Origin of the sequence: Coprococcus sp. LG101-27, assembly GCF_027695515.1 — a bacterium.
GTDB classification, from domain to species: Bacteria; Bacillota; Clostridia; order Lachnospirales; family Lachnospiraceae; genus Allocoprococcus; species Allocoprococcus comes.
In genome coordinates this window covers 1-48,192 of the sequence record NZ_JAQEUJ010000022.1, presented here as the reverse complement: position 1 = coordinate 48,192, position 48,192 = coordinate 1, and the positions used below count along the sequence as shown (strand labels likewise).

Below are 48,192 nucleotides of genomic sequence, written 5' to 3'. Positions count from 1 at the left end.
ACACAGGACGTTATTATGAAGTCCTCGCCCATCAGCTTTCAGAGGCAAATCTTTTCGTCAGTGCCATTAACCCCAAACTTATCAAGGATTTCGATAATGATTCCCTTCGTAAAGTCAAATCCGATAAAGCTGATGCCGTTAAGATTGCACGATATGCACTTGACAAGTGGCAGAATCTTAAACAGTATAGTGTTATGGATAAATTACGCAATCAGCTTAAAACCATAAACCGTCAGTTCGGCTTTTACATGAAGCACAAGACGGCTATGAAGAATAATCTTATTGGCATCCTTGACCAAACCTATCCTGGTGTTAATACTTACTTTGACAGTCCTGCGCGCAGTGACGGCAGCCAGAAATGGGTTGATTTTGCATCTACATACTGGCATGTGGACTGTGTCCGTAAAATGTCCCTGAATGCCTTTATCGACCATTATCAAAACTGGTGCAAACGTAAGAAGTACAACTTCAGCCAATCCAAAGCTGAGGAAATCTATGGAAAAGCAAAGGAACTTGTTCCAGTACTTCCAAAGGATGCCATTACAAAGCTTATTATCAAGCAGGCTGTAGACCAGCTTAATAGTGCCTCTACAACTGTTGAGTCACTACGCACTCTCATGAATGAAACTGCATCCAAACTCCCGGAATATCCTGTCGTTATGGCTATGAAAGGTGTTGGAACTTCACTTGGTCCTCAGTTGATGGCTGAGATCGGAGATGTTTCCCGTTTCACTCACAAAAGTGCTATTACTGCATTTGCCGGTGTAGATCCTGGTGTTAATGAATCTGGAACCTATGAACAAAAAAGTGTTCCTACCTCAAAACGAGGTTCCGCTGATCTAAGAAAGACTTTATTTCAGGTAATGGATGTCCTAATTAAAACGCATCCTCAAGATGATCCTGTTTATCAGTTCTTAGATAAGAAACGTACTCAAGGCAAGCCTTACTATGTCTATATGACTGCAGGTGCCAACAAGTTTCTAAGAATCTACTACGGACGAGTGAAAGAATACCTTTCATCTCTTCCAGAATCTTAATTATCCACTAATATTTTCAGACCAGCACTGGTGTGGTGGTCTTATTTTGATACCCAATTTTCAACCTGTATAAAATTTTCAATGTTCTTCAATTTAGCCTTGACTTTTTATTTGCAGGCTTTCTCCGCAGTGTTACAGCAGTCATTCCGTTTTGCAGTATTTGCAAGGTTTGTGACCTTTCAAGTCCTCTATATAGCATGGTTGGATTTGATACCGTCCGTTCTGTCAAGGACTGCCCTACGGCGTATCGGCTTCGCCTTGTTCCTTGACATCACTTGGAAACAAAAATAGGATTATATTAAGGACTTTTCCTTCAATCGTTCCCTAATATGTATTTCAGTTAATGGTTCATCAAAATCAACAGTTAATAATGTCACTCCCTTTTCACGACATATTCTTGCTTTTCTGGAATCATGTTCCTTTTGCTTTTTTAACTGTTTTTCACCACCCCAATGTTTGATTGGATTATAGTGTTGCTGTCCTTGATATTCTATTCCAAGTTTAATTGCATCAATATAAATATCTAATTCTAATCCCTCTAACCATTTAGGACGATAATGTGTTTTAACTTCATAGTTAGAATAAATAGTTTTAATAATATTAGCTAAAGTTGTTTCACTAACCCATGATTCACCTACATTTTTAAAACCAAATTCTTTTCTCACCGTGTTTTCAATACTTTTCTCAAATTCTCTTCTTGCTTCTTTAGCTTGTATATACAAAATGTCAGAGCTTGGATTAGTTTCACTTTGTTCACTGGCTAATATAAACTTATCCCAATATTTTAGTATATTTTGAGGACATTTATCTCTAAGTATTAATTGTTTTTGTATATTAACATGTCCTTCTAACATATAGTCAATGCCATATTCTAAATACCGTTGTCGAATATACCAACCATATTGCCTTCTGAACGCAGTTCCATACATTGCTGAACAATATTCTTCTTGTGGTAATTTTCCATTGCATTTGTGGCATATTTTGCTTTCAAATTTGAATAAAGAGAGTGGATTTCCTGAATTTTTTGATGTTATTTCTTCTATAAGTTTTGGAAATTCATCCGTTCTTAATACTATTTTTTCGCCTTGATGTCCAAAAATTTCTTGTCTTTTCTTTTCTAGAGCTATATAGTTTTGTATAGCTTGTTTTTCACAATCACAAAAATAAATATCCTTAGATTCTCTAGATTTTTTAAAAGCGAAAAATCCTCCATATAAATCGGGGTATAAAACATAAGGAAATGGCAAATCTTCTAACGGTTCTTTTGGAATATACTCATAAAATGCATAGGGGTTGATTAATTCACTATATTCACCTGCATTTGCTTCTAAAATCTTCTTAAAATGCCACAAATCCGTTTTAGTTTCAAATTTTTTCCCATTTAATAGTATAATGACATTTTTCCACTTTCGAATTTTAGAAATTATATATTCAACAAAAATTGTATTATCAATATATTCTTGAATGGTATTTATAGTAAAAGAATGAGATCCATTATTTTCCGTATAATTAGGTAATGTTTTAGCTTTGTCAATTATATCATCGTAATATTTCGATTTAGTTTTTTTAAATTCGACATAAACGATATTACTATTTGATAATTTTTCAGTGTTCCAAAATTCATCTAAACTGCACGCTGGTATTTGAGTGCTTTCATCATATCCTTCTATAGATAAATCCAAAAAATTCATAATGTACTCCTTGCTTTAATTTATATGCCTATTGTAACATATTAACAATATCTCCTGTATACCACCACAAATTATTCACCACAATTTTTTATTTCTAATTTTCCATCATCTGATGTATACACAATTTGTAATGCCATACAATTATATTGATAATGCCATTCAGTATTATATACTGATATAATCATTTCATTCGGCTTCCCTGTAATATCATAGGAAAAGCGAACATTTCTATACTTATTTTTAACAGCCTTTTCAATGAGTTCTTCTGCATATTTTTCTTTGTCCAAGATAAACAGTTTATTAGCAATGACATCGAATTCTTGTTTATAAAAAGCACCAGACGTGCTGACCATAGTGTTAACAGCTTGTTCTTCATGTCCGTATTGTAAATATCCCAGAAAAGCAATAATACATATCAATATCCCCATAATAATATAGCTTTTTTTCATACAACACCTCTCAAGCTAGTGTTCGTATACGAACACTGTTATAAACGCTATTTTACGCTAATAATAATTACATAGCAAGGAATTATGAAAGAAAGCGGAAAATTCATGAGATGATTAAATACGATAAATTATGGGAGACAATGAAAGCCAAAGGCATTTCACAATATGATTTATATACGCATTATCATATGAACCGTTCTCAGCTGAACAGGTTAAGACATAATCAGAATGTTGAAGTAAATACAATTGATAAGCTGTGTAATATATTGGATTGTAATGTGGAAGATATTATGACACACTATCCAGACGATAATGTATTTTAGAGGAGATATGAAGTGATGCATGAAAAAGATGATACCATGCTGAACGATTTCTCCTTTCTTGTTTTTTATTTTTACCACCTATGTTGTCAAAAGGTAGTCAAATGTAGTCAAAACTCAATTGAAAAAATGCTTATTTTACGGGGATTGCGAGTATTTCTCATAGGGTTCAATTCTCTGCGTAATATCCCGGACTCTTTCAAGAAGATCGTCATTGTAAATGGCAGAAAAAAGCCTTGGAGAAATGATGAAGGTTTTGTCATCATGGGAATGAAGTATTTCTTGCTGAATGCGAATAGTCTGGAATTTTAAGTCGATTTGAGTTGTTGCTGTGGTGTTATTCTATTTCAAAAAAGAGTAAAATGATATAAATAAGGCCACGGCTGATTTCATGTTGGAACAGCCGTGGCTCAGTTTATTTTTTTATCCGTACAAACGAGACTGTTCCGCAGATTATGTAGAACAGACAGAGTACGGTGAGAACATACTCCAACTGCACGGTTACTGTTGCTGATGAAGTCGATCCGGAACTTCTGGCAAAAGTATTGGCAAATCCAGAGATGCGGGCGTTGCTCAATTCGCCGGCAAAGACGATGAAGTAATAAATTCTATATCCAAATGAGTATATTTATTGTGCATATGGAGAATTTATCTCCATCAAATCTATTGAAATCTCCATCATTTAGCATTAAAATGATGGAGATAAATTCAAAATGAAGGAGATTTCAATGAAAAATTTTGATTATATTACAAATCCTGCGAAGTTGCTGACACCTGAAATTGTTCAGATGGTTGGCAGTATTCATGAGCATAAAGGTAAACAGGAATTATTTCTGGAAGCAAACATAGATGAACTGAAAACACTTCTGGAAGTTGCTTTAATTCAAAGTACGGGAGCATCTAACCGAATTGAAGGTATATTTACAAGTGATAAACGTTTGAAAGAACTGGTAAGTCAGAAAGCAGAGCCACGTAATCGGTCTGAACAGGAAATTGCCGGCTACCGTGAAGTACTGGCTACGATTCACGAAAGTTAGCATTTATGACAAAAACGGACACTTAATTTATGGAACGATTCCAACCCAATTTCCAGAAGAAACTATCCTCACGTCGAATACACCGCGAATGATAACCGGATCAAGGGTTCATTATTCAATGTGAAGGTTTGGATGAAGCTACTGGTGAAAAAGAAAGGCCCGTATCCGTTCTGGATATGAGCCTTGCAAGAATTGTAATCCGTAGATTTTACAAGTAAAATCTCTCCAGTTTTGTTTTAAAAAATTGAATTAATGGACCGTTGAAGCAGGCATTTACAATTGTACCAATCCCTACTACCGACCAGATTCCCTCCCCAGATGCAGTGACAAATATGATTCCGATAATCACGACAACAACATCCGAAAGGATCCTTGCTTTATGGAATGGAATTTTCTGATGTGTCAGTTTCTCGATTATAATAGCGACACTATCATATGGGGCGATTCCCATATCTGCGACCATATATAATGCCACTCCCATGGATGCCATCAGCTGAGCAAGCAGCAATGCAAGGATACGCAGTGGCAGATTCATCTGAATCTGCACTACATCATTTGCTACATAACAGATAAAATCTGCAATATATCCGACAAATACCATATTGATAATGGTTCCCGCACCAATGCAGGATCTTGCCTGAAAGAATACAACTACAAGAATGATCGCATTGACAAGCAACTGCCACGTTCCAAAGCTCCATCCGATAAATCCACTGATTCCGAGATTCATTGCACTGAATGGATCCACGCCAAATTGTGAAAGTCGTAAGAAAGATACACATAATCCAATAAACAATATTCCCAGTACCATTCCGCCAGTTCTTTTTGTCTTCGTCATGCTCTATCTTCCCTCCTGAACTTTTTTGCCTTTCAGCATATATATTCTAGATTCAAAATCGGTACAATGAGTCACATTTCCTGGCACTTCACCAGCTGTCACATCAGATGTGATCAATCCATAATTCATCAATTCATCTCCGTAATTTTCTGTATGATTCCATACATTTTCATAAACCATATCCGGGTCCAATCCCTGTAATCTAACACGGCTATACGGCTGATTCACTCCATTTAAAACACGATAGTAGCCTACGATTGCAAGCGTGCGGTCTTCATTTGTCACCATCCATACCGTCTCATTTCCTTCAAATGGACTTTTCAGACGATAAAATGTTCCAAACTGTAACACTTCTCTGTATTCTTTCATAAATGCGATTTGTTCTTTTACTTCTTTGATCTCTTCTTCTGTCAATTTGTTGAGATCCAGTTCATATCCAAAAGTTCCAAAGTATGCTACATTCGCTCTTGTATGTAATGGAGTATTGCGAAATACCTGGTGATTCGGGACAACAGACACATGGCTTCCCATACTGCTGAGCGGATAACACATAGAAGTTCCGTACTGAATCTTCAGACGCTCAATTGCATCCGAATCATCGCTTGTCCATCCCTGCGGTGCATAATACAGCATTCCCGGATCAAATCTTCCGCCACCGCTGGCGCAGGATTCAAATAATACTTCTGGAAACTCATTTGTCAACCGCTCGTACAGATCATATACACCCAAAATATAACGATGGAACACTTCTCCCTGTCTGTCTGAAGGAAGTTTGCTACTATAGCATTCCGTAATGCTTCGGTTCATATCCCATTTAATATATGAGATTTTCGACTCCGATAATAACTTTGTCATCATACCATAAATATAATCTACTACTTCTTTTCTTGCGAAATCGAGTACATACTGGTATCTGCCGTGTGATGTATTCCTTCCAGGTGTCTGTAAAATCCAGTCTGGATGTGCTCGATAAAGATCAGAGTCTTTATTTACCATCTCCGGCTCAAACCAAAGGCCGAATTTTAATCCAAGTGCTTCAATTCTTTCTGACAGACCTTTGATGCCATTTGGCAGAAGCTCTTCATTTGCCACCCAGTCGCCAAGACCGGCTCTGTCATTTCTTCTCGCACCAAACCATCCGTCATCTAAGACAAACAGTTCTACTCCACATTCTTTTGCTTTCCCGGCAATCTCTACAAGGCGATCTTCTGTAAAGTCAAAATAAGTTGCTTCCCAGTTGTTATTTAAAATCGGTCTTGCCTTATCGCGCCAGTACCCTCTTGCGAGTCTCTTTGCATACAGCTTCTGGAATGTCTGACTCATGCCATTTAATCCATTTTCACTGTAAACCAGAACTGCTTCCGGTGTCTGAAAACTTTCTCCCGGTTCTAATTTCCAATCGAATCCTTCCGGATTGATCCCGGCTGTAATTCGTGTCACATTATGTGTATCTACCTCTGCCTGCATACGGAAATTTCCACTATATACAAGGCTTATTCCAATTGCTTCTCCTGCATTTTCATCTGTGTTGTGACGTTTTAAAGCAAGGAACGGATTATGTTCGTGAGAAGAATTTCCGCGCATGCTGTCGATAGCTGTTATGCCTTGCTCCAATGTTCGATTTTTAATATAGCGCTCTCTGGACCACGCACCGGACAACTGCATCCATTCATAATCCTTATCCGGAAGATCCAGGCTTAAGCTCATCATATTTAATACATGCAGATTTTTCTCACCAGCATTTTCAATATAAGCACTTCTTGCAATTGCACTATATTCATCAAAAATCGTATATAAAAGTGCCAGTTTTGCACCAGTCAGAGCATCTTTCAGAAAGATGCGCAATGTCTGTGCTTCCCCTTCGGACTCCGTATATGTTGCCGGCAATCCGGAGAGCTTCGGTTTTCCGTCAATGATCTCATAACTGTCATATTGGAACTCACTGATCCTACTGCCATTTTCCTGTAACAATTCAATTGCCGGATGTCTGTAATCTGTCGTACCGTAAACCGGATATTCCTGTCGGATATGTTCCAATGAAAAAGTACGATCCCACTCATATATATACGATGTCATTGGGCGTTCACATTTCTCAACCAGATAAGAAAAATCTGCTTTGTCATGAAGTCGTTTTCCAAAATATAATTGTCCCAAATGTCCATTTTCTAATACACATAAGATATAACTGATTTTTTCATTGTATAAATGGAAAGTTTTCGTTTCCTCGTGAAAAATAATCTGTCTCATATACTACCCCTTTTATAATTGAATTGTTGACTCTTAAGCTGTCTGCTTTTTCGCATGCATTTCATTTACTTTTCTTGTGATTTCTTCCATCTTCTCACCTTTTAAAGTGTAGTATTTTTTGTAAATACCAAAGCTAGCAAATGCAAGAATGATTGGAATTACAATCATTAACACGCGAATACCCATTACTGTTGCTGCGCTCTGCGTTACCGCTTTTGCGTTGTATCCTACAATCTGAAGACCAATTCCTGTTAATCCACCTGCTGCTGCCGTAGCTGCCTTCATAAGGAATGTCTGTGCAGAGCATGTTACACTTTCATTTCGTACACCAAATTTCACTTCTCCATAGTCGATAACATCTGCCATACAGCATGTTGTTACTCCAAGTGAAAGACCTGAGCCAAAGAAAAGTAATGCACAACATACAATAACTAACACTTTGCTCTGTGGTGCTACATATCCTGCTGCACCGAGCAGTACAAATCCAACAATCGGAAGTCCGCATGCAAATGCGTATACTTTTTCACGGCTAATTTTTTCTGCAATTTTCGGGAAGCATAAAAGTCCCGCCATCTCAGCAATAATCGCAAGTCCAAAAATAGAATACAGATATTCATCATGGCATACACATTTGAAATAATATACAGCAAAGCTTTTTGCAATCTGTGTACAAAGGTTAAATGTCAAAAGTAATCCGATAAATGCAAGCAGCTGATCATTTTTTACAATTACCTGAAATGCCTGTTTCAGACTTGTCTTTTCTGCTGATATACCTAATGTTGATTCCTCTTTTACATTAAATACAGTAATGCCAATTGTAACGATGAAAATAACTGCGATAATGATTGCGAAAAGTGTATATCCTTTTTCTGCGTAGAGATTGCTCTCGCCTGCAATTTTGTTCAGGTAGTTGATAATATAAAGCCCAAATGTTGCTACTGAAAATCCTGCAAGACTTGCGAAAAATCTTGGAATTACGGATACTTTCTCACGTTCGTGCGGGTCATTTGTCAAGTTCGGAAGCCATGACCAGTAAGGGACATCCATGATCGTATAAGTCATTCCATATAAGATATACATAACGGATACATATACGTACAATGCTGTTCCTGACAGATTAAAACTGTGGAATAACAAAACAAATACAACTGAATTTACCAATGTTCCGATTACAAGCCAGATTCTGAATTTACCAAAACGTGTATGTGTATTGTCAACAATCATTCCCATCATCGGGTCATTGATCGCATCCCATATTCTTGCCACAAAAAACAGTACACCGACAAATGCCGGTGCCAGATACAATGTATCTGTAAAATAAAGCATTAAAAATGCTCCTACTAAATTGCAAATTGCATCTTTACCGATTGCCCCAATTCCAAAACATAATTTTTCTCTTGTAGACGCATATTTATATTGCGGATTTTTCTGAGTTTCTTTTTGATTTCCCATGATTCTCCTCCTCTAATACTCCTTTGTTTATTTGTTATTTGAGTGAAGAAACCTGTGCACGTGTTCCTTATGTTTGTTGATACAAGTATAGCGTACAAAAAAAACATCCGTTATACCTTTTTGTTAAGGATTATATCCCAAATGTTAGGTATTGGATGTTTTTTTAAACATTTTATCTATTCTTTTTCGATGTTTCCTACATAAATTGTTTTATGCTTCTTATATTCTTTCAGTTCATTTTGTGCACGGATCAATCGTTCTCGGGCATCCTTTCTGTTGTCATTACGATATTGGGTCGGCGTTATTCCCACTTTCTGCTTGAATATTTTACCGAAAGCAAGGGAATTACGATAGCCGCAGGAAACTGCAATCTCCTCCACAGACAGATCTGTAAGTGCGAGCTGCTCCTTTCCTCTGGAAATTCGAAATTCCGTCAAAAATTCTTTCGGAGAGATTCCAAGACTGTTCATAAATATTGTATATAAATAGCTTCGATTTAGTGCCAAATAATTTGCTATATCTTCCACTGTGATTTTCTGTGAATAGTAATTCTTTATATAGGCAATTGCTTCCTGCACATGTATGCTTTCTTTTGTATCATTCGAATATTGCTGAATTTCAATCCCACGAGCCAGTACTGAGAAAAACTGATAGAGCTTTCCCTGGAGATAATAAAGATTTTCTGCAGTTGAACACGTATGATGAAGCATTTCAAATACAATTTCTTTCAGTTCTTCCCCATATTCACACTCGCATGTAAGCTGACGACTGTTCAGTCCGAGATCTCTGACAAATCTCTGTGCCTCCGTACCACCAAATCCTACCCAAAGGTAAGACCATGGGTCCGTTTTATCTGCCTGATAAAAGGTAAGGCTTTCTGGTTCAATCAGAAAGGCCTGTCCTTCTTTCAGCGGATACTTCGTTTCACCTACCTGATAGATACCTTTGCCCTTCATTACATAATGCAAAATATAATTGGGTCTTGCGGCTGGCCCGTAGCTATGTAATGGCTTGCATTCTGCAAATCCGCAGAAACACAAATGAAAATCTTTAAACTTTGGTTTCAACAGTTGTAATACGTAAGAATCTTCCATAATCTGTATCCTCTCTTAATCCCTAAGATCACAAGCACTTTCCAGTCATGCTTACTTTTGCTGTTGCTCACTCAGCAATAGTTAGTTTAACCGTTTTCCTTATTCTATCGCAGTATCGTGTTATTCTTCCATCAGTTTTCAAACCAAGTATTAATATGAAAATAGATCATACGCTCTGTTTTTTTGCAATATTTTATTATCTTGCGAATTTATCATTGTAACGAATATGCATATCTTTCCAATCCATGAACAATACGTAAAATACCTTTCCGTATTGCGGGTTCTCTACAATTCTTCCATGATCAAGCACAGAAAAATAAGTTCCGTCAGCTTTTCGAAGATGGAAGTGAATATAGTCATTTTCATTACCACTGTCAATCTGTTCCCAGATACTTGATTCTATCTGTTGCTGTTCATCTTCCCGGATCAAGTTGCGAAAACTTTTCTTAGTAAGTCTGAACAGTTCATCTATATCTTTATATCCTGACATATGAAGAAATTCATCATTTGCAAAAAATAGTTCATCATCTTCTTTGTCAGCTCTGTATATGATGAATGCACCTGGAAGATGTTCCGCGATATCCTTGAATGCGAATCCAAGCTGTTTGCGGGCACCTGACCGAAATCCTTCTCTGTAGACCATACATCCATTTTTTCCATGAAGCTTTATTTCATAAAGAGCGGCATCTGCGCAGCGCATGAGTTGTGAACGATTGGATGCAAATGTTGGATATTCTGCATATCCTAGAGAAATATAAAATGCATGTTCCTTACCATGGTATGAGAATGATTTAGGAAGTTTGGTGAATTTCTGCAGCTGTATATCTGCTTCTGCAAAGGTACAATTTGGTAAAAGAATGCAGAATTCGTCACCACCATTTCTTCCAAGTAATGCATCGGATGGGAAAAAAGTCTTCATGCTGTCTGCAAGATTCTTTAATGCCCTGTCTCCGTAATTATGTCCATAGATATCATTAATAAACTTGAAATCATCGATATCAAGGAGCGCAGCCACAAAATGTGCTTTTGGATTTTTTTGAATCATTTTTTCTGCAAATTCATCAAATCCATAGCGGTTATAAATATTTGTAAGAGAATCTGTGCGCGCCAGTATCTGAAACTTTTTCTTATGTTCTTTTGCTACTAACCATACTCTGGTAAGAACTGACAGGAGAAGGCTTATTGTAAGAAATATTCCGATGATGATTATCAATAATGTGGCATTTCTCCATCCACTTTTAGGAGTTACTTCAAATTTCCAGTTTTCATCTCCTATTGTAAATGTATAAGAAACAGGACGATTTATTTGCCCATCTGATTGATAAACCACTTTATAAGTATCACTCCATGGAGCGTCTGTTTTTGAAATTTTGTATTCGTATCCAAAATTTGAAAGTGCACTGATTGAATCTGAAAAAATATCCGGAACACGCAGGATAACAATAGTAAATCCCCAGAAATACTCATGTCCATTTTTATCTTTCAGGTATACGGGATTGCGGACTGCAATTCCATATCCTCCCTGTTTTAATTTGAAGGGTCCCTGCGTAATGATTGTATGGTTGTCTCTTGCGTAACAGGAAATTTTTCCGCGGTCTTTATCATGGATCAAATCAATCTTACCTGCCTCCTTTTCATTAGCCGGATAAATATCTGTAACAACACCATTAGGAGCGAGCTGTACACTTTCAATAGAATCAGACATAAGATTTCCTGCAATTGTTTCAAACTGATGGATTTCGCCATCTTCACTTATTAAGATTTGCTTCAAGGTATCTGTGATCTCAATTCCATTTGTAATTTCATTCTTTATTCGTTCGCCATAGGTGGCTACGTTTAATTGTGCTGTTATGTGTCTCTGCTCTTTTTCGTGGGTGTCTGTTTTGTATACAATCAAACTAACAAAGCATATGCCCAGTAAAAAAATAATAAGAGGCACAAGTGTTTTCTTTTTCACTTGGTTCACCTCATTTTGTCCATGGGAATTATTATAATAAAGCATTATATCACAGAAGCTGAAAAACAGAATAAGTTTTATGAAAAAACGGACTGTGCATAATCCTTATACATGAAATGAAAGAAATCCTTGCTGATGAAGTCGATCCAAAAGACAAAAGAAACATATTATGACCCCTCAAACCAAACCCTCAAGTTTGCCCCTCAAACCATTATCAATGAAACGGATCAAAAGCTCTGTTCTTTCATGAGTGAAAGTCTATATACACGTCTGCCGGTTTCTTCATAATGCTGATCCAGAAGATCACAGGTTGTCTGGAGATCGTTAATCCGGATGGCCTCCAACAGACATTGGTGTGTCCATACTGCAGTGCCTCCGTTATAAGAGGTATTTGGATCCGGTGTGTTTGATTCTAAGCATTTAGCATTCTGAAGCGTTTCAGCATCTCCGCTTAACAGTCCAAAGTGATTGGCATTCTGAACCGAGAGGAACATGGCACCATTCAGTGGACTCAGCAGCTCCCACATTTTAGTCAGTCGGTTAAGCTGGGCAGAGCGAATGATCTGCAGGTGGAATGTCTCATCTGCACGAACAGCCTTCATAGTATTGCCTTCGAGAATAGCCTTTCGAAATTCTTCAATACTGGCTTCCATTATCATGAGACTATAGTCACTAAGGAGGCAGTTACTTTTTTGGATTGCCAGTTTTTCAAGGCTGCCGCGCAGAAAAAAGACTTCATAAGCGTCTTGTGGAGAAAGCAGTGCGACTGTACATCCTTTGTTAGGACAGTAATCGACTAAACCTTCGACGGCGAGCTGTCGGAGTGCTTCGCGCACAGGACCTCGGCTGAGTCCGAATTTCTTGGCAATTTCAGCCTCTACCAGTTTTTCTTGAGGCTGAAGGATCCCATTGATGATCTGCTCCCGCAGAGATTCAAGAACAATTTCTGATGTAGTAGTATTTGATATTTTTCGTTGTTTCTGCATATTTACCTCATAAAATTTTCAGAATAAGTACCCGTTTTCAATAGGTGCACTTGGTTCGTAGTAGAACATACCGCCAATTTTTCGCATGTTTCATTTCCTTACTCATTAATAGAAAAGATTACACGGATGTCTTTTGTCCGTTAGCAAAAAACTTATTATAATTATAGTGAATTGTTAACAAAAACGAAAGTATTATTTCCGTTGTTAACATTAAATTGAAATTGTTGACAATCCTATTAGCCTAGACTATACTTGTTTTATCAAGAGTGGCTCGGGAATTCTGCATTGTCATAAAAAAATCCTAAAGGGGAATAGGAAGCAACGCAGTAATTGATGGATGTCGGACTGTCTGGTTTCCGAATAGTCCGATTTTCAGCAGAGAAGAATAATTATTAGTAGGAAGGAGAGAAATTATGAGACTTACAAATTTGACTTGGCCGAAAGCTCAGGAATATTTTGAAAAAAACGATATGGTACTTATTTCTATCGGCAGTATTGAGTGTCACGGTCGTCACATGCCACTAGGAACCGATACACTGATTCCGGAGCATTTGTTGGAGAAAATCGAGAAGAAGAGTGATGTTTTGATTGCTCCGACGATTCCGTATGGTTCCTGCCAGTATTTAGCTCCGTATCCGGGTACAATTGATATTGACAATGAGGTACTCTATCAGTTTTGCCGTCAGATTTTTCTGAGTCTGTATCGTCACGGCGCAAGAAAATTCGTTTTCCTGAACGGACATGGTGGAAACATCAAGATGATTGAACGTCTTGGCATGGAATTCGAAGATAAGGGCTGTCTGGTGGCTATGCTTAACTGGTGGCTGATGGCATGGGATATGAACCCGGCGTGGAAAGGCGGCCACGGCGGTGGTGAGGAAACAGCTGCGATTCTTGGAATTGATCCGTCTTTAGTTGATAAGAGTGAGATAGGCGGTGAACTCCAGTTTAAGCACCTGTCTGAAAATCTGAAGACAACCGGTTTCTGTTCTGTTGAGTTCAAGGGAGTTAACGTTGATATTATACGCAATACTCCGCATGTAACAGACAACGGCTGGATCGGACCGGATCATCCGAATACCGCTACAGAAGAGTGGGGCAAGGAGATGCTTGAGACCACAGCAAACTATATTGTTGATTTCATGGAAGAATTCAAGAAAATAAAACTTTCATAAAGAGGTGTCAGAATGGATAAAAAAACAACGCTTGAAATGATTGCAGCAATTTCAAATGCAAACGGTACATCCGGTTTCGAAGATGAAGTGGTTGCAGCGATTCGTCCTTACGCAGAAGGACTCGGAGAAATTACAGAAGATCGCATGCGCAACCTGTATATCCGCCGTAAAGAAAATAACGGCAAACGTCCGGTTGTTCAGCTTGACGCACATAGTGATGAGGTTGGTTTTATGGTGCAGGCTATCTGCCCGAACGGAACTCTCCGCATCATTCAGATCGGAGGTTGGGTTAACCACAATATTCCGGCTCATAAAGTCTTGGTTCGCAACCGGTTCGGAGAATATATTCCGGGACTTACTGCCAGCAAGCCTCCGCATTTCATGACAGAGCAGGAGCGTAAAGCTCCTCTGGATATGAAAGATATCACGGTTGATGTTGGCGCTGTTTCTAAAGAAGAGGCGGTTGAAAAGTTCGGCATTCGTATCGGTGAACCGGTAGTGCCGGATGTGACATTTACATATTCAGAAACCACCGATCTGATGGTGGGCAAGAGCTTTGACTGCCGTCTGGGATGTGCGGCAATTCTTAAGACCATGCATACCCTGGCTGGTCAGGAGCTGAATGTGGATATTGTTGGCGCTTGTGCAGCACAGGAAGAAGTTGGTGTACGCGGTGCCACTGTGACAGCACAGGTAATTAAGCCGGATATCGCAATTGTTTTTGAAGGCTGCCCGGCAGATGATACCTGCGTTGAGTCGTATATGGTTCAGACAGCTATCAAGCGAGGACCGATGCTGCGTCACATTGATGCCCGTATGATCACCAATCCGCACTACCAGAGATATGCGCTTGATTTAGCAGAAAAACTTGGCATCCCGGTTCAGGATTCAGTTCGCAGTTCCGGTTCAACCAATGGTGCGGCTATACATCTGACTGAAAAAGCAGTTCCGGTCATCGTTATCGGTGTTCCGGTTCGCTATGCGCACACACATTACGGAATTTCAGCTTATGCTGATTTTGATAATGCGGTTAAGCTGGCATGTGAAATTCTTAAAAGACTTGACGAAGAGCAGATTATGAGTTTTTAAATACAATACATTAAAAAAATTCTGGATTTTATGCAGGAGCTGAGATAAGCAGAAACTGCATAAAATCCATTTTTTATCTTCGTTGAAAAGATTTCGGGTGAGATAACACCTATCGGTGGTCTGCCCCAAATGTGCTCAACCTTTGTCAGCCTCATTTAGCATACATCTTCAGTAAATGAATTATTTCTGGTCCAGTACGGACTGAATCTGCTTCATCAGCTGATCGTAGTTTGACTGATCGTCAATGCCACCCATGAAAGGTTCGCCAATGATATTTCCGTCTTTATCTACGAGAACTGTTGTCGGGAATGCCATAATGTTTCCTGCATATTTTCCAACTGTTGAATTAGAATCGAAAGTCAGGTTCTTGTAGGAAGCGCCTTGAGCTTTCAGGATTTCTTTTGCCTCTTTAATTCCGGCTTCATTGTTGTCTAAAGTATCCGTGTTGATACCAACAACTTCGCCACCCATTTCTTTGAGTTTCTCATTTAATTCATTCAGCTTAGAGAGCTCTCCGACACATGGCTTGCATCCGCTGAACCAGAAGTTTACAACTGTAACTTTGTTTTTAGCGAAAAGACTGTCATCTACATCGTTTCCATCCAGATCTTTTCCTTTGAAACCTTTGAATACAGCTGTGGATTCGTCTGATTTGGAGGAAGAGCTGTCAGAGGAATCGGATGCAGCAATCTCTTTCTCAAGCTTGGCAATTTCTTCTTCAATTCCGCGGATTGTCTCGATGTCTTTGCACAGAGTTTCATATTCTTCTTCAGAGAAAGAATCTTTGTTAGATTCCACTGTGTTTGCGAGGGAATCAGCATAGTTTTCGCTCATGGCATCACCGGCAGCGTTCTTGTTCATAAGACCAAAGGCTTTGTCCCATGCATCTTTGTGATCAGCAAAAAGCTGGTTTTCCTGCTGGTAAAGGTCATCCCGTTTTTTGTTCAGCTCGTCTGCGCTGCCCATTTCTGTTGTGGAAGAAGATTCCTGTTTTGTGTTTGTATTGTCTGTTGAGGAGGAATTTCCGCAGCCTGTAAACGCAAAAAGTACAGAAATGGCAAGGGATGCAGCAATTACCTTTTTTAATTTCATTGAGTTTGTTCTAAGTGTTTTGTTTTTCATGATTTTAAATCTCCTTTAAATTACGTTTTATTAGTTTTTATTTTCAGCCTGTTTCTTAGTTGAAAATCCGTAATGATAGCAGATTGCATCAGTCGGACAGGCTTTCATACATTCTCCGCATCGGATACACTCCGGATGGTTTGGTGTGTCTACTACATTGATATCCATCTTACAGACACGACTACATTTCTGGCAGCCAACACATTTCTCATGATCAACCTGAATCTTAAGAAAAGATACCTTGTTAAACAGTGAGTAAATAGCACCCAGCGGGCAGATCCATTTACAAAATGGACGGTAAAACAAGATGCTCAGGATGATAAAAAGCGCAAGGATTGTGAACTTAAATGTAAATAAATGTCCGAGTGCGGCACGGATTCCTGAGTTGGCAAGTGCCAGCGGAATTGCGCCTTCAAGTACGCCCTGTGGGCAAATGTATTTGCAGAAGAAAGGATCTCCCATACCAAGTGAATTGGTTACAAATGCCGGAAGTAGTATAACAAAGACGACCAGAATCACATATTTCAGATACCGCAGAGGCTTCAGTTTTGCGGTGGAAAGTTTCTTGCCCGGAATCTTATGCAGCAGATCCTGGAACCATCCAAACGGACAGAGGAATCCACAGATAAACCGTCCTAACAGAACACCTAACAGGATGAAAAATCCGGTGATGTAGTAGGTGAATTTGAATTTTGAAGAACCGACCACGGCTTGAAAAGCTCCAATCGGACAGGCACCTGTGGCGGCAGGACAAGAGTAACAGTTTAGTCCTGGGACGCACATCGTTTTTACATTTCCCTGATAAATTTTCCCTTTAAACAGATTCGGGATGTGAATGTTGGTCAGCAGTGTAGCAGCTGCCTGAATCCATCCGCGGAAGCGGGCCAGAAAGTTTTTGTTTGATTTCATTTTCTTATCCAATTCCAACACACTCCATACATAATTTTATTGCCTTACTAAGTACAACCGCTGCTTCTCCGCGGAAGATCCCGACAAGGAAAAACACCAGACCGGCTGCAAGTAAAAGAATCTGTGTTGCTTTTTCAGATTTCATTAAAATACTCCTTTCAATGTTCAAAGTCTATTTATTGTTACTGTTCACTCCCGTGTCAATCACTCCGCTGATTGACACGGAGGATGCATGTTTTGGCTTGAATGCATCTCGCCCTATCGCCAAAGGCGATTTAAAATGGCGAGATGCGTTGCTGGTCGCACATCGTGTGAACAGTAACCGTTTATTGACCTTTCGATGTTTGCATTATACAATAGAGGGTGTAAAATTCCTGTTAAGAAAATGGAGAAAAATAAATTGAGATTATTAGTTGTTGAAGATGAGAAGAAATTATGTGATATGATTGCGAAAAGTCTGCACCAGGCAGGATATGAGGTAGACACGTGTAATGACGGAGAGGAAGCACTGGATATGATCTATGCGGAAATGTATGATTTGATCGTGCTTGATCTTAACCTTCCGGGGATGGATGGGATGGATATTCTCCGGGAACTTCGAAAGGAAAACGAAGAGACAAAGGTATTGATTCTGTCTGCGAGAAGTCAGATCGCTGATAAGGTTGACGGTCTTGATGCGGGGGCAAATGATTATATGGAAAAACCCTTTCATCTGCAAGAGCTGGAAGCCCGTGTGCGAAGTCTGACAAGAAGAAAGTTTGTACAAAAAAATGTCTGTCTGGAATGTGGCAGTCTTCGTTTTGATACAAGAGAAAGGACTGCATATGCAAAAGACAAGCCGGTTGCATTGACAAGAAAAGAGAATGGAATTCTAGAGTATCTTCTTTTGAATCAGGGAAGACCGGTCAGTCAGGAAGAACTGATCGAGCATGTCTGGGATTCTTCTGTGGATAGTTTCAGCGGCTCGATCCGAGTGCATATGTCTTCTCTGAGAAAGAAACTGAAAGCCGGGCTTGGTTATGATCCGATCGTGAATAAGATCGGTGAGGGGTATAAGATAGGAGGTGGTAAAGCATGAAAAAAATATCACTCCAGTGGAGACTGACGATTCTTACGACCGTGCTGATCACAGTATTGTGTGGATGCCTTACATTTTTCCTATATAAGAACGGAGTCTATTATATTGACACGCTTCAGGAGACTGTTACGGATCAAAGTGCCGCACCGGAGGCAGTGTATATTGATATTCCGGATAATGAATGGGATGATTTTGCAGCGCAGTTTGCTACGAAGGTTTATAATTCGAAATCAGATTATAGAAACAGAAGTCTTCTGATTACTGTTGTCGTGGCACTGATTGGTGGCGCAGTTACATTTTTTGTCAGCGGCAGGGCATTAAAACCACTCAAAGAATTTTCAGAGACAGTAGAAAAGGTTCAGGCACAGAATCTGGCGGATTATACGATTGAAGAGAATAGAATCGCAGAATTAGACCGACTTCGTACTTCTTATAACAAGATGCTTTTGCGACTTTCGGAATCATTTGAGACACAGCGTCAGTTTACAGGAAATGCAGCACATGAGTTACGTACTCCACTGGCTTTAATCCAGGCACAACTGGATCTATACCATACAACAGAACATCCGGAGAGTACCGCAGTGGCAGAAGAGACAATTCAGATGGTAACGGAGCAGAATGAACGTCTTAGCAAGTTGGTCCGAACGCTTTTGGATATGAGCGAATTACAGACCGTATCGCGAAATGACAGAATTGAGCTCCATAGTCTGATCGAGGAAGTGCTGACAGATCTGGAACCTCTGGCACAGGAAAAAAAGGTTGAACTGATACAGAGGTCACAGGGAGCAGGAGCAAAGGCATATGAAGAATTATTTTTGACAGGAAGTGATATTCTGATTTACAGAATGCTATATAATCTTGTTGAAAATGCAATTAAATATAATCGGGAAGATGGAACCGTTACGGTATCAGCAATAAGGAAGAAGAACGAAGTTGTTCTGACGGTTTCGGATACAGGAAATGGAATTGACGAAGCATTCAGGGAGCAAATCTTCGAACCGTTCTTCCGGGTAGATAAGTCAAGAAGCCGGGAACTCGGAGGTGTGGGGCTTGGCCTTGCGATGGTGCGGGAAGTTGTGCGGGTTCATGACGGAACGATTGAAGTTTATACAAATAAGCATAGCGGGACGACATTTGAAGTGAAAATGGGTATAGGGGCAGACTTTGAAAAAGCAGTATAATCGGAAAACAATTCGCAAATCGATCATACTGATGTTTATCGCTTCCACCTGCCAGAACATGGAGAATCCGTCTTACAATTCACTTACCGTATCAAAAATAAACCAAGGATTATTATTTTTGATACGGTTTAAATTATTTCAGACAGACATCCATAAAATCCTGCACTACCGCCGTCGGCTTCCGCCCCTTCTGCCAGATCAGAAGGATCTTCGTCACCAGATCCGGTTCATCAAGCACCTGACAAGCCAGCCCTTCGCAAAGCGGCTCCATGGACTGCGGGAAGATCGCCGTGGCAAGCCCTTCCTTCACCCAGAGGGTAGCGCCCCTGGCATCATCACACAGGCAGAACACCTCCGGAACCAGATTCTGCGCGTGAAATGCATCCATAATCAGCTTTTCATAGCGCCGGTAGAGAATTAACGGTCTGTGGACTAAATCTTCAAGAATGAGCGATTTTCTCCTTTCTGAAGGCATCTCCGGATTGGAGACAGCGATCATCGGCTCCGAATGCAGAACTGCGGACTCCACATCATCCAGCCGGAGCGGCGTGCGGACAACCGAAATATCGATGATCCCTTCCTGAAGATAATCATATAACGTATACGTGATCCCGTCGTGAACCTCAAAATTCACGTCGGGATTTTTCTTTGAAAATTCTGCGATAAACGGCATGACTGTGCCGACCGTCGTCGGCGTGATCCCGATTCTCAGAACCCTTTTTTTACCCGTTTGGGACACCTCAAGCTCTGTCGATCTGGCATAATCCAGAAGGCTCGCCGCACGGTCATACAAAAGCTTACCTGCCGCCGTCAGGATCACCCCTTTATGGGTACGCTCAAACAGCTGCACGTTCAGTTCATTTTCCAACTGCCTGATCTGATAGCTGAGGGGCGGCTGTGACATATTGAGCTTTCTCGCCGCTTCATTGATGCTTCCCGTATTCGCGATTTCCCGGAAATATTCCAGCTGTCTGAGTTCCATTTTCTTTTTTCCCTCCGTTTAGTTATATGATGATACCAGGGTCAAAAGGTCAGAAAGCCGATGCAAGCTTGCTTGCAAGAGGATTTTTGACCTCTTGACCCGCCAAAAACATGAGTAAGTAGCCATTTTTCAAAGAAAAATGAGCGGATTACGAATGTTTTTGAGGATTGCGAGAGTGCAAAGCACATAGCAATCTGGTATCAAATAGGTCAAAATACCTTTTGCCACTCACATTGTTATACTTTTTTTATATTAAGCTGTCATAAAAACAATATTATTCATATTGATGGTAGCGCATTATAATGAGTAGGTCAAGAAAAAACTAAGAAGTAAAGAACAGGAGTGAGTGTGTTTGAAGAAACTTTGGGTTTATCTGAAAGAATACAAGACAGAAAGTATTCTTGCACCATTATTCAAACTGCTGGAAGTCGTATTTGATCTTTTGGTTCCGGTGGTTGTCGCCAAGATCATTGATATTGGTATTGCAAACAATGACCACGGCTACATCGTAAAGATGTTCCTGGTGCTGATCCTCATGGCTGCAGTCGGTCTTAGCTGCAGTTTTACCGCACAGTATTTTGCTGCAAGAGCGAGTGTCGGCTGTGCAACCAATTTAAGACAGGCCGTATTTGACCACATTCAGGGCTTTTCATTTACCGAACTTGATACGATCGGTACGGACACCCTGATCACACGGATGACCGATGATATCAACCAGGTCCAGAACGGCATCAACATGGGACTTCGTCTTCTTCTGAGAAGTCCGTTTATCGTAATCGGTTCGATGATCATGGCATTTACGATCAACTTTAAATGTGCGCTGGTATTCGTTGTGGCGATCCCTCTTTTATTTGTCGGCGTCATTTTCATTATGCTGGTCAGCATCCCGCTTTTCAAAAAAGTGCAGGCTGCCCTGGACCGTGTCACAGGACTTACCCGTGAGAATCTGACAGGTGTCCGCGTGATCCGCGCATTTTGCCGCGAAGAAGAGTCGGTAAATGAATTTGAAAAGAGCAACACCGAACTGACCAGGTTAAATGAATTTGTCGGAAGAATTTCCGCCCTGTTAAATCCATTTACCTACGTGTTGATCAACATTGCAACTGTCATCCTGATTGCAAGAGCAGGACTCCAGGTCAATCTCGGAACCATGCATCAGGGACAGGTTGTCGCGCTTTACAACTACATGGCACAGATGATCGTCGAACTGATCAAGCTGGCTTCCCTGATCATTACACTGAACAAGGCGATGGCATGTGCAGACCGTGTAGCCGGTGTCCTGGATATCAGGACTACCATGCATTATCCGGAAACTCCTTCTGCAAAGGCAAATCCTTCTGCAAATGAAGTTGAATTCGACAAGGTATCCTTCACCTATGCAGGTGCCGGTGCATCAAGCCTTTCTGATATCAGTTTCTCTGTAAAAAAAGGGCAGACAGTCGGTATCATCGGTGGTACCGGATGCGGAAAATCCACTCTGGTCAGCCTGATCTCCCGTTTCTATGATGTAACCTGCGGAACCGTTAAACTGAATGGACGCAATGTAAAAGAGCTTACCAATCAGGAAATCCACGACAAGGTCGGAATCGTACAGCAGCGCTCCGTCCTTTTCAAAGGCAGCATCCGCGATAACATGAAATGGGGCAATGAAAATGCATCTGACTCCGAGATCTGGGATGCACTGAAAGTTGCACAGGCAAAAGAAGTCGTAGAAGGAAAAGACGGACAGCTTGATTTCATGCTCGAGCAGAACGGAAAGAACCTTTCCGGTGGACAGCGTCAGCGTCTTACCATTGCCCGCGCTCTTGTGAAAAAGCCGGAAATCCTGATCCTCGACGACAACTTAAGCGCACTTGATTTTGCAACTGACGCAGCACTTCGGAAAGCCCTCGCAGGACTGGAAGGAGAGACAACAACCTTCCTGGTATCCCAGAGGGTTGCAGGCATCCGCCAGGCAGACAAGATTTTAGTATTAGATAATGGAGAACTCGCCGGATCCGGTACACATGATGAACTTATGAAATCCTGCGAAGTTTATCGTGAGATCTATTTCTCACAGTTCCCGGAAGACCGTGCAAAATATGAAAGAGGGGAGATGTAGGTATGAAAAAAGACAGTGTAATGAAAAAGCTTTTTAAATATATCGGAAAATACTGGATCCTCCTGATCCTCAGCATCATCCTTGCCGGAATATCAGTGGTTCTTCAGCTTTATGTGCCGGTTCTCTTCGGTAATGCGATCGATGAGATCGTAGCAGCGCACAATGTAGACTTTACCCAGATGTGGCTCTATCTGAAGCAGATTCTTCTGTTCGTAGTGATCGCTGCAGCCGCAATCTGGATCATGAACCTTGTCAATAACCGCATGACCTATCATATTGTACAGGATATCCGATCCCAGGCAATCCGCCACATCCAGAAGCTTCCGCTTTCTTATCTGGACCAGCACAGCACCGGCGATATTGTGAGCCGTATCATTGCCGATACCGATATCCTTTCTGACGGATTACTGCTCGGATTTACCCAGTTATTTTCCGGCGTTGTGACCGTTGTTGTAACCTTGATCTTCATGTTTTCCAAGAACGTGTGGATCACTTTGATGGTCATCCTTCTGACACCACTCAGCTTCCTGGTGGCAAAATTTATTTCCTCACGCTCTTTTACCATGTTTAAAAAGCAGAGTGAAACCCGTGGAAAACAGACTGCTCTGATCGAGGAAATGATCGGAAATCAGAAGGTTGTCAAGGCATTCGGATATGAGGACAAGGCTTCAAAGCGTTTTGATGAGATCAATAAAGAACTCAAAGAATACAGCCAGAAAGCCGTATTTTACAGCAGCCTTACCAATCCGTCCACCCGTTTCGTAAACAACATTATTTACGCTGCCGTAGCGCTTGCAGGTGCATTCCTGATCCCGCTTGGAGCCCTGACTGTCGGCGGTCTTTCCGTACTGCTTTCTTACGCGAACCAGTACATGAAGCCATTCAACGACATTACATCCGTAATCACGGAAATGCAGAACGCCCTTGCATGTGCGACACGTATCTTTGACCTCTTAGAAGAACCGGAAGAAGTAAACGATTCTTCTGAAGTACTTGAAAAGGTGGATGGAAATGTGGATATCGACCACGTAGATTTCAGCTATGACAAGAGTAAATCTCTGATTGAAGACTTTAACCTTCAGGTTGAACCTGGTATGCGTATTGCGATCGTAGGTCCTACCGGATGCGGAAAAACAACATTTATCAACCTCCTGATGCGCTTCTATGACGTGAATTCCGGAAAAATCTGTATCGACGGTAAACCGATCGATGAGATTTCCCGACATTCACTCAGAAAGAGCTTCGGTATGGTGCTTCAGGATACCTGGATCAAATCCGGTACTGTCCGTGAAAATATCAGCTTCGGAAAACCGGATGCCACGGATGAAGAAATCATCCAGGCAGCAAAAGAAGCAAAAAGCTGGGATTTCATCCGCAGACTTCCGCAGGGACTTGATACCGTCCTGCATGAGGACAGCATCAGTCAGGGACAGAAACAGCTCCTGTGTATCACAAGAGTTATGCTCTGTCTGCCGCCAATGCTGATCCTGGACGAAGCGACTTCAAGTATCGATACCCGTACCGAACTGCAGGTACAGGAAGCATTTGATAACCTGATGAAAGGTCGTACAAGCTTTGTCGTTGCACACCGTCTGTCTACGATCCGCAACGCTTCCCTGATCCTCGTCATGAAAGACGGTAAGATCATTGAGCAGGGAACCCATGAAGAACTGCTGAAAGAAGGCGGCTTCTACAGTCATCTGTATAACAGCCAGTTCCAGGCAGTGTCATAAAAGGATAACGGTGCTAGAGCGGATTCGTCGGAAACATCCAAAACAGTTAAGGATGGATTCATGGAAGCACCAGATGGTGAGATTCCATTTGATTAATTCAGAATAAATGGTTGGAGAGGCTGCCCTTTGCCGGGGCATCCTCTTTTCCATTTTACAGAAGAAATCAAAAATTACAGGTATTCGACCTAACGAAATCGTGATATAATGAGTGCAAGAGAGCCAACATGCTTGCATGATTGGCGAACGGCGAATTGGATCATGATAGTTGCGAAGCAACGGTAAGCACCGAAGGTGCGAATCATGATATAATCAAAATATATTTGAATGAGAAATATGGAGGTAGCTTATGGGCGTAAGTTATAACAGATTGTGGAAAATGCTCATAGATAAAAATATGAAACGGATAGAGATGCAGTACCTCACTGAAATCAGTGGAAATATTCTTGCCCGGATGGGGAAAAATCAGTATGTATCAATGGAGACGATTGAGAAGATCTGCAAGAAGCTAGACTGCACTGTTGATGAGATGATGGAATTTACAGATGATGAGTAACAGGAGGTTAACTTCCCGTTTATCGGGAAGTCGCAGAGAACGAAAAAACGGTATTTGGAGGTATTCACTATGAAAAAGATTATAACCGTAATGCTTTGCATTGTGCTAGTTCTTCTCTTTGCCGGATGCGGAAAAGACGGCGATACATCAAAAGTGGAAATTGATTATGGAACATCTTCCGTTTATTCAAAAGAAGAAATAGACTCTGCCATTGAGATTATAAAAAAGCAGTTCACTTCGTTTGAGGGCTGTGAATTGCATAGCCTTTCTTATATGCCTGATGAAGAATGCAACAATGCAGATAACATTGAATGGATGAACAATTTAAGAACGGATGATAATAAAGAAGCCTTTACGCAATGTATTGCATTTGAAAGCAGTTTCCGTTCGCCGGAAAAAGGTGGCGGTGCATGGGAAGCTAACGAAGAATACACTTGGTCATGGTGGCTTGCACGGAGTGAAGGCGGAGAATGGAATCTGATGACTTGGGGTTATTGATAAGAGTAAAAAATTCCAGTATTATTGGCCAAGAAATTAAGGAGGATTCATTATGAGTGAGAAAACAGAGATTACTTTCATGCAAACAAGATTAATCCGGCTTGCTTCAGAAGAGTGGCATTTACCTGTTGAACAGATTATCCACTTGTTTAAAGAAGCCGATGTTCTTGGATATATAGAAAAATGCTATGGGATTTTTCATTGTGAAGGTGATGAAGCTGTGCTTGAAGATATTACTGAATTTTTGCAAAGAAATGGCAAGGTATGATATCATTGCAGGAAAGATTGCGGATGATGCAACAAACGCTACCCTTACTGCTTATCTTGCCGGGGCTTTCGGGACAGCAGGCGATAAGGAAGCAGACGATTTCTGCATTAGACAGTTGCTGCCCAATAAACTAAAAGATCAATATTGCTTCAAAACAGAATCCGCTATTGAGTGTCTGAAATTTGTGAAAGGTGAGAAGATATGGCTGAAGTAACAATTCCAAAAGAAAAACTGGATTATACAATCGACCTTCTTATCGCTATGGTGACAGAAGAAATCGCAGAAGAGACGGGCAAGGACAGAAAAGAGGTATTGACAGATTTTCTATGTTCAAAGACAGGAAAAGCACTGTATGATGAGAAAACAAAACTGTGGTGCAATGGTCCGGCATATATAACCGAATTGTATAGGGAAGAATTAAAGAAATCCTGATATGGAATGTGAGTTTAAATTTATACAACAATGGCGAGCAAAACTTTTATTCCATATAGAGCAACAATTAAATATTTCAAAAACGCTGAGGTCAACATTTCCTAATCATGGAACAATGACCTCAGTTTTTTTATACCAGAAATCGGCATTCATGAATCAGCCGGTTCTTTTTATTTCTCCAGATACGTGTTTTTGTATTCTTCACGAATTGCTTCCGGCACAAGACTTCCGCCTGTTGCCCATGCAATGTGTGTCGCATTTTTCATTTTCTCTTCAAGATGATTCTCCTGTAAATATTTATGTGCAGATTCATTCCTTTCAATCTGTATTGGTCCTTCAAAAGAAGCACAAGCACTTGGCTCAAGGAAAATGTTCTCTGTTCCGAGAAGGTCTCTCATGTAATCATATAATTTTCCATCGCGGATAGTAAATTCGCCGCCAAGCAGATTCTTCATTACTCTGCCTACAAATCCAGAAGGACGTCCCACGGCAAGCCCATCTGCATGGGTAAGTCCGGTAAGCCCAATATCCTGTACGGAAATCTCCTGGTTCAGTCCGGTTGCCATTCCGACTAGCATACACGGTGCCTGTGTCGGTTCTATGAAAAAGCAGTGTACATAATCTCCGAACAGCAGCTTAAGTCCAAAGCATACACCACCCGGTGCTCCACCTACTCCGCAGGGAATATATACAAAGAGTGGATGTTCCTCGTCTACTGCAACATTCTTTTCTTCCAACTGCTTTTGCAGGCGTTTTGCCGCTACTGCATAACCAAGAAAGAGTGTTTTTGAATTTTCATCATCCACAAAGTAGCTGTTCGGATCTGCATCAGATAAAGCACGTCCGTTTTTCACCGCTTCACTATAATCTGACTCATATTCCTTTACTGTTACCCCGTGGCTTCTGAGCAAGTCTTTTTTCCACTGTTTCGCATCTGCTGACATGTGTACGATCACCTGATAGCCAACTGCTGCACTCATGATTCCGATACTCAGTCCAAGGTTTCCGGTGGAACCCACCTGAATGGTATACTTTTTGAAAAACTCTCTGCATTCTTCACTCGCCAGTTTCTCATAATTGTCTTCCAGACTCAAAATCCCATGCTCTAATGCAAGTTCTTCTGTGTGCTTCAAAATCTCATAAATACCGCCGCGTGCCTTGATCGAACCGGCGATCGCCAGATGGCTGTCCTGCTTTAATAATAAGTTCCCTTCCAGATTGCTGTCGTATTTCTCATTCAGCAAATCCTTCATCTTCGGAACCGGTGTCAGAACAGATTCGATGATTCCGTTTCTCTCTTTTGTTTCCGGGAAACATTTCATAATGAACGGTGCAAAACGCTCTAGTCTGCGCTCCGCATCTTCTACATCTTCCATACCAAGTTCGATCTGTTCCATTGCTTCCCCACAAGCTGTTTTGTCCGGATTTTTCCAGAACACCTCTTTTTCACTACAGATCTCCTTCAAAATCGGAGTCTTTTCCTCCAGCATTTTCAAATCAACCATTGCTTTCATACCTCTCTTTCCATGACTTGATTCATATCTATATATTACCTTATTTCTTGTATTCTGATTACCATATTTGTCTTGACCATTCTTCAATCAGAATGTATTATATCATTATAAAAAATTGCATCTATACACATTTTAACATATTTTTAATGGGAGTGATTTTCATAAAAACAATTCATAAAAAACACGGCTTTACACTTGTAGAACTCATTGTTGTACTATCTATTCTTACAATACTGGCAACACTGCTAATTCCGTCTTTGACAGGATATATTGAAAAAGCAAAAAAGCAGGCTGTTTTAACTGAGGCAAAAGAAGTCTGGACTGCTACTCAGGCTGCTTTGTCCGAATGTTATGCTATGTACCCGGAAAGCTTTGAAGAATCTTGCAAGTTTACCTCCACAATCGGCGGCGAAAAGATGACAAAGCTCGGAAGAATATCAAACGGTGCATTAAATGCTCTTCAAAGGAATCCCAAAGATCAGACCGAGGTCAATACATCCAGCCGGCGAGTTGCAAGACAAGTACTTATTTATCTGGAAAGTGCAGATAAAAATGCAAAACCGCGCTATACATTCGGCAATGGTGCGATTCCTACCGGGAACAGCAGACCAAGCAACTATTTTAAAGACAAACCGACTTCAAAAGATATCCTTATTCAGATTTTCCATACGAAAAAAGGGAAAGTCGTTGCACTCAATTTTGGAAAAAATGGATACATGGTAACCATGATCGCAGGAAAAGAACCAACCATTGTTAAAGATGGAAATTGTCTTCCATCCTCTGAAAAATAAGCGAATAAAAGAAAAGCGACACTGCAAAACCACATGCTAAGGGAGTTCTGCAGTATCGTCTTTTTTTATTCTTCTACCTTCCACTCTCTGGTATCAAAGATGTGAAGATGCAGTGCTTCTGAAATATATCCCAGCAATTCGCAGCCTGCGATACAGTTTCCTTTTTTGTCAAGAGACGGTCCGTAGATCCCGATTCCCATTTTCTTTTTCGACACGCTAAGGAGACCTCCGCCTACTCCACTTTTAGTCGGAATTCCTGTTCTTAATGCAAATTCTCCCGATCCGTCATACATTCCGCAAGTAAGCATAATGGTCTGCACCATCCGCACAGTCTGAGATGAGATCAGACGTTTTCCGGTGGAAAGCTGCACTCCGTCATTTGCCAGCAGAAGACCGAACCTTGCCAGATCTCTTGCATTTACCGACATGGAACACATCTTGGTATAAAAGGTAACACTTTCTTCTACATCGGTATCAATGATGTCCTTACTTTTTAAAAGATAGGCAATCGCCTTATTTCTTGCGCAGGTCGCCATCTCAGACTGAAATACGGCTTCGTCTATCGCGATCTCCGGATCTTCGCATACTTCCTGCATATACTTCTGCATATCTTCGATGGAATAATGGTTCACTAGCAGACTTGCAACCGTAATTGCTCCGGAATTGATCATCGGATTAAAGGGCCGGTTGCTCCGGTTATCCAGTTCTACCAGTGAATTAAAAGCCTCTCCCGACGGCTCCACGCCCACATGATCAAACACAAACTCTGCTCCAAACGTTTCCAGCGCCAAGCACAGTGCCATTACTTTGGAAATGGACTGTATCGTAAATCTGTCCTCTGTATTTCCGGTCTCAAATTGATTGCCGTCTATTGTGTAAAGGCAGATCCCCAGTTTATTCTTATCTGCCTTGGCAAGCTCCGGAATATACGATGCGACACTTCCATACCGGATCACACCTTTTCCGATACGGATGGCATTTTCCAGTATTCTCGTAACTTCTTCTGATTTCATCATATTCTCCTTTTTCGCTCAGTCGTAATCCCCTACAACTGCTATTTCCTAAGTACTAACATACATCATTTTCCGGCTTCAATCAACCACCATTTTTTGTTGATACCCGACGGAATAAGATAGACAAAAAAGTGCCCGCATTGTATATTATTAGTAGTTTGGAACTGGGGAATATGCAAAGGGGAAAACGTATCATGAATCTAATTTCACAATACAAAGGTCTTAGAAAAGAAAACTATGTCTTATGCTTCGGACGCTTTGTGACGGCCATGGGGGCAATGGTCCGTCCGATGCTGACGATGATCTTAAGCCAGAAGCTTGGGATGAATGCCGTGCAAGTTGCCTGGATCACGGCACTGATGGGGATCCTGACGATCCCGGCAAATCTGATCGGTGGAAAGATGGCCGATCGTTTTAATAAGAAAATGAATATCGTTTACCTGGATATGATTTCCGTCATTTCTTATATCATCTGCGGACTGATCCCGCTGACGACAAAATCCATTGTCCTGATGTTTATCGCATCGACCTGCCAGAACATGGAAAATCCGTCCTACAATTCGCTTACTGCGGATATCACCCTCAGCAAAGACAGGGAGAGAGGGTATTCCCTCCAGTATCTGACAGCAAATCTCGGCGGCGTGATGGCTTCTGCTGTAGCCGGATTTATGTTTCGCAATTACTTATGGCTTGCATTTTTGCTCAGTGGAATTTCCATCGGCACTTCTTCTGTGATGATCTATTTCTTTGTACAGAATATCACACCGGAAAAAGAAGAAAGTGATAGCAACGCCATTTATCAGGCCGAACGCCACGGGGAAAGCCTGCTGACGATTCTTAAAGAAAACCGGCTTGTTCTGCTGTTCATTCTGATCACCAGCGGGTACACAGCACTTTACCAGATGTATAATTATCTCTTTCCTATGGATCTGATCCGTCTACACGGGGATACCGGTGCGGTGATATTCGGAACAGTTACAAGCATCAACTGCTTTATCGTTGTTCTCTTCACACCACTTATCACTCAGATTCTGAAGCGATCCTCCGAACCAAAAAAGACAATCTACGGATTTTTACTGACACTGGTCGGCTACGTGATGTTCATCCTCTTTTCCGGACACATCCCGTTCTATTATGCGGCAATGGTCGTACTGACATGGGGTGAGATTTCTTACATGCTGGCGGAAAGCCCGTACATGACCAGGCGTATCCCATCCAGCCACCGCGGAAGAATCCACGGGCTGATGGAGATCATCCGTATCGGATTTATGAGTCTGTACCAGCTTTTGATCGGATTTATTTACAAAAATCATACGCCGATCTTTACCTGGGTCATCGTTCTTCTGACAGGAGTCGCATTCATGCTTCTGGCTGTTATCTTAACGAAAGAGGACAAAAAACGCTATAAAAATCTGTATCGCAGATTATAATAATGATGTGAACGGCAAAATTTACTTTTGACACTCACATCATTTTAAAAAGTTATAACCAAAACAATACAGGCAAGACCAAGATTGGATTTTCTCCCTTCTCCGGTCTTGTCTGTTATTTTGCTTTCCACTATAATAAGAGTATCAAATACAAAGGAGTTTCATTTACCAGATTATGACCATCAAAGAAATCGCACAGCTCGCCGGTGTATCCAGCGCAGCTGTATCCAGATATCTGAACGGCGGCTACGTCAGTGAAGGGAAAAAAGAACAGATCCGTAAAGTCATCGAAGAAACCGGATACCAGCCATCCGCACAGGCGCGTATGCTTCGTACCAAAAAGGCAAGCCTGGTGGGCGTGGTCGTCCCGAAGATCAATTCTGAATCCATCAGCCGGATCACTGCCGGAATTGAAAGTGTTCTCGCCGAAAGAGGCTATCAGATGCTTCTTGCCGGAACCGACAACACCCCTGCAAAGGAAGTAGAATACCTCCGGTTATTTGAAAATTATCCGGTGGACGGAATTATTCTTGTCGGTACGATGTTCACCGCCGGTCACCGGAAATTTTTAAAAGAGACAAAGGTTCCTGTTGTCGTGATCGGACAGCGCACCTCACACGCAAACTGCATTTACCACGACGATTACGGTGCAGGAAAGGCAATGGGACAGGCCGTTGCCAGATTCAGTAAAAAAGGAGTTGCTTACATCGGCGTTACCCGTGATGACAAAGCTGCAGGTGCCGCAAGAGAGGACGGATTTATCGCAGGACTCAAAAATGCAGGTGTCACGCTTTTCGAGGAAAATAAGCGAACCTCAGCCTTCACGCTGGAATCCGGATATGAGTCTGCTCTGGATCTTTTGGAAAGCAAATGTGATATCGATGTCATATCATGTGCAACCGATACCATAGCAGCGGGAGCAATCGAAGCCATTCAAACCTACTTAAAAAAGCAGATTCCGACAAATGCAGCCGATGCAGGTGCAAGAATGCGCTATATCCTTGAAAATACGTCCATCCGAGTAACCGGATTCGGAGATAACCAGATGTTAAAAGCCGTCACCGGAGGAATCCCAACCATCCATTTCGGCTACAAAACCAGTGGAATCCGCGGCGCAGAGCTACTTCTTGACAGTATTGAAAGAGGAGAACAGATCCCGATCGAGATGAAGCTCGGCTTCCGTCTTGTTGGAGCAGACCCTTCAGACTCCGAAAATCTTACCTGATTTTCCTGATTTCCCGGAGTTTCTTAAGGAAACAAAAGTTTCTTTCAACACTTTTCACAAAAAACAATATGAATTATCAGTAAAAATGCTGTATCCTGCCTGGCAATTTTTAATTCTGATTGTTACACAATTTTTAATTCTGACTGTTACACAATTGCTTCTATAATTGTCTTTCCGTCAATTGTAATTTCTTTGATACCGGTTTCTTTTTTCCTGTTAAAATTAAAGCTGATCATATATCCTTTCTTCACATGGTAATCATTAAGATATTCTATCAACTGATTTTCCCCACGATTATTATATTCCTTTCCATGCCAGATCTTCATTTCTATAATATACTGTTCACCCAAATAGTCTACAATAATATCTGTCCGTTTCTGCTCTCTGGTTTGAGTCTCTATATAATAATTGCCTGTTCCATTGATAATCGGTCTTAAATACAAAAGAAAATATTTTCTACCTTCATCTTCAAGAAATGTCTCGTCACTGTCGCCATATAAATCATGAAAATGCTGCACAAATTTTTCAAGGACCAATCTCATATTCAAATAACCATTTGTGATAAACTGATTCTTGTCAATCAACGATGCCGCATAGATTTCCTTTTTCTGCATCTCCGCAGATGACAAATACAGATTATATAACCAGGTTTCAAAAATACGATTGGAAACTGCAAGCACTCCATTTTCATTTTTCACAAAGCCGAACATGGTCGCAATATTGATGGATGTCTCATAATAATTATACACAATCGCTTTTCCCGTAAATAGAAGTGAATAGAGCATACTATTCAGTTCCGGATAGCTTTCCAGTTTTTCACGCAACGACTCAAACAGCATATTTTTTTCTGAAAGCAAAATCCTTACCGCTTCCAAAAATCCCTTCTTCGTCCACGCACTTTTCTTACCGCCATACTCCTTCTTCACACTGATTTCCTCATCCAGAAGCTGACATATCCTAGACACCAGGAATGGATATCCGGATGTATACTCTCTGATCAGTCCGGCAAGTAATTCCACATCCATTCCTGTATGATAATCTTTTTCATACTCATCGAGCATTCCTGCAATTTCTTCTCTTGAAAAGCTCATATCCACTTTAAAATCCGCTGCGATATTCCACGGACTGTTATATTTATGAACTTCATCCGGACGGATTTTCCGCCTTAAATTCTTTACGTCATATACACCCGCCAAAATAACAGCTCGAAATGTCGGCTGTATATCTCTTTCAATATACTGAGCACGAAGCTGAGCAAGAAAATCCAGAAACACCTGATTATTCGATGCACTGTCAACCTCATCAATCATCAGTACAATCTTTTTTTCAGCTGCCGCACAGAGATCACTCAACTGTTCAAACAGCTCTTTTAAGGAAAAATACTTATCTGTATAATCCGTACTATGCAAAATATTTTTTATCGCATCTTCCAGTTCTGGTGAAAGAGTATTTCTTTTTAACGACCGCAAAAATGAATTGATAAATGCTGCCGAAAAAACATTTCCATTTTCAAATTTATCATTGTCAAAAGTCTGAAAATCCAGAAGGACAACATAATATTCTTTTTGCAGATAGCGATACAATGCACGAAGTGTTGTTGTCTTTCCATATTGCCGCGCACGATTGATCGTAAAATATTTGCCGGCATCTACGAGGCTTTTGATCTTCTCCAGCCGTCCGGATATATCGACCATATAATGTTCTTCCGGTATGCATACTGCTGTTGTATTGAATACTTTTGGCATCGTCTTCTCAACTCCTTTTCGCACCACTGTTTCTTAGATTTTATCATTGCGGTGGGGGAATGGCAAGGGATTCTATCTTTCAGTTTTCTTCTCCACCTTTTCTTTTTTTATTTCAAATGTTATACTTCATATACAGCAAAAAACAGATAAAGGTAACGAAACACTATGTTAATCAGAAAAACACTTCCAGAAGATGTAGACACGATTTTAAATATTTTTGACACCGCACGCCAGTTCATGCACGCAACCGGAAACCCGACACAATGGAATGCAAATTATCCGGCTCTCGAAGATCTCGAACCGGATATCCAGAATGGTAACAGTTATGTCTGCGTAGAAAATGATAAGGTCGTTGCCACTTTTACACTCATCATCGGAGACGAGCCGAACTATCAACTCATTGAAAATGGAAGCTGGCGTTCCGAGACTCCATACGGAACCGTTCACCGCCTTGCATCTGACGGAACAACCAAAGGGATTGCACGGGCTTGCTTTGATTTTTGCAAGACACAGATCTCACATCTGCGTGTAGATACCCACAAGGATAATCAACCAATGCAGGCTTGCTTTAAGCAGAATGGATTTGAAGAATGTGGGATTATTTACGTCAGTGACGGGACTCCGCGGATCGCTTATGAATTTATTAGGATATCTGAATAGAGGGGTATTTTTATGACAATCAATAGTATTTTAGAAGAAATTATAAATCTGGCAAAAAAATATTCTGCTTCTACCGTTATTCTTTTTGGTTCCCGTGCCAAAGGAACTGCGACAGAACGAAGTGATATTGACATCGCCGTATCCGGTATTCCAGATACAGAAAATCTACGGGAAGAGCTTGATAATTTACCCACTTTATACACAATAGACCTTGTCAATCTTGATGAATGTGGAAATCAGTTATTATTGGAGGATATAAGAAAATATGGACGAGAAATTTACAAAAAGATTTGAATCCTTTAAAAATTCACTGGCATCTCTTTCAGAAGCTACTCACTAATCATATATTTCCAGGAGGCTTAATTTCATGTACTATCCACTCGCACAACAAGAATTTGAATCTTACCTTAACGGATACGACCGCGAAAATGACCGCATAAAATTAAAAATCATCCACACCTACGGCGTTGTAAAGCAGGCAGAAGAGCTTGCCGGAAGGATGCATCTTTCAGCCGAAGACACCGATCTTGCAAGGCTGATTGCACTCCTTCACGACATCGGACGTTTTGAACAGTTAAAGCGCTACGACAGCTTTGAGCCGGGCACAATGGACCACGCTGCTTACGGTGTAAAGGTACTTTTTGATGAAGGCATGATCCGCCGCTTTCTTCCGAATGATAAATGGGACTCCATCATTTACACTGCAATCGCCCATCACAGCGATTATGAACTCCCTGAGATTTCAGATCCGCAGACACTTTTACATGCAAAGCTGATCCGTGATGAGGACAAGCTGGACAACTGCCGGGTAAAGCTCGTAGACTCCACAAGCACCTTTCTTAACGTTTCTGAAGAAGAACTCGGTACACAGAATATAACCCAAAAGGTATACGAAACAGTGTTTGAAAATAAATGTATCCTTTCCGCAGACCGCGTCACACAGATGGATTACTGGGTATCTTATATCGTCTATTTCTTCGATATTAACTTCAAAGAAAGCTTTGATATCATAGCGGAAAATGACTACTTAAACCGCATTATTGACAGGATTCCATATAGCAATCCTTCTACAAAAAAGCAAATGGAAAAAATTCGGACTTATATGCAGAAGTTTGTTAACTCACATACAGGCAATCGGTTATCTTAACCTTCTTAGTTCACGAAATCAATGAACTGACATATGCGCTTTCAGGAAAACAAATTCTAAGATTTATTTGCACCTTGAAAGCGTGTACATCATTTTCCTGTTTTTTTCATCCTCCTATTGTATTATTTGTATTACGTGGTATAATACAATCAAATCCCACAGAAAGGAGATGCCGATATATGATCATCAAGATCAACATGCAGTCCGAAATCCCGATCTACCTTCAGCTGCGCAACGAGATTGTCAAAGGGATCGGGCGAGGGGAATTTGAGCCGGGGGAATCGCTTCCGACCGTCCGCCAGATGGCAACCGATCTCGGTATCAACACCATGACCGTCAGCAAAGCTTACCAGCTTTTGAAAACAGAAGGCTTTCTCGAGACAGACCGCCGTAAGGGAACAACCATCTGTTATCCCACTTCCTCTGCTCCACAAGATAACCGCTTTGACGAAAAGCTGACAGATGAACTGGAACTTTTAAGCGCAGAAGCAAAGTTCCACGGCATGACTTTGGCAGACTTCCTGGAACTCTGCCAGAGAGCATTTAACGAAATGGAGGTAACAGCGAAATGATGATGCTGATTATATTTTTAATTACAGACATTTCCATGGTCGGCATCTTTGCCGGAGTCTATGGAAATATTGCAAACTACCGGGAAGGAATGCTGATGGGAGTCCATATTCCTAAATCTGAACTTGAACATCCCGACGTAAAAGAGCTTCTCCAGCTTTATAAAAAGCGCAACCGCCAGTTTTATTTGTGGAACATGCTTGCAGGAATTGCGGTATGCCTGCTTTGCTTTACTTACTTTTCTATTTTTATTACCGTATGGACACTGTGGTTCGTAGAATTCTGCCTTCTTACCATCCTCCGTGTCTATCATTATCATCAGAAAGTATACGACATTAAGCAGAAAAATGGATGGATCAGCTCAGCAAATGCAGATGTGTCCGCTGCAGTGGATACCCGCACTTCCTCACAAATTGCGAAAAAGATACTGCCGGCAAAGCTTCATCTGATCCCGGCTGCAGTGATTCTGATCCCTCTGTTTTTCCCGCAGGTCCGTACTTATCTACTGACCGAAAGTGATGGAAGAGTCATGCTTCTCTGCACAATTCTTGTCGCGGCAGCTTACATGGGTACCGGCTATTTATTCGCCCATATGCCAAACAAAATTTACAGTGAAAATTCACAGATCAACCTGCAGATCAATGCACTGGAAAAGCGTTTATACACCATATTCCTTTTTGTCTCCAACATTTGCAATACCGGCGCCTATCTCGGGATCATCCGGGATATTGCATCCAGCAACTGGATTGGCGGAGTTGGAATGGGCATCTACATTTTCCTCGAACTGATACCGGCTGCCATCATATTGATCATGTTTTTCTGGCTGCGTAAGGAAAAAGAGCGGATCCTCTCCCAGGACAGCACACCATTTTATATTGATGATGACTATTACTGGCGGAAAGGCTGGTACAACAATCCAAATGACAAACGGTATTTTGTACAGGACCGTGTGAACAGCATGAATTATTCTCTAAACTACGGACACCCTTCTGCAAAATATGTCACCGGAGGAATGCTCGTCGGCACCGGGCTTCTTCTCCTCTGGATGTGTATCCTCTGTATCCGGATCGATTTTACACCGATCCGCCTGACAGAAAATGCTGCCCAGTATTCTATTACATCCGGCTACAAAACAGCAACCTTTGCTCTTGCCGATGTGGAATCAGTAACTCTTCTGGATCATCTGCCGGATGAAAAATTCTACCGGTCTGATGGCTCCGAAGATAACAGCAAACTTCTCGGTAATTTCCGTGGCAGCGAAACCGGACATTGCCAGATGTATATCTGGATTGAACATCCTCCGGTTCTTCAGATAAAGACAACAGATACCACCATTTTTCTGAACAGCAGCAACGAAGCACAGACTAAAGAATGGTACGATCAGTTAAATGATGCAATTTCTTCGAATAAATAAGCCTTTTTCATTACCATGACAATGCATAATACGAAATATCTTGTAAAGCGTAACGCGTCATGCTACAATCATGTTAAAATGTTGGGGGCAAAAATATACGAATTTCACAAAGATAAAAAAGTTCAGAAAGGACTGTAGACAATGACACTTCAAGAATGTTATGTAAAAATTGGTGGCGATTATAATGATATTCTTCACCGGTTTATGAATGAAAATATGGTACGCAAATTTGTCCTCAAATTTCCGCAGGACAACAATATGGCTTTATTTGAAGAATCCTGGGCTAAAAAGGACTACGAAACCGCATTTCGTGCAATGCATACCTTAAAAGGTGTTTCCGTAAACCTTGGATTTACTGCACTTTACAATGTCAGCAGTGCTCTGACCGAAAAGCTCCGCAGCCAGGAATACGACAACCTTGACGGTTTGATCGCCGATGTCAAAAAACAGTATGATATCGTGATCGAAGCAATTGCAGCCCTTGACTAAATCTTAAAACACTGACGATAAACAGGAAGAGACTGCTTCACCGCAGTCCCTTCCTGTTATGTTTTTCTATAACTTTTTCTTCAGCATTTCCGGATTTGATGCATAGGAGAGAGCCGTCTCCGCCGTGATCCTCCCATCTTTATACAGATTCAGAAGACCAAAATCCATCGAATGCATTTCTTCTTTATTAGACGAATACACGACTCCATCAATCTGCGGAACCTTATTGTCGCGGATCATATTGCGGATCGCCGGAGTGATCGTCATGATCTCAAATACCGGGACCTGTTTTCCATCCACTGTCGGCACAAGCTGCTGTGAAATTACAGCCTGCAATACCATGGACAGCTGAACTGCAATCTGCCTCTGCTGGTTTGCCGGAAATACATCAATGATACGGTCAACCGTATTTGCTGCTCCGATCGTATGCAGGGTAGAAAATACCAGATGCCCGGTTTCCGCTGCTGTCATTGCCACATCGATCGTCTCATAATCACGCATTTCACCAAGCAGGATCACATCCGGGCTCTGCCGGAGCGAAGCACGTAGTGCATTGACGTAGCTTTCCGTATCCACATTGATTTCCCTCTGGCTTACAATACTTTTATCATGCCGGTGCAGATACTCGATCGGATCTTCCAGCGTAATGATATGCTTTTCCATTGAATGATTGATCTTATCCACCAGACAGGCAAGCGTAGTAGATTTTCCACTTCCCGCCGGTCCGGTCACAAGCACCAGACCTTTTGACAGGTTATAAAAGCTCATCACCGGGTCCGGAATCCCGATCTCATTCGGCTCCGGCAGTTCAAATGTGATCACTCGGATAACGGCTGAGAGCGCACCCCTCTGTTTGTACGCACTGACACGGAATCTCGAAAGTCCCGGAACAGCAAAAGAAAAATCATCATCTCCTTTTTCTTCAAGAACCCGGATGTCCCGTCCTCCTGCCAGCTTATATAATTCCTCAACGCATTCTTTCGTCTGCGGCGGCATCAGCTTTTCTTCCTTCTCCCTGCAGATTCTTCCATTTGCCCGATAAGAAACCGGAAGACCTGCTACAACAAATATATCCGATGCATGATTTAAAACTGCCTGCTGAAGCAGTACAATGATATCCATAGCTCAAACTCCTTTCGCGTCAGTCACTTCCAAGGACCGGAAGTGTTGACTTTTCTTCCCATTTCTCAGATGCTGACTCTTTCCATTTTACAACCTTCTGCGTTCCCTTTACCGGATCTACCAGGATCTCGACTTCCAGATTCTGACTGTCCGTGACCGGAACCACATAGGAAATATCCAGATTCGCTCCGTCTTCTTCAGCTGTCACGCCCTCAATCTGCCGAATCGCAAATACAGGATCCTCTTTTGCAAATGCATCATCGATCTGCGCCATGATCTGCGCCGCTTTTGCATTTGCCTCACAATACGCCGTTTCCCGGCCGGCAAGCTGCTGACTATAACTCTGATCCCTTTTCGCACTTGACAGTGAGAGTGTGGCAAATGTCACCAGACACAGGATTACAAAGATCACAAGCAGGTACGACGTTCCGATCTGAATCCCCGGGTACGATCCCCGTTTCTTTTTCTTCATCCCGTCACTCCCTTTCCGTGCCTGTCATCCGGTCTGTTTCCACCGAATAGATTTCTTCCGGCTGTTCTCCGGACAGGCGCTGCACCGTAAATGTTCCATGCAAAAGCTTTCCATCCGGCTCCACCCGGATCACGATCTCATACGAAGCCTCATCCTTACTGCATTCCTGCCAGTCTGCGTCATAGAAAACCTCCGTGTCCTCCGCCAGCGCATCCGCAAGAAAAAGCTCTGTATACCCGGAAACCTTCTCAAGCGCCGTATTCAGTTCCTGTGTCCCGCGGCTGGTCGTGTGCGCCTTCACAAAAATCTGCACACACACCGCAGAAGCAAGGCAGAAAAATAAAATTGCAATCATCAGTTCCAGCAAAAACAGGCTGGAACGCTTTGCCGGTGTCCGTTCCATAAATCTTCTCCAATCTATCTTGCAGCGCTCTTCACACTGACAAATGTATCTGTCTTTTTCCCGTCTTCATTTTCACAATACAGATGAAAAATCCCATCTGAAATTTCCTTAGCCCCGAAGTCCTTTGTTTCCAGGATTTTCCGTCCATCGGATGCCTTTGCTTCCGTTCCATCCTGGATAAAAAGCTCTCTTAAGTATCCATCATACGCATACAGATATGTCACATAATCCTTCTCATCATAACGCTGCCGGATCACGAGAACATTTTCCCCATCGAAAGTTCCATCTGCTATCGCACCATTTTCATCATTCTGGTGGATTTTCTCCGTCACATAGGCAAGTGCCGTCCGTCCCGAATAGGAATCTGACGAGGCCTTCACCTGCCGGCTGTAAAATCCCGATGCCAGAACCACAATGGCGACCGATGATGCCGCCAGCACGAAAAAGACTGCAAGAGGAAAAAGAAAATCAATCACATGCTTTTTTTCATTTCTACGCTTCATGCCCATTTCCTCCTATCGTTCGATCACCGTAATGTCCGGAAGAATATTGGCACCGGCAATCTGATAATCAATAAAAAACTGCTTCTTGTCATACTGGATCCCACAGTTTTCCGTCAGATCATCAAGCGTCTCCGGATAGTGTCCTTCCAGCGCATAGTACTGCGTCACACCACGCCAGAGTGCATTTTCCAGACTTTCCTTCTGTCTGCGTCTTGCTGTGTCCGAAAGCCTTTCAAAACCACTGAAAAAAGCACTGCAGATACATACAAACAGCAGAAGGGACAGACAGAAATTTCGAAGTGGACGCTGCCGTTTTCCGTGATAAAACCGTTCCCGTTCTTTTCTCCACATAGCATACGCCTCCTAAAGTCCTGACATAATTCCAAGAAGCGGAAGCATAACCGACAGAAGGATCGTTCCGACGATCACCGACAGGATGATCACCAGCGTCGGTTCCAGAACTGCGATCATAGAAGAAAGCTTTTCATCCACTTCCTCCTCACACTCATCGGCAATCCTTCCCATCATCTCATCCATCATTCCGGCTTTCCCGGCAATGGATGTCATCCGCGCATAAACACCTGTGAAAATTCCGGCTTTCACCAGCGCCTCTGCGATATCCGTTCCATTTTCCATATCCGCTTTGCATTCTGCTACTTTCTTCCGGAAATCATCATCCTCGATCAGGTTCTCCGAAAATTCCATTCCCTGTTCCGGCGTCAGTCCGCTTTTCAGTGCCAGTGACATTCCTCCGGCAAACCGGCATGCCGACAGCTTATCCTTCAGCTCCCTTGAAAATGCAAACCCGGATCCGATGTGATAGAGTTTCTTTCTGCCGCTCTCTGTCTTTGTAAAATAAATACCCGCACAGACGATCACCGCCAAAAGTACCGCAAACACCGCCGAATATCTGGAAAGAGCATTGCCTGCAAGCAGGATCCCTCTTGAAAATCCGGTCATTTCCTGACCAAACTGGCGGAACACCTGATCAAATACCGGCATAACCTTTGTCATCAAAATGATAATGATCACCAGCATCATCCCGATCATCAGAAGAGGGTAGGAGATGGCACTCCGGACACTTCTCCTGATCGCTTCCTCTCGGTCATAATGCTCTGCCAGAGATTCCATTACTTCATCTAAAGTTCCTGTCTCTTCTCCGATCTGCGTCATACGGATCAGATACTCCGGAAATACTTTCGTCTCTTCCAGCGCCTGATCCAGCCTGCCCGTATCCATCACTGACTGATAAATCTCATCCAGCAGCTTTTTTTCTGCCTTCGTCTGCGCATCCTCCCGGAGAAGATCAACTCCCTCCAGGGAAGAAATCCCGGACTTCAGGATCATTGCCATTTCACTGCAGAACGAAGCAATTTCCAGATTCGTAAGCTTCCCCTGCTGTGTCCGCTTTTCCATACTTGCCATCCTCCTTTTCACATTCCTGCCACATTCTTCTTATCCGGCTTCCTTTTATCTAATAGGTATACTTTGTGACATAATTCTTTCCATTTCCCACATACTTCTTCACATCCGAAGCACTGTTGTTTGCAGCAAGTGTCGGATCCATGATCGACCAGTTCTTTCCGTCAAATTCAATGATGTTATCCACCCAGCCGATCTCATCAACATAACAGCTAATCCATGCATGATACACATCACCGGAATAGCCAACCTCCAGCTTCGTCGGAATCCGCTGCGACCGGAGCATTGCCGACATCAACGCCGCATAATCAAAACAGATTCCTTTCCCGGTATCCAGTGTCTCATCCGGATCCGGTGTGTACCCATACGGAACATTCTCCGCTTTCTTTTTATCATAGGAAATATTTTTAATTACAAAATTATAAATCTGCGTTACCACATCCAGATCAGAATAGCAGTCCTTTCCTGCAAGACTCTCACCCTTTTTTACACACTTGGAATCTGCCGTGAAATTCACATAATAATTCGGATGCAGAAACGGGGCAAATTCATCTGTGATCTGTACGTCCAGATCCTGGGTAAAGCTTACCGCATACAGATTGTCCTCTACAGACACACTCTCCAGAAGTGTTACCTTATAAGAACCATTCCCGCCCGGAAGCGGATAAACCGCATAATCACCAACAACCGTAACCGGATAGGTATACTCTGTGCCATCCGGGGATGTCACCTGGAGCTTGACTTTTTGATTACTTCCATTATAACAGATCATCACATAGCCATCTGCCGTATGGGATGCATCCAGTACAACCAGATCATTTCCATATGTCACTTCACCGGAAGCCTCCGTCTGAAGCACCTGCGCCGACGGATCTCTCGGATCCCCCTTTTTCCCGGACTGGCTTTTTTTTCCCCCCGATGCACATCCGCCAGATATCAGTACACCTGTCAGAAATAGCAGAAAAAAGAAAAGAAAAATCCTCTGCCAGCGTCTTTTTTGTTCATATAAATCGTTCTGCCGCACAGAATTCCTCCTTTCTTTTCCACAGTGAAACAGTCCCAAAAACTCAACTAGAAAAATTATAGCATAATCAAAACATTAAAAGAAGTTATTTGGTCTAATATGCTTTAATTTATTTGACAAAAAAATCAAAGACCATTACAATAGAAATCAGTTATAAACCATCACAATAGTAAAATTGGGGGTTAATTTATGAGTGATCATTTACCTGTCTTAAAGGTTCGTTTATTCGGAGGATTCTCAGCAAGCTACGGAGAAATTCCCGTATCATTCGGACGCAACACAACGACAAAAGCAATGAAATTGTTGCAGATATTACTCTACCATGGCGATACCGGTATCTCCAGAGATAAGCTTCTTGATGAACTGTACGGAAGAGAAGAACTTGCCGATGCTGCCAACAACCTTCGGGTAACCGCACACCGTCTTAAAAAAATCATCGTAGATGCCGGACTTCCGAGTCATGATTATATCAACATCAAAAAAGGTATTTATCGATGGGATGCTCCGATGCCGACCGAAGTTGATGCACATCAGTTTAAGGTTCTGTCAAAAGACGTACAGACGTGTACCGATAAGGTAAAAAAGCTGACACTTCTTAAGAAGATCTGTCTGATGTACCGTGGGGAATTTCTTCCGGAGCTTTCGGGAGATGAATGGGTTCTTGTTGAAAGCGTCCAATATAAGAATATTTATTCCGAATCCCTTCAGGAGCTCTGTAAGCTTCTGATCGAACGCGGAGATTATGAAGAGACACTTCGTTTCTGTGAGCCGGCATGCCAGTTATATCCGTTCGATGAATGGCAATCCGTCCGCATCGACTGCTATATGGCATTGAACCGCTATAAGGATGCTGTGCAGGAATATGAGAACACTGCTAAATTATTTTTCGAAGAGCTTGGAATCCGCCCTTCTGAACATATGATGCAGCAGTTCGAGCAGATGAGCAGCCGCCTTAACTACAAACCACAGGAACTCGGCGACATCAAGGAACGTCTGAAAGAGGACGATATACGCGGCGGTGCTTTTTACTGCAGCCTGCCAAGTTTCCGTGACAGTTACCGTCTCGTTTCCCGAATCATTGAGAGGAACGGACAGTCCGTATACTTAATGTTATGTAGCATCACCAACGGAAAAGGAATGCCGATGGACAAGCCGGACAAGCTTGAAGTTCTTTCAGGTGAGCTTCAGAATACGATCCAGCAGTGTCTGCGTAAAGGAGACTCCTTTACCAAATACAGTCCATCACAGTTTCTGATACTTCTCGTTGGTACGAATAAAGAGAACTGCAGCATGATTTTCGACAGAATCCAGAGATACTTCTCCAGAGAGCATAAAAGCTGGAAGCAGTACCTGGACTACTTCGTGTCCTCTGTAGCCGAAGTAGACCGGCAAGATTCACCGATTCAGTTCAATACTGAGAATAAAACCTGGTAAGCTGCAATCATGTTATCTTCGCAGCAGGGCAGAAATGGAGATAATTTATGGAACAGAGCTATCAAATCAGTTGGTATGCACCAAACTTTATTAACATGTGTATTGATAATATTAATGATGGAGAGCTGTCCGGTCGGATTTATCACTGCTACAGCAAAGAACCTTGGAAATTCACCAATATCCTTCAGCTGATCGAATTAGCTGATGATTTCTTCGACAGACTCGAATTTCCACAGGCATCCACCAGCGCACGTTCTTTCACTTCAACCCAGTTTTCAGGTGTTGACCGGCTTGATAAAGTACGGTCACCGGAAGATTTCATCGAGAATCGTGGACAAAAAGGGACTTTCTTTCTCAATGTCAGATACCGCCAGAATTCATCCTGGCAGGGCATCGTCCGCTGGGTCGAAGGTAACTCTACGCAGCAGTTTGTAAGCGTACTTGAACTGCTTAAAATTCTCAGCAATGCATTAGTTTAAAGGAATGGCATTGTGAGAGATATCATTACATGAATGAATAAGAATTATACAGGCATTGTCTGATCACGGGATGTGATCGGACGGTGCCTTTTAATTATCTTATAATTTTATTCTTTCTTAATTGCTTTTCACCAAAAACTCCAGTACCATCTGAATAGGCATATGTAGAAAATCAAATCATATATCATATATGAATTCTTTGATTGTAGAAAAAATTATATATCTACATGAAACATGAGATATGGCGAATTTACTTATGAACTGTTTTCTATTATAATGGAGGTAAACAATGGAAAAACAAAAGAAGAAATCTCGCCATAGCAAACACCCCCACAACCGGCAGTATAAAGACCGGTTATGGAGAATTGTAGAGCAACTTTTTATAAGTGATTGAGATAGCAGAAAAGTAACAGATAATAAGAAAAGAAATATCCTTGTTTTGAATTACAATAATTATTGTGTAAAGTTTTCATCGCAAGTTAATTTTACCACAAAAATAGAACCTTTCGCATGAACGAATGGTCCTATTTCTTTTAGGGACTTATTTCACAGCCCCTTTCTTTTTAATTGCACTTATTCTTTTGTCCAGTCTTTAGTTTTCTCTATCCTCAAGATATTCCGCAAGGCTGTAATACAGTTCGCCTGCTATTCCACGTGTCTGATTTGCGGCAGTCATGGAATTCAAGATTGCCTCCTGCTCTGCTTCTGCCGCAGCAAGGAAAGCACGGTCGATTATGTTTTCCGGAATTGCTGATATCTGCACAAGTTCCTCCTCATAGCCGGATGGGATTCTGTTTGCAGTCGTAAATCCAATCATAATCTCCCCACTGCCATGACCTGTATAACCACCGGTTCGTGCGATACCAACACCGGTTCTTTTCAGAATCCGTTTGAGCTGACGACTTGTCAATGGAAGGTCTGTAGCCAGAATACTCATAATAGAACCTTTATCTTCTTCAGATGCAGCCATATCACTCTTTTCCTGTTTCCATTCCAGAATTTTAGGACCAACAGCTTCGCCATTCAGTACAAAATCTTTCGTTGCACCAAAGTTTGACTGAACCAGAACACCGATGGTGTATTCTTTTTCTCCAATCGTGATCACGCGGGATGCAGAACCGATTCCACCCTTCATGCCATAGCAGGTCGTACCGGCACCGGCACCTACATCACCTTCTTCGAATTCTTCCGATGCTAATGCAAAAGCCTCGCGCACTTCTTTTTCACCAATTGCACGTTTCTGGATATGATTGATCCGACAGTCATTGCACTCGCCTACGACCGGATTGATACTCTGAGGTTCTATTCCATCCTTCCGGCACTGTTCAATCACGATCTCAACCATTGCATCCAAAACCTTTCCGACATTTAACGTATTGGTAAGAGCAATCGGTGTCTCGAGGGTCCCCAGCTCCTCAACCTGCACAACACCGGCACTTTTTCCGAATCCATTATGAATGTATGCAGCTGCCGTATAGTGCTTGGCAAATGCATTGTCCGGTCCAGGAACGATCACGGTTACACCAGTATGATTTTCTTCTGTCTTCACCGTACAATGCCCTACCCGTATACCAGGCACGTCCGTAATTGCATTCCTTTCTCCTGTTTTTACTCTTCCGGGTACAATTCCAAAGTCCCGAATCCTTTTTGCCCCATTTTGGTTTCCTCCTTGGATTTTGTTGTATTTTTCAATACATGCTGATTTCAGTATAGCACATTTTCTCCGTTGAATGATTTAATATTTCATTTTATGAGTCTGACTTTCGTGATCATCTCTGTTTTTACCGGTCTGTGATAGACAAATCCTGACTGCGGTTCAATGGCTTCTTCTACTTCTACATGTTCCAGTCGTTCAATCTCATCCCAGCCATCGATCACTTTTCCGATTACGGTGAAATTACCATTCAATCTCTCGGAGGCAGCAAGGGTGATATAGTACTGGCTGCCGGAACTATTCTCTGGATCTCCTGCCATGGCAACAATCCCCCGATGAAAAGTAATTTTGGCATTTTCAGGATTGGTTTTAAATTCCGGTTTGATCATGATATCGATTTGTGGATCAACACCATCAAAAAACAGTGGCTGAAGGACAAATCCCGGTTCCAAACGTTCAATGGCTCTTCCGTCAAATATTCTCTTCTCTGCGAGTCGCATAACACTTGCGCAGGCAATCGGTGTAATTTCCGGCCATAATTCAAAGTGTATCACAGCATTCTCATTTACAGTTATTTCGATGATTGGTTTTTGATTCATTTTCATATTTCCTTTATCTCATTATTTTTTTCGAGGGTCAACCCACCCGTGTATGTCCCTCTTTGTATTTCATTATACAGCTTTTGCTGAAATACTCAAAGTGGAAGTTACCGCCCAAATCCTACTTCGACCAGGTTGGTTCTTCTTTCCCGGTATAATTGAATTTACCATCATTTTACTGCGATATACTTGCAAGAGATTTTTACACCTTTCAAGTTTCTGTTTGTGTGTAACAAACAAAGTGATTTGACTTTTTTGTACGCCAGAATAAAATAAAAATGGTGATTTTGCATTTTATTGACTGTATTCTGACCGGATACTATGATTTGTGCGTAAAGAATAAATGACAACATAACAAAAATAAAAAGAGGAATACAGAATGAAGAGTACAAAATTATTTCGGAATGTAAGGCTAAAAGGTCAAAAAGAACTTGTTTCGATATTACAGCGACCTCGAACGTGCTACCGAAGACATCGAATACCAAAAGAAACTATTAAAAGAATTAGGCATTGAATAATCCCAAAACATAAATCCCATGTCCGATCACAAACTAAGATGCAATTCATCTTTTCCTGTCATCCGGCATGGAATTTTTCTTTTTTATTCTATAGAAAATTTTATTCTTTCTTAATTGCTTTTCACAAAAGACTCCAGTACCATTTGAATAGGCGTATGTAGAAAATCGAATCATATATCATATATGAATTCTTTGATTGTAGAAAAAATTCTACATGAAACATGAGATATGGCGAATTTACTTATGAACTGCTTTCTATTATAATGGAGGTAAGCAATGAGAAGACAAAAGAAAAAATCTCGCCATAGCAAACACCCCCACAACCGGCAGTATAA

At 41.6% G+C, this 48,192-nt stretch carries 50 protein-coding genes and 1 pseudogene; 27 read left to right on the top strand and 24 right to left on the bottom strand.

Annotated features, from left to right (window positions below; all coding sequences use genetic code 11):
- On the top strand, positions 1 to 1,037 hold a 1,037-nt coding region (locus PG766_RS13465), incomplete at its 5' end, for an IS110 family transposase (protein ID WP_270591005.1).
- A gap of 293 nt (positions 1,038 to 1,330) precedes the next feature.
- On the opposite strand, the gene PG766_RS13460 is transcribed toward PG766_RS13465, so the two are convergent.
- Positions 1,331 to 2,728 (bottom strand): hypothetical protein, encoded by a 1,398-nt coding sequence (locus PG766_RS13460; RefSeq protein WP_118199486.1) that lies wholly within the window; start codon positions 2,726 to 2,728, stop codon positions 1,331 to 1,333.
- 71 nt (positions 2,729 to 2,799) lie between these two features.
- The gene (locus PG766_RS13455; protein ID WP_117824040.1) at positions 2,800 to 3,177 is read right to left on the bottom strand and encodes a hypothetical protein; all 378 of its coding nucleotides are present in this window, start codon (positions 3,175 to 3,177) and stop codon (positions 2,800 to 2,802) included.
- A 110-nt stretch (positions 3,178 to 3,287) separates the two neighbouring features.
- Between PG766_RS13455 and PG766_RS13450 the strand changes: the two genes are divergently transcribed.
- The 4 genes and pseudogenes from PG766_RS13450 (at position 3,288) to PG766_RS13435 (ending at position 4,534) form a co-directional block, all read left to right on the top strand.
- Entirely contained in the window at positions 3,288 to 3,500 is a 213-nt protein-coding gene (locus PG766_RS13450; RefSeq protein WP_004846074.1) for a helix-turn-helix domain-containing protein, read from the top strand.
- A 165-nt stretch (positions 3,501 to 3,665) separates the two neighbouring features.
- A pseudogene (locus PG766_RS17150) lies at positions 3,666 to 3,809 on the top strand (ATP-binding protein); the annotation flags it as partial.
- Positions 3,810 to 3,973: 164 nt separating this feature from the next.
- The gene (locus tag PG766_RS13440; RefSeq protein ID WP_270247271.1) at positions 3,974 to 4,099 is read left to right on the top strand and encodes a hypothetical protein; all 126 of its coding nucleotides are present in this window, start codon (positions 3,974 to 3,976) and stop codon (positions 4,097 to 4,099) included.
- 126 nt (positions 4,100 to 4,225) lie between these two features.
- Positions 4,226 to 4,534, top strand: coding sequence for a hypothetical protein (locus tag PG766_RS13435; protein ID WP_330383149.1), 309 nt, complete (start codon positions 4,226 to 4,228; stop codon positions 4,532 to 4,534).
- A gap of 208 nt (positions 4,535 to 4,742) precedes the next feature.
- Here the strand turns inward: PG766_RS13435 and PG766_RS13430 are convergent, their stop codons facing one another.
- From PG766_RS13430 to PG766_RS13405, 6 genes are all read right to left on the bottom strand, one after another.
- Positions 4,743 to 5,372, bottom strand: coding sequence for a YczE/YyaS/YitT family protein (locus PG766_RS13430; protein WP_118199484.1), 630 nt, complete (start codon positions 5,370 to 5,372; stop codon positions 4,743 to 4,745).
- Positions 5,373 to 5,375: 3 nt separating this feature from the next.
- Positions 5,376 to 7,619: an alpha-galactosidase gene (locus PG766_RS13425; RefSeq protein WP_173699457.1), complete on the bottom strand. Its 2,244-nt coding sequence runs from the start codon at positions 7,617 to 7,619 to the stop codon at positions 5,376 to 5,378.
- 33 nt (positions 7,620 to 7,652) lie between these two features.
- Positions 7,653 to 9,071, bottom strand: coding sequence for a melibiose:sodium transporter MelB (gene melB, locus PG766_RS13420; protein ID WP_173699459.1), 1,419 nt, complete (start codon positions 9,069 to 9,071; stop codon positions 7,653 to 7,655).
- 176 nt (positions 9,072 to 9,247) lie between these two features.
- Complete coding sequence (locus PG766_RS13415) at positions 9,248 to 10,165, bottom strand: AraC family transcriptional regulator (protein ID WP_117558031.1); 918 nt, start codon at positions 10,163 to 10,165, stop codon at positions 9,248 to 9,250.
- Between the two features lie 196 nt (positions 10,166 to 10,361).
- Complete coding sequence (locus tag PG766_RS13410; protein WP_117558033.1) at positions 10,362 to 12,122, bottom strand: diguanylate cyclase domain-containing protein; 1,761 nt, start codon at positions 12,120 to 12,122, stop codon at positions 10,362 to 10,364.
- Between the two features lie 227 nt (positions 12,123 to 12,349).
- Positions 12,350 to 13,108, bottom strand: coding sequence for a GntR family transcriptional regulator (locus PG766_RS13405; RefSeq protein WP_118199480.1), 759 nt, complete (start codon positions 13,106 to 13,108; stop codon positions 12,350 to 12,352).
- 413 nt (positions 13,109 to 13,521) lie between these two features.
- Between PG766_RS13405 and PG766_RS13400 the strand changes: the two genes are divergently transcribed.
- A complete protein-coding gene (locus PG766_RS13400; RefSeq protein ID WP_117824036.1) occupies positions 13,522 to 14,283 on the top strand; it encodes a creatininase family protein in 762 nt (253 codons plus the stop codon).
- A gap of 12 nt (positions 14,284 to 14,295) precedes the next feature.
- Positions 14,296 to 15,372: a M42 family metallopeptidase gene (locus PG766_RS13395; protein ID WP_173803222.1), complete on the top strand. Its 1,077-nt coding sequence runs from the start codon at positions 14,296 to 14,298 to the stop codon at positions 15,370 to 15,372.
- 180 nt (positions 15,373 to 15,552) lie between these two features.
- Here the strand turns inward: PG766_RS13395 and PG766_RS13390 are convergent, their stop codons facing one another.
- Genes PG766_RS13390 through PG766_RS13380 form a run of 3 tightly spaced genes read right to left on the bottom strand, consistent with a single transcriptional unit; the run spans position 15,553 to position 17,548 of the window.
- On the bottom strand, positions 15,553 to 16,494 hold the full coding sequence (locus PG766_RS13390; protein ID WP_173699464.1) for a TlpA disulfide reductase family protein: 942 nt from the start codon (positions 16,492 to 16,494) through the stop codon (positions 15,553 to 15,555).
- A 30-nt stretch (positions 16,495 to 16,524) separates the two neighbouring features.
- Entirely contained in the window at positions 16,525 to 17,415 is an 891-nt protein-coding gene (locus PG766_RS13385) for a 4Fe-4S binding protein (protein WP_173699466.1), read from the bottom strand.
- Positions 17,408 to 17,548 carry a CD1871A family CXXC motif-containing protein gene (locus PG766_RS13380; RefSeq protein ID WP_020435933.1) on the bottom strand — a complete coding sequence of 47 codons (141 nt, stop codon included), beginning with the start codon at positions 17,546 to 17,548 and terminating at the stop codon, positions 17,408 to 17,410. The genes PG766_RS13385 and PG766_RS13380 overlap by 8 nt, the downstream gene beginning before the upstream one ends.
- A 195-nt stretch (positions 17,549 to 17,743) precedes the next feature.
- Between PG766_RS13380 and PG766_RS13375 the strand changes: the two genes are divergently transcribed.
- Together PG766_RS13375 and PG766_RS13370 are read left to right on the top strand one after the other, a co-directional pair.
- A complete protein-coding gene (locus PG766_RS13375; RefSeq protein ID WP_118219171.1) occupies positions 17,744 to 18,481 on the top strand; it encodes a response regulator transcription factor in 738 nt (245 codons plus the stop codon).
- On the top strand, positions 18,478 to 19,662 hold the full coding sequence (locus tag PG766_RS13370; protein WP_173699468.1) for a sensor histidine kinase: 1,185 nt from the start codon (positions 18,478 to 18,480) through the stop codon (positions 19,660 to 19,662). Before PG766_RS13375 ends, PG766_RS13370 begins: the two co-directional genes overlap by 4 nt.
- Positions 19,663 to 19,795: 133 nt before the next feature.
- Here PG766_RS13370 and PG766_RS13365 read toward each other — a convergent pair whose 3' ends face one another.
- Positions 19,796 to 20,644 (bottom strand): LysR family transcriptional regulator, encoded by an 849-nt coding sequence (locus PG766_RS13365; RefSeq protein ID WP_173699470.1) that lies wholly within the window; start codon positions 20,642 to 20,644, stop codon positions 19,796 to 19,798.
- Positions 20,645 to 20,996: 352 nt separating this feature from the next.
- Here PG766_RS13365 and PG766_RS13360 point away from each other — a divergent pair, with 352 nt between their 5' ends.
- From PG766_RS13360 to PG766_RS13330, 7 genes are all read left to right on the top strand, one after another.
- A complete protein-coding gene (locus tag PG766_RS13360; protein WP_173699472.1) occupies positions 20,997 to 22,745 on the top strand; it encodes an ABC transporter ATP-binding protein in 1,749 nt (582 codons plus the stop codon).
- 2 nt (positions 22,746 to 22,747) lie between these two features.
- Complete coding sequence (locus PG766_RS13355) at positions 22,748 to 24,478, top strand: ABC transporter ATP-binding protein (RefSeq protein ID WP_243257282.1); 1,731 nt, start codon at positions 22,748 to 22,750, stop codon at positions 24,476 to 24,478.
- 346 nt (positions 24,479 to 24,824) lie between these two features.
- Positions 24,825 to 25,031 carry a helix-turn-helix domain-containing protein gene (locus tag PG766_RS13350; protein WP_105309530.1) on the top strand — a complete coding sequence of 69 codons (207 nt, stop codon included), beginning with the start codon at positions 24,825 to 24,827 and terminating at the stop codon, positions 25,029 to 25,031.
- Between the two features lie 69 nt (positions 25,032 to 25,100).
- Positions 25,101 to 25,529: a hypothetical protein gene (locus PG766_RS13345; protein ID WP_117558053.1), complete on the top strand. Its 429-nt coding sequence runs from the start codon at positions 25,101 to 25,103 to the stop codon at positions 25,527 to 25,529.
- Between the two features lie 52 nt (positions 25,530 to 25,581).
- Positions 25,582 to 25,797, top strand: a complete 216-nt coding sequence (locus tag PG766_RS13340) for a DUF3791 domain-containing protein (protein ID WP_055155951.1) — start codon at positions 25,582 to 25,584, stop codon at positions 25,795 to 25,797.
- Positions 25,754 to 26,011, top strand: coding sequence for a DUF3990 domain-containing protein (locus PG766_RS13335; protein WP_227084783.1), 258 nt, complete (start codon positions 25,754 to 25,756; stop codon positions 26,009 to 26,011). Before PG766_RS13340 ends, PG766_RS13335 begins: the two co-directional genes overlap by 44 nt.
- Positions 25,999 to 26,229, top strand: coding sequence for a hypothetical protein (locus PG766_RS13330; RefSeq protein WP_055155952.1), 231 nt, complete (start codon positions 25,999 to 26,001; stop codon positions 26,227 to 26,229). The genes PG766_RS13335 and PG766_RS13330 overlap by 13 nt, the downstream gene beginning before the upstream one ends.
- Before the next feature lie 170 nt (positions 26,230 to 26,399).
- Here PG766_RS13330 and PG766_RS13325 read toward each other — a convergent pair whose 3' ends face one another.
- A complete protein-coding gene (locus tag PG766_RS13325) occupies positions 26,400 to 27,743 on the bottom strand; it encodes a D-serine ammonia-lyase (RefSeq protein ID WP_270590991.1) in 1,344 nt (447 codons plus the stop codon).
- A gap of 146 nt (positions 27,744 to 27,889) precedes the next feature.
- Between PG766_RS13325 and PG766_RS13320 the strand changes: the two genes are divergently transcribed.
- Positions 27,890 to 28,534 (top strand): type IV pilin protein, encoded by a 645-nt coding sequence (locus tag PG766_RS13320; protein WP_173699474.1) that lies wholly within the window; start codon positions 27,890 to 27,892, stop codon positions 28,532 to 28,534.
- Between the two features lie 65 nt (positions 28,535 to 28,599).
- Here the strand turns inward: PG766_RS13320 and glsA are convergent, their stop codons facing one another.
- Positions 28,600 to 29,547: a glutaminase A gene (gene glsA / locus PG766_RS13315; protein ID WP_022220511.1), complete on the bottom strand. Its 948-nt coding sequence runs from the start codon at positions 29,545 to 29,547 to the stop codon at positions 28,600 to 28,602.
- A 194-nt stretch (positions 29,548 to 29,741) separates the two neighbouring features.
- Between glsA and PG766_RS13310 the strand changes: the two genes are divergently transcribed.
- Entirely contained in the window at positions 29,742 to 30,977 is a 1,236-nt protein-coding gene (locus tag PG766_RS13310) for an MFS transporter (protein ID WP_173699476.1), read from the top strand.
- Positions 30,978 to 31,152: 175 nt separating this feature from the next.
- A complete protein-coding gene (locus PG766_RS13305) occupies positions 31,153 to 32,202 on the top strand; it encodes a LacI family DNA-binding transcriptional regulator (protein ID WP_173699477.1) in 1,050 nt (349 codons plus the stop codon).
- 146 nt (positions 32,203 to 32,348) lie between these two features.
- On the opposite strand, the gene PG766_RS13300 is transcribed toward PG766_RS13305, so the two are convergent.
- A complete protein-coding gene (locus tag PG766_RS13300) occupies positions 32,349 to 33,947 on the bottom strand; it encodes an AAA-like domain-containing protein (RefSeq protein ID WP_117824024.1) in 1,599 nt (532 codons plus the stop codon).
- A 165-nt stretch (positions 33,948 to 34,112) separates the two neighbouring features.
- Here PG766_RS13300 and PG766_RS13295 point away from each other — a divergent pair, with 165 nt between their 5' ends.
- The 6 genes from PG766_RS13295 (at position 34,113) to PG766_RS13270 (ending at position 38,227) form a co-directional block, all read left to right on the top strand.
- Entirely contained in the window at positions 34,113 to 34,607 is a 495-nt protein-coding gene (locus PG766_RS13295; protein ID WP_055155958.1) for a GNAT family N-acetyltransferase, read from the top strand.
- Positions 34,608 to 34,619: 12 nt separating this feature from the next.
- Positions 34,620 to 34,901, top strand: coding sequence for a nucleotidyltransferase family protein (locus PG766_RS13290; RefSeq protein ID WP_055155959.1), 282 nt, complete (start codon positions 34,620 to 34,622; stop codon positions 34,899 to 34,901).
- A 73-nt stretch (positions 34,902 to 34,974) separates the two neighbouring features.
- Positions 34,975 to 35,754, top strand: coding sequence for an HD domain-containing protein (locus tag PG766_RS13285; protein WP_173699479.1), 780 nt, complete (start codon positions 34,975 to 34,977; stop codon positions 35,752 to 35,754).
- A gap of 179 nt (positions 35,755 to 35,933) precedes the next feature.
- Positions 35,934 to 36,326, top strand: coding sequence for a GntR family transcriptional regulator (locus PG766_RS13280; protein WP_173699481.1), 393 nt, complete (start codon positions 35,934 to 35,936; stop codon positions 36,324 to 36,326).
- Positions 36,323 to 37,738, top strand: a complete 1,416-nt coding sequence (locus PG766_RS13275; protein ID WP_173699483.1) for a hypothetical protein — start codon at positions 36,323 to 36,325, stop codon at positions 37,736 to 37,738. Before PG766_RS13280 ends, PG766_RS13275 begins: the two co-directional genes overlap by 4 nt.
- A gap of 141 nt (positions 37,739 to 37,879) precedes the next feature.
- Positions 37,880 to 38,227, top strand: coding sequence for an Hpt domain-containing protein (locus PG766_RS13270; protein ID WP_173699485.1), 348 nt, complete (start codon positions 37,880 to 37,882; stop codon positions 38,225 to 38,227).
- Between the two features lie 66 nt (positions 38,228 to 38,293).
- Here the strand turns inward: PG766_RS13270 and PG766_RS13265 are convergent, their stop codons facing one another.
- Genes PG766_RS13265 through PG766_RS13235 form a run of 7 tightly spaced genes read right to left on the bottom strand, consistent with a single transcriptional unit; the run spans position 38,294 to position 43,173 of the window.
- Positions 38,294 to 39,349: a type IV pilus twitching motility protein PilT gene (locus tag PG766_RS13265; protein WP_055297463.1), complete on the bottom strand. Its 1,056-nt coding sequence runs from the start codon at positions 39,347 to 39,349 to the stop codon at positions 38,294 to 38,296.
- 19 nt (positions 39,350 to 39,368) lie between these two features.
- The gene (locus PG766_RS13260; protein WP_173699487.1) at positions 39,369 to 39,821 is read right to left on the bottom strand and encodes a hypothetical protein; all 453 of its coding nucleotides are present in this window, start codon (positions 39,819 to 39,821) and stop codon (positions 39,369 to 39,371) included.
- A 4-nt stretch (positions 39,822 to 39,825) separates the two neighbouring features.
- Positions 39,826 to 40,224 carry a hypothetical protein gene (locus PG766_RS13255; protein WP_173699489.1) on the bottom strand — a complete coding sequence of 133 codons (399 nt, stop codon included), beginning with the start codon at positions 40,222 to 40,224 and terminating at the stop codon, positions 39,826 to 39,828.
- 14 nt (positions 40,225 to 40,238) lie between these two features.
- Entirely contained in the window at positions 40,239 to 40,727 is a 489-nt protein-coding gene (locus PG766_RS13250) for a DUF4860 domain-containing protein (RefSeq protein ID WP_173699491.1), read from the bottom strand.
- Between the two features lie 12 nt (positions 40,728 to 40,739).
- Positions 40,740 to 41,078: a hypothetical protein gene (locus PG766_RS13245; RefSeq protein WP_173699493.1), complete on the bottom strand. Its 339-nt coding sequence runs from the start codon at positions 41,076 to 41,078 to the stop codon at positions 40,740 to 40,742.
- Positions 41,079 to 41,090: 12 nt separating this feature from the next.
- The gene (locus PG766_RS13240) at positions 41,091 to 42,143 is read right to left on the bottom strand and encodes a type II secretion system F family protein (protein WP_243271142.1); all 1,053 of its coding nucleotides are present in this window, start codon (positions 42,141 to 42,143) and stop codon (positions 41,091 to 41,093) included.
- Between the two features lie 58 nt (positions 42,144 to 42,201).
- Positions 42,202 to 43,173, bottom strand: coding sequence for a transglutaminase-like domain-containing protein (locus PG766_RS13235; RefSeq protein ID WP_270590979.1), 972 nt, complete (start codon positions 43,171 to 43,173; stop codon positions 42,202 to 42,204).
- Between the two features lie 189 nt (positions 43,174 to 43,362).
- Here PG766_RS13235 and PG766_RS13230 point away from each other — a divergent pair, with 189 nt between their 5' ends.
- Both PG766_RS13230 and PG766_RS13225 read left to right on the top strand, forming a co-directional pair.
- Entirely contained in the window at positions 43,363 to 44,607 is a 1,245-nt protein-coding gene (locus PG766_RS13230) for a BTAD domain-containing putative transcriptional regulator (RefSeq protein ID WP_173699497.1), read from the top strand.
- Positions 44,608 to 44,654: 47 nt separating this feature from the next.
- Positions 44,655 to 45,086, top strand: coding sequence for a hypothetical protein (locus PG766_RS13225; RefSeq protein ID WP_173699499.1), 432 nt, complete (start codon positions 44,655 to 44,657; stop codon positions 45,084 to 45,086).
- A gap of 592 nt (positions 45,087 to 45,678) precedes the next feature.
- Here the strand turns inward: PG766_RS13225 and PG766_RS13220 are convergent.
- Together PG766_RS13220 and PG766_RS13215 are read right to left on the bottom strand one after the other, a co-directional pair.
- Positions 45,679 to 46,761, bottom strand: a complete 1,083-nt coding sequence (locus PG766_RS13220; protein ID WP_117836400.1) for a P1 family peptidase — start codon at positions 46,759 to 46,761, stop codon at positions 45,679 to 45,681.
- Between the two features lie 68 nt (positions 46,762 to 46,829).
- Positions 46,830 to 47,339 carry a peptidylprolyl isomerase gene (locus PG766_RS13215; protein ID WP_173699501.1) on the bottom strand — a complete coding sequence of 170 codons (510 nt, stop codon included), beginning with the start codon at positions 47,337 to 47,339 and terminating at the stop codon, positions 46,830 to 46,832.
- Between the last annotated feature and the right edge of the window lie 853 nt (positions 47,340 to 48,192).

Excerpts from the sequence above, each read along its gene's own strand:
- PG766_RS13460 (WP_118199486.1), bottom strand. The coding sequence starts at position 2,728 with ATGAATTTTTTGGATTTATCTATAGAAGGATATGATGAAAGCACTCAA.
- PG766_RS13390 (WP_173699464.1), bottom strand. The coding sequence starts at position 16,494 with ATGAAAAACAAAACACTTAGAACAAACTCAATGAAATTAAAAAAGGTA.
- PG766_RS13365 (WP_173699470.1), bottom strand. The coding sequence starts at position 20,644 with ATGGAACTCAGACAGCTGGAATATTTCCGGGAAATCGCGAATACGGGA.
- PG766_RS13345 (WP_117558053.1), top strand. The coding sequence starts at position 25,101 with ATGAAAAAGATTATAACCGTAATGCTTTGCATTGTGCTAGTTCTTCTC.
- PG766_RS13265 (WP_055297463.1), bottom strand. The coding sequence starts at position 39,349 with ATGGATATCATTGTACTGCTTCAGCAGGCAGTTTTAAATCATGCATCG.
- PG766_RS13370 (WP_173699468.1), top strand. The coding sequence starts at position 18,478 with ATGAAAAAAATATCACTCCAGTGGAGACTGACGATTCTTACGACCGTG.
- PG766_RS13435 (WP_330383149.1), top strand. The coding sequence starts at position 4,226 with ATGAAAAATTTTGATTATATTACAAATCCTGCGAAGTTGCTGACACCT.
- PG766_RS13395 (WP_173803222.1), top strand. The coding sequence starts at position 14,296 with ATGGATAAAAAAACAACGCTTGAAATGATTGCAGCAATTTCAAATGCA.
- PG766_RS13330 (WP_055155952.1), top strand. The coding sequence starts at position 25,999 with ATGGCTGAAGTAACAATTCCAAAAGAAAAACTGGATTATACAATCGAC.
- PG766_RS13290 (WP_055155959.1), top strand. The coding sequence starts at position 34,620 with ATGACAATCAATAGTATTTTAGAAGAAATTATAAATCTGGCAAAAAAA.
- PG766_RS13250 (WP_173699491.1), bottom strand. The coding sequence starts at position 40,727 with ATGAAGCGTAGAAATGAAAAAAAGCATGTGATTGATTTTCTTTTTCCT.
- PG766_RS13400 (WP_117824036.1), top strand. The coding sequence starts at position 13,522 with ATGAGACTTACAAATTTGACTTGGCCGAAAGCTCAGGAATATTTTGAA.
- PG766_RS13450 (WP_004846074.1), top strand. The coding sequence starts at position 3,288 with ATGATTAAATACGATAAATTATGGGAGACAATGAAAGCCAAAGGCATT.
- PG766_RS13295 (WP_055155958.1), top strand. The coding sequence starts at position 34,113 with ATGTTAATCAGAAAAACACTTCCAGAAGATGTAGACACGATTTTAAAT.
- PG766_RS13240 (WP_243271142.1), bottom strand. The coding sequence starts at position 42,143 with ATGGAAAAGCGGACACAGCAGGGGAAGCTTACGAATCTGGAAATTGCT.
- PG766_RS13305 (WP_173699477.1), top strand. The coding sequence starts at position 31,153 with ATGACCATCAAAGAAATCGCACAGCTCGCCGGTGTATCCAGCGCAGCT.
- PG766_RS13350 (WP_105309530.1), top strand. The coding sequence starts at position 24,825 with ATGGGCGTAAGTTATAACAGATTGTGGAAAATGCTCATAGATAAAAAT.
- PG766_RS13380 (WP_020435933.1), bottom strand. The coding sequence starts at position 17,548 with ATGAAATCTGAAAAAGCAACACAGATTCTTTTACTTGCAGCCGGTCTG.
- PG766_RS13230 (WP_173699497.1), top strand. The coding sequence starts at position 43,363 with ATGAGTGATCATTTACCTGTCTTAAAGGTTCGTTTATTCGGAGGATTC.
- PG766_RS13310 (WP_173699476.1), top strand. The coding sequence starts at position 29,742 with ATGAATCTAATTTCACAATACAAAGGTCTTAGAAAAGAAAACTATGTC.
- PG766_RS13340 (WP_055155951.1), top strand. The coding sequence starts at position 25,582 with ATGAGTGAGAAAACAGAGATTACTTTCATGCAAACAAGATTAATCCGG.
- PG766_RS13325 (WP_270590991.1), bottom strand. The coding sequence starts at position 27,743 with ATGAAAGCAATGGTTGATTTGAAAATGCTGGAGGAAAAGACTCCGATT.
- PG766_RS13285 (WP_173699479.1), top strand. The coding sequence starts at position 34,975 with ATGTACTATCCACTCGCACAACAAGAATTTGAATCTTACCTTAACGGA.
- PG766_RS13245 (WP_173699493.1), bottom strand. The coding sequence starts at position 41,078 with ATGTGGAGAAAAGAACGGGAACGGTTTTATCACGGAAAACGGCAGCGT.
- PG766_RS13375 (WP_118219171.1), top strand. The coding sequence starts at position 17,744 with ATGTTTGCATTATACAATAGAGGGTGTAAAATTCCTGTTAAGAAAATG.
- PG766_RS13355 (WP_243257282.1), top strand. The coding sequence starts at position 22,748 with ATGAAAAAAGACAGTGTAATGAAAAAGCTTTTTAAATATATCGGAAAA.
- PG766_RS13215 (WP_173699501.1), bottom strand. The coding sequence starts at position 47,339 with ATGAATCAAAAACCAATCATCGAAATAACTGTAAATGAGAATGCTGTG.
- PG766_RS13275 (WP_173699483.1), top strand. The coding sequence starts at position 36,323 with ATGATGATGCTGATTATATTTTTAATTACAGACATTTCCATGGTCGGC.
- PG766_RS13225 (WP_173699499.1), top strand. The coding sequence starts at position 44,655 with ATGGAACAGAGCTATCAAATCAGTTGGTATGCACCAAACTTTATTAAC.
- PG766_RS13415 (WP_117558031.1), bottom strand. The coding sequence starts at position 10,165 with ATGGAAGATTCTTACGTATTACAACTGTTGAAACCAAAGTTTAAAGAT.
- PG766_RS13280 (WP_173699481.1), top strand. The coding sequence starts at position 35,934 with ATGATCATCAAGATCAACATGCAGTCCGAAATCCCGATCTACCTTCAG.
- PG766_RS13255 (WP_173699489.1), bottom strand. The coding sequence starts at position 40,224 with ATGGAACGGACACCGGCAAAGCGTTCCAGCCTGTTTTTGCTGGAACTG.
- PG766_RS13300 (WP_117824024.1), bottom strand. The coding sequence starts at position 33,947 with ATGCCAAAAGTATTCAATACAACAGCAGTATGCATACCGGAAGAACAT.
- melB (WP_173699459.1), bottom strand. The coding sequence starts at position 9,071 with ATGGGAAATCAAAAAGAAACTCAGAAAAATCCGCAATATAAATATGCG.
- glsA (WP_022220511.1), bottom strand. The coding sequence starts at position 29,547 with ATGAAATCAGAAGAAGTTACGAGAATACTGGAAAATGCCATCCGTATC.
- PG766_RS13320 (WP_173699474.1), top strand. The coding sequence starts at position 27,890 with ATGGGAGTGATTTTCATAAAAACAATTCATAAAAAACACGGCTTTACA.
- PG766_RS13260 (WP_173699487.1), bottom strand. The coding sequence starts at position 39,821 with ATGAAGAAAAAGAAACGGGGATCGTACCCGGGGATTCAGATCGGAACG.
- PG766_RS13405 (WP_118199480.1), bottom strand. The coding sequence starts at position 13,108 with ATGCAGAAACAACGAAAAATATCAAATACTACTACATCAGAAATTGTT.
- PG766_RS13425 (WP_173699457.1), bottom strand. The coding sequence starts at position 7,619 with ATGAGACAGATTATTTTTCACGAGGAAACGAAAACTTTCCATTTATAC.
- PG766_RS13430 (WP_118199484.1), bottom strand. The coding sequence starts at position 5,372 with ATGACGAAGACAAAAAGAACTGGCGGAATGGTACTGGGAATATTGTTT.
- PG766_RS13270 (WP_173699485.1), top strand. The coding sequence starts at position 37,880 with ATGACACTTCAAGAATGTTATGTAAAAATTGGTGGCGATTATAATGAT.
- PG766_RS13455 (WP_117824040.1), bottom strand. The coding sequence starts at position 3,177 with ATGAAAAAAAGCTATATTATTATGGGGATATTGATATGTATTATTGCT.